The 55,140-nt window shown below is 63.8% G+C and carries 57 protein-coding genes and 2 pseudogenes (2 of these 59 cut by a window edge); 28 read left to right on the top strand and 31 right to left on the bottom strand.

The window, feature by feature from the left end:
* The 3 genes from glcF to SLT36_RS23930 form a co-directional block, all read left to right on the top strand.
* A protein-coding gene (gene glcF, locus SLT36_RS23940) for a glycolate oxidase subunit GlcF (protein WP_432284740.1) crosses the window boundary here: on the top strand, positions 1–636 show its 3' portion. 690 nt of this gene lie to the left of the window's left edge; 636 of the gene's 1,326 nt are visible here — the last part of the coding sequence; the start codon falls outside the window, past its left edge; the stop codon is at positions 634–636.
* 127 nt (positions 637–763) lie between these two features.
* A complete protein-coding gene (locus SLT36_RS23935; protein ID WP_432284739.1) occupies positions 764–1,075 on the top strand; it encodes a putative quinol monooxygenase in 312 nt (103 codons plus the stop codon).
* Between the two features lie 93 nt (positions 1,076–1,168).
* Positions 1,169–1,963, top strand: a complete 795-nt coding sequence (locus SLT36_RS23930; RefSeq protein ID WP_432284738.1) for a L,D-transpeptidase — start codon at positions 1,169–1,171, stop codon at positions 1,961–1,963.
* Positions 1,964–2,005: 42 nt separating this feature from the next.
* Here SLT36_RS23930 and SLT36_RS23925 read toward each other — a convergent pair whose 3' ends face one another.
* A complete protein-coding gene (locus SLT36_RS23925; RefSeq protein ID WP_067965145.1) occupies positions 2,006–2,929 on the bottom strand; it encodes a bifunctional 5,10-methylenetetrahydrofolate dehydrogenase/5,10-methenyltetrahydrofolate cyclohydrolase in 924 nt (307 codons plus the stop codon).
* Between the two features lie 238 nt (positions 2,930–3,167).
* Positions 3,168–3,947 carry a L,D-transpeptidase gene (locus SLT36_RS23920; RefSeq protein WP_432284737.1) on the bottom strand — a complete coding sequence of 260 codons (780 nt, stop codon included), beginning with the start codon at positions 3,945–3,947 and terminating at the stop codon, positions 3,168–3,170.
* A gap of 311 nt (positions 3,948–4,258) precedes the next feature.
* Here SLT36_RS23920 and SLT36_RS23915 point away from each other — a divergent pair, with 311 nt between their 5' ends.
* Positions 4,259–4,897 (top strand): DNA-3-methyladenine glycosylase I, encoded by a 639-nt coding sequence (locus SLT36_RS23915; protein ID WP_432284736.1) that lies wholly within the window; start codon positions 4,259–4,261, stop codon positions 4,895–4,897.
* Positions 4,898–4,932: 35 nt separating this feature from the next.
* Here the strand turns inward: SLT36_RS23915 and SLT36_RS23910 are convergent, their stop codons facing one another.
* Both SLT36_RS23910 and SLT36_RS23905 read right to left on the bottom strand, forming a co-directional pair.
* Complete coding sequence (locus SLT36_RS23910; protein ID WP_154385351.1) at positions 4,933–5,319, bottom strand: hypothetical protein; 387 nt, start codon at positions 5,317–5,319, stop codon at positions 4,933–4,935.
* A 29-nt stretch (positions 5,320–5,348) separates the two neighbouring features.
* Positions 5,349–5,531, bottom strand: a complete 183-nt coding sequence (locus tag SLT36_RS23905; RefSeq protein ID WP_432284735.1) for a hypothetical protein — start codon at positions 5,529–5,531, stop codon at positions 5,349–5,351.
* Between the two features lie 190 nt (positions 5,532–5,721).
* Between SLT36_RS23905 and hisS the strand changes: the two genes are divergently transcribed.
* Genes hisS through hisG form a run of 3 tightly spaced genes read left to right on the top strand, consistent with a single transcriptional unit; the run spans position 5,722 to position 9,063 of the window.
* The gene (hisS, locus tag SLT36_RS23900; RefSeq protein WP_432284734.1) at positions 5,722–7,239 is read left to right on the top strand and encodes a histidine--tRNA ligase; all 1,518 of its coding nucleotides are present in this window, start codon (positions 5,722–5,724) and stop codon (positions 7,237–7,239) included.
* Positions 7,240–7,243: 4 nt separating this feature from the next.
* On the top strand, positions 7,244–8,362 hold the full coding sequence (locus SLT36_RS23895; protein WP_432284733.1) for an ATP phosphoribosyltransferase regulatory subunit: 1,119 nt from the start codon (positions 7,244–7,246) through the stop codon (positions 8,360–8,362).
* Complete coding sequence (gene hisG / locus SLT36_RS23890; protein WP_432284732.1) at positions 8,362–9,063, top strand: ATP phosphoribosyltransferase; 702 nt, start codon at positions 8,362–8,364, stop codon at positions 9,061–9,063. The genes SLT36_RS23895 and hisG overlap by 1 nt, the downstream gene beginning before the upstream one ends.
* Here the strand turns inward: hisG and SLT36_RS23885 are convergent.
* Complete coding sequence (locus SLT36_RS23885; protein WP_432284731.1) at positions 9,032–9,937, bottom strand: hydrogen peroxide-inducible genes activator; 906 nt, start codon at positions 9,935–9,937, stop codon at positions 9,032–9,034. The genes hisG and SLT36_RS23885 overlap by 32 nt on opposite strands.
* A 313-nt stretch (positions 9,938–10,250) precedes the next feature.
* On the opposite strand from SLT36_RS23885, the gene katG reads away from it, so the two are divergent.
* The 5 genes from katG (at position 10,251) to SLT36_RS23860 (ending at position 15,623) form a co-directional block, all read left to right on the top strand.
* Complete coding sequence (gene katG / locus SLT36_RS23880) at positions 10,251–12,437, top strand: catalase/peroxidase HPI (RefSeq protein ID WP_432284730.1); 2,187 nt, start codon at positions 10,251–10,253, stop codon at positions 12,435–12,437.
* Between the two features lie 173 nt (positions 12,438–12,610).
* Positions 12,611–13,897 (top strand): RsmB/NOP family class I SAM-dependent RNA methyltransferase, encoded by a 1,287-nt coding sequence (locus SLT36_RS23875; protein WP_432284729.1) that lies wholly within the window; start codon positions 12,611–12,613, stop codon positions 13,895–13,897.
* A gap of 99 nt (positions 13,898–13,996) precedes the next feature.
* A complete protein-coding gene (locus SLT36_RS23870) occupies positions 13,997–14,449 on the top strand; it encodes a TspO/MBR family protein (RefSeq protein ID WP_432284728.1) in 453 nt (150 codons plus the stop codon).
* 78 nt (positions 14,450–14,527) lie between these two features.
* The gene (locus tag SLT36_RS23865; RefSeq protein ID WP_432284727.1) at positions 14,528–14,986 is read left to right on the top strand and encodes a PaaI family thioesterase; all 459 of its coding nucleotides are present in this window, start codon (positions 14,528–14,530) and stop codon (positions 14,984–14,986) included.
* 4 nt (positions 14,987–14,990) lie between these two features.
* Positions 14,991–15,623, top strand: coding sequence for a 5'-methylthioadenosine/S-adenosylhomocysteine nucleosidase (locus SLT36_RS23860; RefSeq protein ID WP_432284726.1), 633 nt, complete (start codon positions 14,991–14,993; stop codon positions 15,621–15,623).
* Here SLT36_RS23860 and SLT36_RS23855 read toward each other — a convergent pair.
* Entirely contained in the window at positions 15,620–15,943 is a 324-nt protein-coding gene (locus SLT36_RS23855; protein ID WP_432284725.1) for a hypothetical protein, read from the bottom strand. The two genes, SLT36_RS23860 and SLT36_RS23855, sit on opposite strands and share 4 nt — an antisense overlap.
* A 60-nt stretch (positions 15,944–16,003) precedes the next feature.
* On the opposite strand from SLT36_RS23855, the gene SLT36_RS23850 reads away from it, so the two are divergent.
* The 3 genes from SLT36_RS23850 (at position 16,004) to SLT36_RS23840 (ending at position 19,698) form a co-directional block, all read left to right on the top strand.
* On the top strand, positions 16,004–16,462 hold the full coding sequence (locus SLT36_RS23850; protein ID WP_432284724.1) for a MarR family winged helix-turn-helix transcriptional regulator: 459 nt from the start codon (positions 16,004–16,006) through the stop codon (positions 16,460–16,462).
* 97 nt (positions 16,463–16,559) lie between these two features.
* Entirely contained in the window at positions 16,560–18,122 is a 1,563-nt protein-coding gene (gene guaA, locus SLT36_RS23845) for a glutamine-hydrolyzing GMP synthase (protein WP_432284723.1), read from the top strand.
* Between the two features lie 319 nt (positions 18,123–18,441).
* Positions 18,442–19,698, top strand: coding sequence for a tyrosine-type recombinase/integrase (locus SLT36_RS23840; protein ID WP_432284722.1), 1,257 nt, complete (start codon positions 18,442–18,444; stop codon positions 19,696–19,698).
* On the opposite strand, the gene SLT36_RS23835 is transcribed toward SLT36_RS23840, so the two are convergent.
* From SLT36_RS23835 to SLT36_RS23780, 12 genes and pseudogenes are all read right to left on the bottom strand, one after another.
* On the bottom strand, positions 19,688–19,960 hold the full coding sequence (locus SLT36_RS23835; RefSeq protein WP_432284721.1) for a helix-turn-helix transcriptional regulator: 273 nt from the start codon (positions 19,958–19,960) through the stop codon (positions 19,688–19,690). The genes SLT36_RS23840 and SLT36_RS23835 overlap by 11 nt on opposite strands.
* Positions 19,961–20,231: 271 nt before the next feature.
* Complete coding sequence (locus tag SLT36_RS23830) at positions 20,232–20,447, bottom strand: DUF2274 domain-containing protein (protein ID WP_432284720.1); 216 nt, start codon at positions 20,445–20,447, stop codon at positions 20,232–20,234.
* A 3-nt stretch (positions 20,448–20,450) separates the two neighbouring features.
* A complete protein-coding gene (locus tag SLT36_RS23825) occupies positions 20,451–21,563 on the bottom strand; it encodes a TrbI/VirB10 family protein (protein WP_432288456.1) in 1,113 nt (370 codons plus the stop codon).
* A gap of 38 nt (positions 21,564–21,601) precedes the next feature.
* Positions 21,602–22,561 (bottom strand): P-type conjugative transfer protein TrbG, encoded by a 960-nt coding sequence (gene trbG / locus SLT36_RS23820; protein ID WP_432284719.1) that lies wholly within the window; start codon positions 22,559–22,561, stop codon positions 21,602–21,604.
* Complete coding sequence (gene trbF / locus SLT36_RS23815; RefSeq protein WP_432284718.1) at positions 22,558–23,247, bottom strand: conjugal transfer protein TrbF; 690 nt, start codon at positions 23,245–23,247, stop codon at positions 22,558–22,560. The genes trbG and trbF overlap by 4 nt, the downstream gene beginning before the upstream one ends.
* Complete coding sequence (gene trbL, locus SLT36_RS23810; RefSeq protein WP_432284717.1) at positions 23,247–24,584, bottom strand: P-type conjugative transfer protein TrbL; 1,338 nt, start codon at positions 24,582–24,584, stop codon at positions 23,247–23,249. The genes trbF and trbL overlap by 1 nt, the downstream gene beginning before the upstream one ends.
* 3 nt (positions 24,585–24,587) lie before the next feature.
* A complete protein-coding gene (trbK-alt, locus tag SLT36_RS23805) occupies positions 24,588–24,866 on the bottom strand; it encodes a putative entry exclusion protein TrbK-alt (protein WP_432284716.1) in 279 nt (92 codons plus the stop codon).
* A gap of 20 nt (positions 24,867–24,886) precedes the next feature.
* Positions 24,887–25,653, bottom strand: a pseudogene (trbJ, locus tag SLT36_RS23800) (P-type conjugative transfer protein TrbJ).
* Positions 25,654–25,656: 3 nt separating this feature from the next.
* The gene (gene trbE / locus SLT36_RS23795; RefSeq protein ID WP_432284715.1) at positions 25,657–28,101 is read right to left on the bottom strand and encodes a conjugal transfer protein TrbE; all 2,445 of its coding nucleotides are present in this window, start codon (positions 28,099–28,101) and stop codon (positions 25,657–25,659) included.
* Between the two features lie 10 nt (positions 28,102–28,111).
* Positions 28,112–28,390, bottom strand: coding sequence for a VirB3 family type IV secretion system protein (locus SLT36_RS23790; RefSeq protein WP_432284714.1), 279 nt, complete (start codon positions 28,388–28,390; stop codon positions 28,112–28,114).
* Complete coding sequence (locus tag SLT36_RS23785) at positions 28,390–28,722, bottom strand: TrbC/VirB2 family protein (protein ID WP_407948386.1); 333 nt, start codon at positions 28,720–28,722, stop codon at positions 28,390–28,392. Before SLT36_RS23785 ends, SLT36_RS23790 begins: the two co-directional genes overlap by 1 nt.
* Positions 28,719–29,222: pseudogene (locus tag SLT36_RS23780) on the bottom strand (ATPase, T2SS/T4P/T4SS family); the annotation flags it as partial. The gene SLT36_RS23785 and the pseudogene SLT36_RS23780, both read right to left, overlap by 4 nt.
* Before the next feature lie 182 nt (positions 29,223–29,404).
* Between SLT36_RS23780 and SLT36_RS23775 the strand changes: the two are divergent.
* Positions 29,405–29,941, top strand: a complete 537-nt coding sequence (locus SLT36_RS23775) for a DUF418 domain-containing protein (protein ID WP_432284713.1) — start codon at positions 29,405–29,407, stop codon at positions 29,939–29,941.
* A 215-nt stretch (positions 29,942–30,156) separates the two neighbouring features.
* Here SLT36_RS23775 and SLT36_RS23770 read toward each other — a convergent pair whose 3' ends face one another.
* From SLT36_RS23770 to SLT36_RS23735, 8 genes are all read right to left on the bottom strand, one after another.
* Complete coding sequence (locus SLT36_RS23770) at positions 30,157–31,278, bottom strand: DUF3363 domain-containing protein (protein ID WP_432288454.1); 1,122 nt, start codon at positions 31,276–31,278, stop codon at positions 30,157–30,159.
* Between the two features lie 1,261 nt (positions 31,279–32,539).
* Complete coding sequence (locus SLT36_RS23765) at positions 32,540–33,508, bottom strand: lytic transglycosylase domain-containing protein (RefSeq protein WP_432284712.1); 969 nt, start codon at positions 33,506–33,508, stop codon at positions 32,540–32,542.
* A 4-nt stretch (positions 33,509–33,512) separates the two neighbouring features.
* On the bottom strand, positions 33,513–33,848 hold the full coding sequence (locus SLT36_RS23760; protein ID WP_432284711.1) for a DUF736 domain-containing protein: 336 nt from the start codon (positions 33,846–33,848) through the stop codon (positions 33,513–33,515).
* A gap of 67 nt (positions 33,849–33,915) precedes the next feature.
* Positions 33,916–34,461, bottom strand: coding sequence for a S26 family signal peptidase (locus tag SLT36_RS23755; protein ID WP_432284710.1), 546 nt, complete (start codon positions 34,459–34,461; stop codon positions 33,916–33,918).
* Positions 34,458–34,976 (bottom strand): DUF2840 domain-containing protein, encoded by a 519-nt coding sequence (locus SLT36_RS23750; protein ID WP_432284709.1) that lies wholly within the window; start codon positions 34,974–34,976, stop codon positions 34,458–34,460. Before SLT36_RS23750 ends, SLT36_RS23755 begins: the two co-directional genes overlap by 4 nt.
* Positions 34,973–36,115 (bottom strand): replication initiator protein A, encoded by a 1,143-nt coding sequence (locus tag SLT36_RS23745; RefSeq protein ID WP_432284708.1) that lies wholly within the window; start codon positions 36,113–36,115, stop codon positions 34,973–34,975. The genes SLT36_RS23750 and SLT36_RS23745 overlap by 4 nt, the downstream gene beginning before the upstream one ends.
* Entirely contained in the window at positions 36,116–36,388 is a 273-nt protein-coding gene (locus SLT36_RS23740; protein ID WP_432284707.1) for a helix-turn-helix transcriptional regulator, read from the bottom strand. It lies immediately after the preceding gene.
* 180 nt (positions 36,389–36,568) lie between these two features.
* Entirely contained in the window at positions 36,569–36,790 is a 222-nt protein-coding gene (locus SLT36_RS23735; RefSeq protein WP_432284706.1) for a helix-turn-helix domain-containing protein, read from the bottom strand.
* A 135-nt stretch (positions 36,791–36,925) separates the two neighbouring features.
* Here SLT36_RS23735 and SLT36_RS23730 point away from each other — a divergent pair, with 135 nt between their 5' ends.
* Complete coding sequence (locus SLT36_RS23730; protein ID WP_432284705.1) at positions 36,926–37,240, top strand: DNA -binding domain-containing protein; 315 nt, start codon at positions 36,926–36,928, stop codon at positions 37,238–37,240.
* On the opposite strand, the gene SLT36_RS23725 is transcribed toward SLT36_RS23730, so the two are convergent.
* From SLT36_RS23725 to SLT36_RS23715, 3 genes are all read right to left on the bottom strand, one after another.
* Complete coding sequence (locus SLT36_RS23725) at positions 37,226–37,702, bottom strand: DUF2285 domain-containing protein (RefSeq protein ID WP_432284704.1); 477 nt, start codon at positions 37,700–37,702, stop codon at positions 37,226–37,228. The genes SLT36_RS23730 and SLT36_RS23725 overlap by 15 nt on opposite strands.
* 103 nt (positions 37,703–37,805) lie before the next feature.
* Entirely contained in the window at positions 37,806–38,009 is a 204-nt protein-coding gene (locus SLT36_RS23720; RefSeq protein WP_432284703.1) for a transcriptional regulator domain-containing protein, read from the bottom strand.
* A gap of 307 nt (positions 38,010–38,316) precedes the next feature.
* Positions 38,317–39,159 (bottom strand): DUF932 domain-containing protein, encoded by an 843-nt coding sequence (locus SLT36_RS23715; protein ID WP_432284702.1) that lies wholly within the window; start codon positions 39,157–39,159, stop codon positions 38,317–38,319.
* A 1,011-nt stretch (positions 39,160–40,170) separates the two neighbouring features.
* On the opposite strand from SLT36_RS23715, the gene SLT36_RS23710 reads away from it, so the two are divergent.
* The 9 genes from SLT36_RS23710 (at position 40,171) to SLT36_RS23670 (ending at position 49,399) form a co-directional block, all read left to right on the top strand.
* A complete protein-coding gene (locus tag SLT36_RS23710) occupies positions 40,171–40,635 on the top strand; it encodes a mobile mystery protein A (protein WP_432284701.1) in 465 nt (154 codons plus the stop codon).
* Positions 40,632–41,222, top strand: coding sequence for a mobile mystery protein B (locus SLT36_RS23705; protein ID WP_432284700.1), 591 nt, complete (start codon positions 40,632–40,634; stop codon positions 41,220–41,222). The genes SLT36_RS23710 and SLT36_RS23705 overlap by 4 nt, the downstream gene beginning before the upstream one ends.
* 251 nt (positions 41,223–41,473) lie before the next feature.
* Positions 41,474–41,662, top strand: coding sequence for a hypothetical protein (locus tag SLT36_RS23700; protein WP_432284699.1), 189 nt, complete (start codon positions 41,474–41,476; stop codon positions 41,660–41,662).
* Positions 41,659–42,756: a DNA cytosine methyltransferase gene (locus SLT36_RS23695; protein WP_432284698.1), complete on the top strand. Its 1,098-nt coding sequence runs from the start codon at positions 41,659–41,661 to the stop codon at positions 42,754–42,756. The genes SLT36_RS23700 and SLT36_RS23695 overlap by 4 nt, the downstream gene beginning before the upstream one ends.
* On the top strand, positions 42,753–44,750 hold the full coding sequence (locus SLT36_RS23690; RefSeq protein ID WP_432284697.1) for a BbrUII/HgiDII family restriction enzyme: 1,998 nt from the start codon (positions 42,753–42,755) through the stop codon (positions 44,748–44,750). The genes SLT36_RS23695 and SLT36_RS23690 overlap by 4 nt, the downstream gene beginning before the upstream one ends.
* A 90-nt stretch (positions 44,751–44,840) precedes the next feature.
* Positions 44,841–45,662: a hypothetical protein gene (locus tag SLT36_RS23685; RefSeq protein WP_432284696.1), complete on the top strand. Its 822-nt coding sequence runs from the start codon at positions 44,841–44,843 to the stop codon at positions 45,660–45,662.
* A 95-nt stretch (positions 45,663–45,757) separates the two neighbouring features.
* The gene (locus tag SLT36_RS23680) at positions 45,758–46,588 is read left to right on the top strand and encodes a hypothetical protein (protein WP_432284695.1); all 831 of its coding nucleotides are present in this window, start codon (positions 45,758–45,760) and stop codon (positions 46,586–46,588) included.
* 262 nt (positions 46,589–46,850) lie between these two features.
* A complete protein-coding gene (locus tag SLT36_RS23675) occupies positions 46,851–48,662 on the top strand; it encodes a hypothetical protein (protein WP_432284694.1) in 1,812 nt (603 codons plus the stop codon).
* A gap of 491 nt (positions 48,663–49,153) precedes the next feature.
* Positions 49,154–49,399 carry a hypothetical protein gene (locus tag SLT36_RS23670; protein WP_432288535.1) on the top strand — a complete coding sequence of 82 codons (246 nt, stop codon included), beginning with the start codon at positions 49,154–49,156 and terminating at the stop codon, positions 49,397–49,399.
* 1,182 nt (positions 49,400–50,581) lie between these two features.
* Here the strand turns inward: SLT36_RS23670 and SLT36_RS23665 are convergent.
* Together SLT36_RS23665 and SLT36_RS23660 are read right to left on the bottom strand one after the other, a co-directional pair.
* The gene (locus tag SLT36_RS23665; RefSeq protein WP_432284693.1) at positions 50,582–51,574 is read right to left on the bottom strand and encodes a hypothetical protein; all 993 of its coding nucleotides are present in this window, start codon (positions 51,572–51,574) and stop codon (positions 50,582–50,584) included.
* A gap of 85 nt (positions 51,575–51,659) precedes the next feature.
* Positions 51,660–53,258: a methyl-accepting chemotaxis protein gene (locus SLT36_RS23660; RefSeq protein WP_432284692.1), complete on the bottom strand. Its 1,599-nt coding sequence runs from the start codon at positions 53,256–53,258 to the stop codon at positions 51,660–51,662.
* A gap of 268 nt (positions 53,259–53,526) precedes the next feature.
* On the opposite strand from SLT36_RS23660, the gene SLT36_RS23655 reads away from it, so the two are divergent.
* Together SLT36_RS23655 and SLT36_RS23650 are read left to right on the top strand one after the other, a co-directional pair.
* The gene (locus SLT36_RS23655) at positions 53,527–54,663 is read left to right on the top strand and encodes an NAD(P)-binding domain-containing protein (RefSeq protein WP_432284691.1); all 1,137 of its coding nucleotides are present in this window, start codon (positions 53,527–53,529) and stop codon (positions 54,661–54,663) included.
* Between the two features lie 109 nt (positions 54,664–54,772).
* Positions 54,773–55,140, top strand: partial view of an MFS transporter gene (locus SLT36_RS23650; RefSeq protein ID WP_432284690.1) — the start only. Its footprint extends 1,168 nt past the window's final position; only the first 368 of its 1,536 coding nucleotides appear in the window; the start codon lies at positions 54,773–54,775; the stop codon falls past the right edge of the window.

The raw sequence follows: 55,140 nt of genomic DNA, 5'->3' as shown, positions 1-55,140 counted from the left end.
CTCGTCCATCACATGGGTCGCGAGCAGGCAGCACTTGATCAGGCCCGGCAGAATGTCGATGCCTGGACCCGCGAGATCGAGAATAGCGGGCTCGACGCCATCGTCATCACCGCCTCGGGCTGCGGCACCACCATCAAGGACTACGGTTTCATGCTCCGCCTCGACCCGGCCTATGCCGACAAGGCGGCGCGGGTGTCGGCACTGGCCAAGGACATCACCGAATATCTTGTTACCCTCGATCTTCCCGAACCGGCCCGCAAGCCCGGCCTGACGGTTGCCTATCACTCGGCCTGTTCGATGCAGCACGGCCAGAAGATCACGCGCCAGCCCAAGGACCTGCTCGCCCGCGCCGGCTTCGTCGTCAAAGAGCCGCGCGAAGGCCATCTCTGCTGCGGCTCGGCCGGCACCTACAACATCATACAGCCGGAGATTTCGGCAAAGCTGCGCGAGCGCAAGGTCAGGAACATCGAGGCCACGGGGGCGGCGCTGGTCGCCACCGGCAATATCGGCTGCATCACCCAGATCGCGTCGGCTGCGAACATGCCCGTCGTCCACACGGTGAAGCTGCTCGACTGGGCCTATGGCGGCGAAAGACCTGCCGGCTTGCCCGAGCCGAGCCTGGCAGCAGCCGAGTGAGCACCGACCGGCCCGCCACCCGGTAAATCGAAACTATTACCTCCGAGGTCATTGAAGCTGCGCGCGGCTCTGGCATTTTCCTCCTCATGCGAACGGCGCCCTGCCGGACAATTCAGAGGAACTGGAAATGAGCGTCACCTACATCATCGGCTTCAACGTCCGCCCCGAACAGCGCAGCCGCTACCTCAGGCTGATCAATGGCGTGCTCGACGCGATGCGCCATGAGCCGATGTTCGTCAGCGCGACGCTGCATGGCGATCCAGCCGACGAAAACCGGTTCCTGCTGCACGAAACCTGGGCCGATCATCAGGATGTGCTGGATGTGCAGCTCAAGCGGCCCTATCGCGAGGAATGGCACGCGGCACTGGACGAACTGCTGGCGGCGCCGCGCGACATCTCGATGTGGCAGCCAATGCGCAGCGACTACAACCAGAGTTGACCAGACCAGGCGTCGCCCGGGATTGAACTGGGCGGGTGGAACATGCGAATGCTCCGTGCGTTGCAGCAGATCGAAATCGCATTGGAAGCTTCTATGTCGACATTCACCCGCCGCCGATTGCTGGCCTTGGCCGCGACCGGCGCAGCTTCGGCCGTCCTGTCGGCCTGTTCGACGACGACCAGCCAGCGGCCGGCGCCGGCTTTCCCTGCCGCGCCGCCGCCGCCGACAATGCGCAACGATCCGTCATTCGCCGACCCTGAGATGATGTACGCGCCGGTCAACGACAACGGCTTTGACATTCCGGGCGTGCCGTTCAAGAAGATCGATCCGCGCTACTACCGCCAGGTCGTGATCGATCCGACCGGCGAAGCGCCGGGCACGGTGGTCATCGATACGGCAGGCCATTTCCTCTATGTAGTCGCCGACAATGGCGAGGCGATCCGCTACGGTGTCGGCCTGGGGCGCGCCGGCTTCGAATGGGCCGGCCGCGGTGTCATCGAATGGAAGCAGACCTGGCCGCGCTGGTTCCCGCCAAACGAGATGATCGACCGCCAGCCCGAGCTGGAAAAGTACCGCGCCCGCCAGATCCCGGGCAAGAACGAGTGGGAAGGCGGCATGCAGCCCGGCGTGCAGAACCCGCTCGGCGCACGCGCGCTCTACATCTTCCAGGATGGCAAGGACACGCTCTATCGCCTGCACGGCTCGCCCGAATGGGCGTCGATCGGCAAGTCGGTATCGTCGGGCTGCGTCCGCCTGATCAACCAGGACGTCATCGACCTCTATGGCCGCGTGCCCGACGGCACGCCGATCGTCGTCACCAACGGGCTGCAGATGGTCGCCAATCCGGTGGCGCAGCAGCCGATCCAGCAGGACAGCTGGCGGCTCTAGCGCCCGCAGGGTGGGGCGCGCCGGCCTGAGCAGGCACACACCCTATTCGGCGGCCAGTGTTGCCTCGGCGGTTCCGAACGTGGCGCGATAGACGGCGCGCTGGCGGTTGAGCGCCACCATGGTGTTGCGCAGCAGGATCGCCACCGTCACCGGCCCGACGCCGCCCGGCACCGGCGTGATCCACGACGCTACTTCCTTGACACTTTCGGTGTCGACGTCGCCGACGATGCGGCTCGAACCGTCCGGCAGCGTCTCGGCATTGATGCCGATGTCGATCACTGCGGCCCCGGGCTTCACCATGTCGGCCTTGATCAGCCTGGGCTTGCCGACGGCAACAAACAGCGCGTCGGCGCGGCGCGCGTGGGCGGCCAGCGAGCGTGTCATGTGATGGCACACGGTCACGGTTGCGCCTTCGCTCATCAACAGGAAGGCGATCGGCTTGCCGACGATCTCCGAGTGCCCGACGACCACCACCTCGAGGCCCTTGAGGTCGAGTCCGGTGGCCTTCAACAGTTCGACAGAGGCAGCGGCCGTGCAGGGCGCCAGGTCGAGCTGGTTGTAGACGATGTTGCCGATCGAAGCCGGGTGCATGCCCTCGACGTCCTTCAGCGGATGCACCGCCGCCTGGATCGCCTTGATCGGGATGTGCGCCGGAACCGGCCGCTGGATGATGATGCCGGTGATGCGCGGGTCGGCGTTCATGCCATGGATCGCCGCTTCCAGTTCGCCTGCCGTCAGCTCCGCAGGAAACCGCCTTTCCTCGAAGTCGATGCCGGCGAGCTCGGCCTTGGCGCGCTGGTTGCGGACATAGACATCGACAGCGGCGACGTCGCCGACGGTGATCGAAACGAGCTTGGGGCGGAACCCTTCATCCGTCGCCTGCTGCGCGGCGGCGCGGACTTCGGCGATGATGCGGGCGGCCACTGGGCCGCCTTTGAGATAGCGGTTGTCGTCGAGCGGCGGCATATGTCTTCCTTCGCAGGTCATCATCGGCTTGAAACGGGATACTTCGGCGCGCCCGTGAAGGAAAGGGCCGGTCCGATCAATTTTTATCCATGTTAAACAATTTTTCCTGAAAATTGCCGCAGCGTGAGATTCCAGGTCCATGCCGGGCAATGCGAAAAGGGCAGCTCGGTCTTCCGCCGCGCTGCCCTTTTGCATGGGAGCCAGGTCTTGCGACCGGCTCCGCCCCCGTAACTGGTGATTATCTAACGATGACGGTGGTGCCGACCGCGACGCGTTCGTAGAGGTCCATGACGTCTTCGTTGCGCATGCGGATGCAACCCGACGACACCGCCCCGCCGATCGTCCAGGGCTGGTTGGTGCCGTGGATGCGGTAGAGCGTCGAGCCGAGATAGAGCGCGCGCGCGCCGAGCGGGTTTTCCGGACCGCCGGTCATCATCGCCGGCAGCACGCGGCCCTTGGCGCGTTCGCGTGCGATCATCTCCGCCGGCGGCCTCCATTCCGGCCATTCGCGCTTCGACGTCACCTTGTGCGTGCCCGACCATTCGAAGCCCGGCTTGCCGGTGCCGACGCCGTAGCGCCGGGCCTGCCCATCGGTCCCGACGAGATAGAGGAAGTTCTCCGTCGTATCGATGATGATGGTGCCGGCCTTTTCGCCGCCGTCATAGGCGACCGTCTGCGGCAGGTAGATCGGGTTGATCTGCGGCTTGACGCTGCGCTTTTCAGGCGCGCGCAGGGCTGCCGTCTGCACACCGTCGGGACGGACCTTCTGGCGCTGGGCGGTGCGCGGTGCCTCGCGCGGTGCCGCCGGCCTGACCTGGACCTGGGCACGCTGCTGGCGCCGCTGCTGCCTGGGCATCACCTCGCCGGGATTGCGCCCGAGTTGCAGCACCCAGGGTGCCGACAGGTCGGGGCTCACCACCACGGGCGGCCGCTCGGCGTAGCGGTCATAGGCCACAGCCGGCGAAACAAGTTCGGCCAGCATGGCGGCCGATGCCAGAAGGATCAGAGGTTTTCTCATGACGTGCTCTCAACTCGATCGTCAGCGGGGCAGGGCACGGCCCATTCCCTTTTCGGGGCCATGTTGTCCGGGCCTTCCCACCGAAACATGAATCGGGTTGCTTAAAATGCGAGATTGTCAGGAAAGCTTTCAGTGTGGTTACCGGCCGGTTCAGGAGTCTGGTAAAGCACGAGTAAACAACTACGGCGCCGCGCGTCCTCTTGGACGCGCAAAGGACGCCGTAACACTTAAGTTTTGTGCATGATCCTTTCCGAAAAATCGGTTGCGATTTTGAGGGGTCATGCTTCTTGCTGTTAACGAACGGAATGGACATGGACGAGAAAAAGACGGGCCTGATGGTCGGTGCGGATGGGGCGACACGTTGCTTCTGGCCGGGCACGCTGCCCGACTATCTGCACTACCACGACAATGAATGGGGCCGGCCGGTCGTCAACGACGTCAGGCTGTTCGAAAAGATCTGCCTCGAAGGGTTCCAGTCCGGCCTGTCCTGGCTGACCATCCTGCGCAAGCGCGAGAGCTTTCGCGAGGCATTTTCCGGCTTCGACTTCGACACGGTCGCCGAATATGGCGAAACCGATATCGAGCGGTTACTGGGCAATCCCGGTATCGTCCGCCATCGCGGCAAGATCGTCTCGACCATCAACAATGCCAAACGGGCTCGCGAGCTGGCCGATGAGGCCGGATCGCTCGCGGCGTGGTTCTGGAAGTTCGAGCCCGGCGCCGACGAGCGGCCTGAGGTGGTCGACTATCCGACGCTGATCGCCAACCCGACGACGCCCACCTCGACGCGCATTTCCAAGGAATTGAAGAAGCGCGGCTGGAGCTTCGTCGGCCCGACCACCGTCTATGCCTTCATGCAGGCGATGGGCATGGTCAACGATCATATCGAAGGCTGCATGTGCCGCGGCAAGATCGAAGCCGAGCGCAAGGCGTTCAAGCGGCCGCGGTAAGGGGGCGCGGTTCCTTTTTCAAAGGGGGAAGGAACCTAACGCTCGTAACGGCCCTTGTAGCCGCTGCCGGCGATGTTCCAGACCAGCGACCGGCCGGAAACCGTCAGCACCAGACCGCCGAAGCCGCGGTCGTCGGGCGTGTGGCGGCGCGAGGCCGCACTCCGGCCGGCAGGGATGACCTCGACGGTCGCGCCGCGCTTGACCCAGCAGCCCTTGCCGTATTGGTCGTTGGCTCCATAAGCGAGCATGAACTCGAAGCTTCCGTTCGGCCGGAGCAGCAGTTCGGAGCCGACTTCCATGACGCCGTTGAGATAGTAATGTCCGGCGAGCCTGGGGTCGCCGGGTGAACAGGCTGCAGCCGTTGCAAGCCCTGCGGCAAGCGACAGCGCGCAAAGCGCTGCGGTTGAGACGATCCGTGGCATGGCAGTGCCTTTCGGGACCGATAAGGGTCCTATGCGGAAAACATCATGCCGGCTGCGATGGCACCGACGGCGGCAAGCGCCGGATAGAGCACGAGCCCCACTGCAAGCAGCGTATCCCCGAACGACGACGCCCGCTTCGGGGCGGCTTCTTCGCGCCGCGCCGGCAGCGGCTGCGTTGCGGTCTTGTCGAGTTCTGCTGCGATCGTGGGCATCGTGTTCGTCCTGGCATTCAATGCTGCGCCTTGTCGCTTCAAGCTGTATCGGCACGATGTCGGTCAAATTGTGGAAATGTTTCGGCTTGTCGGCGGCAAGCCAAACGCTTGCCGCTCCATCCCATTTCGGTTACGACACGCCGCGCCGTGATCGCGGCCAAAATTTCTGGAAAACAGCGGAATTCTCGCCATGGCCGACAAATCGGAAAAGATGAAAGCGCGACTGCCGCGCGGCTTCGTCGACCGCAGCGCGGACGACATCCGGATCGTCGAGAAGATGATGGCCAGGATTCGCGAGGTCTACGAACTCTATGGCTTCGAGCCGGTCGACCAGCCGCTGATCGAATACACCGACGCTCTGGGCAAATTCCTGCCCGACCAGGACCGGCCCAATGAAGGCGTCTTCTCCTTCCAGGACGATGACGAGCAGTGGCTGTCGCTGCGCTACGACCTGACCGCGCCGATGGCGCGCTTCGTTGCCGAAAACTACGAGAAGCTGCCCAAGCCCTACCGCAGCTACCGCTCCGGCTGGGTGTTCCGCAATGAGAAGCCCGGCCCCGGCCGCTTCCGCCAGTTCATGCAGTTCGACGCCGACACCGTCGGCACGCCTGGCGTCGCCGCCGATGCCGAGATGACCATGATGATGGCCGACGTGATGGAAGCGCTCGGCATCAAGCGCGGCGACTACGTCATCCGCGTCAACAACCGCAAGGTGCTCGACGGCGTGCTCGAGGCCATCGGCCTCGGCGGCGACGACAACGTCAATCGCCGGCTCACCGTGCTGCGCGCCATCGACAAGCTCGACAAGTTCGGCCCCGAAGGCGTGCGCCTGCTGCTCGGCAAGGGGCGCTGGGATGGTGGTGCGGAAGGCGAGGGCGACTTCACCAAGGGCGCCGGGCTCGACGAGGCGGCGATCGCCACCGTCATCGCCTTCACCGAGGCGGGTGCCGCCGATGCGGCGACCACCGCCGAGAATTTGCGCGCCATCGTCGCCGGCAATGCCAGGGGCACCGAAGGCGTCGAGGAACTCGCCCAGATCGGTGCGCTTGCCGCCGCAGCCGGTTATGACGACGGTCGCGTCAAGGTCGATCCTTCGGTCGTGCGCGGCCTTGAATATTACACCGGTCCGGTCTTCGAAGCCGAGTTGCTGGCCGAGATTCCCAATGACGACGGCCAGGTCGTGCGCTTCGGTTCCGTCGGCGGCGGCGGCCGCTACGATGGCCTCGTCTCGCGCTTCCGCGGCGAGCCGGTGCCGGCGACCGGCTTCTCCATCGGCGTGTCACGCCTGATGACCGCGCTGAAGAACCTCGGCAAGCTCGACACCTCCGACGTGGTTGCGCCCGTGGTCGTTCTGGTCATGGACAAGGACACCGAAAGCCTCGGCCGTTACCAGAAGATGGTCGCCGAGCTGCGCCGCGCCGGCGTGCGCGCCGAAATGTACCTCGGCGGCGCCGGCATGAAGGCGCAGATCAAATATGCCGACCGCAGGGGCTCGGGCGTCGTGATCATCCAGGGCGGCGACGAGCGCGCTCGTGGGGAAATCCAGATCAAGGATCTGATCGAGGGCGCGCGTTTGTCGGCCGAGATCACCGACAACGCCGAATGGCGCGCCGCGCGTCCGGCCCAGATCACCGTGCCCGAGGCCGAGCTGGTCGCCGAAGTGAAGAAGGTCCTGGCCGCCCAGGCGGAAGAGCGGGCAAAGCAGTAAGGCCATGAACGCGCGTTATCCGGCGATTGCATCCGACATCCTGAAGCTCTTCGCCGCGCGCGGGGCCGATGCCGTCGATGTGCCGGTGCTGCAGCCGGCCGATCCGTTTCTCGACATGGCCGGCGAAGACCTGCGCCGCCGCATCTTCCTGACCGAAAGCGAGACCGGCGCGTCGCTCTGCCTGCGGCCGGAATTCACCATTCCGGTCTGCCTCGACCACATCCACACCCAGTCCGGCACGCCGCGCCGCTATTCCTATCTCGGCGAAGTGTTCCGCCAGCGCCGTGAGGGCGGCAACGAATTCTTCCAGGCTGGCGTCGAAGACCTCGGCGACAAGGACATCGCTGCGGCCGATGCCCGCTCGGTGGCCGATGCGCATGCGCTGCTGTCGCTGTGCCTGCCGGGACGCGAGCTCACCGTCACGCTCGGCGACCAGGCGATCTTCGAGGCGGTGCTGGCAGCACTCGGCCTGCCCAGGGGCTGGCGCATGCGTCTTGCCCGCGCCTTCGGCTCGGCCGAGCTTCTGGCTGCCGCCCTCGGCGATCTCGCAGCGCCCACCCGCACCTCGGCCCTTGCTGAGCCCGCAGCATCGCTCGTCGCCGATGGCGATCACGATGCGCTTGCCGCCCACATCGCCGCCGGCATGGAGCAGGCCGGTCTTTCGCCGTCTGCAGGCCGTACGCCCAACGACATCGCCCGCCGTCTGATCGAAAAGGCCGAGCTGCGCAGCGTGCGGCTGTCGGGCGACGCCTTCGAGGCGCTCGAACGCTTCCTCGCCATCGATGTGGCGCTTGATGAGGCGCCGGCAGCACTCAAGGAGTTCGCCGCAGGTGCCGGCCTGACTTTGGGGGCTGCGCTCGACAATTTCGTCGCACGCGCCAAGGCGATAGCAGATCACGGTCTCACCACCGGCTCCGTCCGTTACGACGCCGCCTTCGGCCGTCCGCTCGATTATTACACCGGCCTTGTGTTCGAGATTTCCGGTCCCGACGCCGACCGGCCGCTGGCCGGCGGCGGCCGTTACGACCGCCTGCTGACCTTGCTCGGCGCCGGCAAGCCCATTCCCGGCGTCGGCTTCTCCGTCTGGCTCGACCGCATCGAAGCCTTGAGGGAGACGCGCTGATGGCCATTTCGATCGCACTTCCCTCCAAGGGCCGGCTCAAGGAGCAGGCGCTCGACGTTCTGGCCAGGGCAGGCTTCACCGTTAACCTGCCCGACGACGACCGTCGTTATCGCGCCACCATCGAAGGCCGCGCCGACATCGAAATCGCCTTCCTGTCGGCGTCGGAGATCGCGGGCGAGATCGGCCAGGGCAATGTCGACCTCGGCATAACGGGCGAGGATCTGATCCGCGAAAATCTCGCCGACTGGGAGCGCAAGGCGGCGATATCGGCCCGTCTCGGCTTCGGCCATGCCGATGTCGTCGTTGCCGTGCCCGACATCTGGCTCGACGTCGACACCATGGCCGACCTCGACGACGTCGCTGCCGATTTCCGCCAGCGCCATGGCCGCCGCCTGCGTATCGCCACCAAATACTGGCGGCTGACGCAGCAGTTCTTTTCCCAGATGCATGGCATCCAGGTCTATCGCATCGTCGAAAGCCTCGGCGCCACCGAAGGCGCGCCGGCCGCGGGCTCCGCCGACGTCATCGTCGACATCACCTCGACCGGCTCGACGTTGCGCGCCAATCATCTGAAGATCCTGTCGGACGGCGTCATCCTGCGTTCGCAGGCCTGCCTGGTGCAGTCGCTCAAAGCCCGCAGCGCCGCCGACGAGGCAACGCTTGCCGCGTTCAATGCCGCAGTAGCGGCTGCAGTCCGCTGACGATCCGCGCCAGCTCCAGGCACTCATTGTGCCGCGGGCTGTTGCGGCGCCAGGCAAGACAGATGCGCCGCTCCGGCACCGGTTCGGCGAAGGGCACGATCTTCAGGTCGCGCTGGTCGCCCGCCGGACCAGCCGCCATCTCCGGTATCAGTGTGACGCCGAGGCCATGCGCCACCATCTGCAGCAGCGTCGTCAGGCTGGTTGCGCCATAGTTGGCCATCGCCACCGGCTTGACGCTGCCGCACACGGCCAGAGCCTGTTCGCGCAGGCAGTGTCCTTCCTCGAGCAGCATCAGCCGTTCCAACGCCGGGCTTTCCGGCGGCACCGGCGGTGAACCGAAATCGGGGTCGTTGGCCGGCACGGCGAGATAGAAGCGGTCGGAAAACAGCTCCTGCGTCGTCAGCCCGGCATGGTCGAGCGGCAGGGCGGCCACGAAGGCGTCGATGCGCCCGTTCAGCGCGTCCTCGACCAGCGCCCCGGTGATCGCCTCGCGCAGTTCGAGCCGGAGCTTTGGGTATTCGTCCTTCAGCGCCGGCAGTATGTGCGGCAGAAGATAGGGCGCGACCGTGGGAATGATGCCGAGCCGCATCCGCCCTTCCATCGCCAGCCGACCGCGCCGCGCCATGGCCTCGACCTCGCGGATTTCGCCAAGAATCCTGTCGATGCGCGGCAGCAGGTCCAGCGCATCCTCGGTCAGGCGCACGGCCTTGCCGCCGCGCTCGAACAGCGTGCAGCCGAGCCGTTCCTCCATCTCGGCGATCTGCGTCGACAGCGCCGGCTGGCTCACGCCGGCATATTCGGCGGCGCGGCTGAAATGCAGCGTCTGCGCCAGCGCGGAGAAATATTCCATCTGTCGGATCGTGAGGCGGATCATAATCAAAAGCTATCAAACTTCTTAGAAAAGGCAATTTGGCTTTATCGGAATCGCATCCTAGACTAGAACTATTCCAATCAAGGCGGTATACAGTATTCAGTTTGGCGCCTAAAACGGTCTAGCAAGTTTTGTCCAGAGGGAGGGCGCAAGCCATGACGTTGTTGACGATCTTCAGGAGCGCGGGGGTACCCGTGCCCGACCCTGCCGTGGCCGCATCGGCCTGACCGCCTTCGGCCCGGGATTGCCTCGACCGCAGGCTGTCCGGCAGGCCGCAGACACAATCACGCAAAGACGTTCTGAGAGAGATTTCATCATGGATACCAAGACTGAGACGAGCGCGGGCAAGTGCCCTGTCGCCCACAAGCCCACCGGCACCGGCAATCGCGACTGGTGGCCGAACATGCTGGACCTCAGCGTCCTGCACCAGCACTCCGCCCTGTCCGATCCGATGGGCGAAGCCTTCGACTATGCCAAGGAATTCGAGACCCTCGACCTCGATGCGATGATCAAGGACCTGACCGCGCTGATGACGGATTCGCAGGACTGGTGGCCGGCCGACTTCGGCCATTACGGCCCGCTCTTCATCCGCATGGCCTGGCACAGCGCCGGCACCTACCGCATCGGCGACGGCCGCGGCGGCGCCGGTGCGGGCCAGCAGCGTTTTGCTCCGCTCAACAGCTGGCCTGACAACGTAAATCTCGACAAGGCGCGCCGCCTTTTGTGGCCGATCAAGCAGAAATATGGCCGCAAGATCTCCTGGGCCGACCTGATGATCCTGACCGGCAACGTCGCGCTTGAGACAATGGGCTTCAAGACCTTCGGCTTCGCCGGCGGCCGCGCCGACGTCTGGGAGCCGGAGCAGGACATCTATTGGGGCAAGGAAGGCAAGTGGCTGGCCGACGAACGCTACAGCGGCGACCGCGAGCTCGAAGGACCGCTGGCCGCCGTGCAGATGGGTCTGATCTACGTCAATCCGGAAGGCCCGAACGGCAATCCCGATCCGCTGGCAGCGGCCCGCGACATTCGCGACACCTTTGCCCGCATGGCGATGAACGACGAGGAAACCGTCGCCCTGATCGCCGGTGGTCACACCTTCGGCAAGACCCATGGCGCCGGCGACGCCGCCAATGTCGGCGTCGAGCCTGAAGCTGCTGATCTCGAGCTGCAGGGGCTTGGCTGGCACAACAGCTTCGGCACCGGCAAGGGCGGCGACGCCATCGGTTCGGGGCTCGAAGTGACCTGGACGACGACGCCGACCAAGTGGACGAACAACTTCTTCTGGAACCTGTTCGGCTATGAGTGGGAACTGACCAAGAGCCCGGCCGGCGCGCACCAGTGGACGCCCAAGCACAATATGGGTGCCGGCACCGTGCCGGACGCGCATGACAAGTCCAAGCGTCACGCGCCGGCGATGCTGACCACCGACCTCGCGCTGCGCTTCGATCCCGCATACGAGAAGATCTCGCGCCGCTTCCTGGAAAACCCGGACCAGTTCGCCGATGCCTTCGCCCGCGCCTGGTTCAAGCTGACCCACCGCGACATGGGCCCGCGCGCCCGCTATCGCGGCCCGCTGGTGCCGAAGGAAGAGCTGATCTGGCAGGATCCGATCCCCGCGGCCGACCACGTCCTGGTCAGTGATGCCGACATTGCGGCACTCAAGGCCAAGATCCTCGGTTCCGGCCTGACCGTGTCGCAGCTGGTCTCGACCGCCTGGGCCTCGGCCTCGACCTTCCGCGGTTCGGACATGCGCGGCGGCGCCAATGGCGCGCGCATCCGCCTGGCCCCGCAGAAGGACTGGGCCGTCAACCAGCCGGCGCAGCTGGCCTCGGTGCTGGAGAAGCTCGAAGCGATCCAGAGCGAGTTCAATGCGGCGCAGGCCGGCAACAAGAAGGTGTCGCTGGCCGACCTGATCGTGCTCGGCGGTGCCGCTGCCGTCGAGAAGGCGGCCAAGGATGCCGGCAACGACGTCTCGGTGGCCTTCACGCCCGGCCGCATGGACGCCTCACAGGAGCAGACCGACGTCGAGTCCTTCGCCCCGCTCGAACCCACCGCCGACGGCTTCCGCAACTACACCAGCGGCCGTCAGCGCCTGAGCGCCGAGGAGAACCTTGTCGACCGTGCGCAGTTGCTGAAGCTGACCGCACCCGAACTCACCGTGCTGGTCGGCGGCCTGCGCGTGCTTGGCGCCAATACAGGCGAGACGACCCACGGCGTCTTCACCGCCCGTCCCGGTACGCTGTCCAACGACTTCTTCGTCAACCTGCTCGACATGGGCACGGAGTGGAAGGCGACGTCGGACGCAAAGGATGTGTTCGAGGGTCGCGACCGCAACAGCGGTGAAGCCAGGTGGACGGCGACCCGCGTCGATCTGCTGTTTGGCTCGCACTCGCAGCTGCGCGCCCTGGCCGAGGTCTATGGTTCGACTGATGCCGGTGCGAAGTTCGCCCGGGACTTCGTCGCCGCATGGAACAAGGTGATGAACGCCGACCGCTTCGCATAAGAAGCCGGTCCGCTCGAACAAGGCAGGCGCGGAGCGATCCGCGCCTGTTTCATTTTGCGGCGTCCGTCTTTGCCGGAAGTTTTTACCCCGACAAGGCTGGCTGGTGCTTGTGCATTCCGCCGCTGCTGTTTAGCTAGGCCTGATACGGGTCAACCGAAAGCGGAAAACCGAACATGCGACTTGGCGGAAGACTGGCTGCGGCCATTGAAGTGCTGGACGATATCGAGAGGCGGCACAGGCCCGCCGCGGATGCACTGAAGGATTGGGGCCTGTCCCATCGCTTCGCCGGCGCCGGCGACCGTGCCGCGATCGGCAACATCGTCTACGACGCCTTGCGCCGCAAGCGTTCCGCCGGCTGGCTGGTCGGCGACGAGACCTCACGTGCGCTCGGCTTCGGCGCCCTGTTGCTCGAATGGGACCAGTCCGCCGAAGCGCTCAACCAGACGCTCGACGGCGACAAGTTCGCGCCCGAGCCGCTGAGTGCCAGCGAACTCGCGACGATTGCCGGCCACAAGCTCAACGAGGCGCCCGACGCCGTCCGCGCCGATTGCCCCGACTGGTGCGCGCCGCTGCTCGAACGCGCCTTTGGCGCGGAGTGGGTGGCCGAGGGCGCTGCCCTTGCCGCGCGTCCGCCGCTCGACATCCGTGCCAACACGCTGAAGGCCGATCGCGACCGCGTCATCGCCGAACTCGAAGGCACCCAGGCAGCACCAACCGCTCTTGCCCCGCATGGCGTCCGCATTCCGCCCATCGACGGCAGCGGCCGCCATCCCAATGTCCAGGCCGAACCGGCATTCCAGAAAGGCTGGTTCGAGATCCAGGACGAGGGCTCGCAGCTCGCCGCCGAACTGGCCGGCGCCTTGCCCGGCATGCAGGTTCTCGACTATTGCGCCGGCGCCGGCGGCAAGACGCTCGCGCTCTCGGCGGCGATGGACAATCGCGGCCAGATCTTCGCCCATGATTCCGAGAAGTCGCGGCTCGCGCCGATGTTCGACCGCCTGCGCCGCTCCGACAACCGCAACGTCCAGGTCGTGTCGAAGCCGTCCGAGCTCGCGGGCCTGACCGGCCACATGGACCTCGTGCTGATCGACGCGCCCTGCACCGGCAGCGGCACCTGGCGCCGCCGGCCCGACGCCAAATGGCGGCTGACCCAGCGCCAGCTCGACGTGCGCAAGGCCGAACAGTCGGCCATCCTCGACGCCGCCAGCGCCTATGTGAAGCCGGGCGGGCTGGTCGTCTACATCACCTGCTCGGTCTTCGACGAGGAGAATGCCGACCAGGTCGCAGCTTTCGTCGAACGCAACGCACGCTTCACGACCGTCGACCACAAGGCGCTCTGGTCGCAGCATTTTCCCGCAAACAACCAGGCCGTCCGTTTTGGCGCGCAGGGCCTGTCGCTGACCCCGGCCCGCAGCGGCACCGACGGCTTTTATTTCGCCGCCATGCGCAAGGCTGCCTGATCCGCGCGGCACGCCGCTCTGCCATGCGGCAGGGCGAAATGTGCAACCAGATCCGGCCTTTGGCGTTCTGCGCCTCGGGTGCGCAGTGCAGGAGGTCGCATGAACAGATACGTCGCCTTGCTCGGTTTCATCGTCGTCGTCTTCGGCGGCGGCTTGCTCATAGGCTATCTGACGCTGCCGGGCGAATGGTATGCCGGGCTCGCCAAGCCATTCTTCAACCCGCCAAACTGGATTTTCGGTCCGGTCTGGTCGGTGCTGTACGTGCTGATCGCCATCGCCGGCTGGCGCATCTGGTCGAAAGATCCGCACGGCACCGCCATGCGCCTGTGGGTCGCCCAGCTGGTGCTCAACTTCCTGTGGTCGCCGACCTTCTTCGGGCTGCAGCAGATGGGCCTTGCACTGCTCGTTATCCTGGCCCTGCTTGTCGCCATCCTCGGCTTCATGGCGACCGCCGCCAAACCGGACCGAGTCGCTGCCTGGCTGTTTGCGCCTTATGCCGTCTGGGTCGCCTTCGCCAGCCTGCTCAACGCCTCGCTGTGGTGGCTCAACTGATTGCCTTTTGCACTGCAGCATTTCCGATTGCCAGCCTTTGCCGGCTTTGCGATAAGCGAAGCCAAGAGGATATCAGATATGGCAGCCAAGATCGTACCCGCGGCCGACTATGACGAGCGCGTCAGGTCATCCTTCGCGCGCCAGAGCGCGATGCGCACCATCGGCGCCGAGCTGACGCTGGTCACCCCGGGTATTGTCGAGATCGAGATGCCTTATTCCGGCGAGCTGACCCAGCAGCATGGTTTCCTCCATGCCGGCGTCATTTCGACGGCGCTCGATTCCGCCTGCGGCTACGCCGCCTTTTCGCTGATGCCTGAAAACGCCAGCGTGCTGACCATCGAGTTCAAGGTGAACCTGCTGGCGCCCGGCAAGGGCGAGCGCTTCCTGTTCCGCGGCTCCGTCACCAAGCCGGGCCGCACGATCGTCGTCGCCGACGGCCAGGCCTATGCCATTGCGGCCGACGGCGAGGCCAAGCTGATCGCCACCATGACCGGAACGATGATGGCCGTTGCCGGCCGCGACGGCATCGAGGGCTGAGACCATGCCGATAACCCAGTTCGCCGGCCGCAACGTGCTGTTCGTCATGGCCGTCGATGCCGAATACGGGCCGCATCTGCGCACGCTGTTCGAACCGCTGATGACCGGCGTCGGCCCGGTTGAATCAGGCATCGTTGTCGGCGCCGAATTGTCCCGGCTCGCTGCCCGCAACGGCTTGCCCGATCTCGTCGTCTGCCTTGGTTCTGCCGGCAGCCGCAGGCTGGAGCAGACCGAGGTCTACCAGGCCGTGTCTGTTGCCTATCGCGACATGGATGCCTCGGCGCTCGGCTTCGAAAAGGGCGCCACGCCCTTCCTCGATCTGCCGGCCACCCTGGCCTTGCCGCTGCGCATTCCCGGTGTCCGGGAGGCGACCCTCTCCACCGGCGGCACCATCATTTCGGGCAGCGCCTATGATGTGATCCCGGAGGACATGGTCGACATGGAGACCTTTGCCGTGCTGCGCGCCTGCCAGATGTTCGGCGTGCCGCTCATCGGCCTGCGCGGCATCTCCGACGGTGCCGCCGACATCAGCCATGTCGGCGACTGGACCGAATATCTCCACGTCGTTGACGAGAAGCTGGCGCATGCCGTCAATCTGCTCGGCCGCGCCATCTCGAGCGGCGAGCTGAGACCTTAGGCAGCCCGCGGCAGGTCCTTGGCGTTGCCGAACAGGATGCCCGCAAGCCGCACTCTGATGTCGCGGTCCCTGTTCACATAGGTGATTTCGCCGGCCTCGTGGTCGAGCGCCCAGCGGCCGGTCACCCCATTGTCCCAGTCGACGACATAGCCGCCCTCGGCGAGCGCCCATGTTCCCGTCCGTGTCTCGCCGTCGTCGAGCAGCATGTGCGCCCGGTCGCCGGTGTCGAAATAGACATAGGCCTCCTTGCCGTTGCGGTCGAGCACATGGGTCGTGCCTGCAATCAGCACCTTCAGGGCGGCCTGATCGAGAATTGCCATCGTCGTTTCCTCTTGCTATCCAGTTGGTCAAGTATCTTGACGATATGCGTGATTGGAAAAATGGTCAAGCAGCTTGACGAAAACGCGGAAAAACCACTGCCAGACCATGTCGGCTTGCGCCTGTGGCAGGCGAGCCGCGCCTGGCAGGCCGAGTTCACTGAAGCGATGCGCGCGGCCGGCCATGGCTGGTTCAGCGAAAGCCGCGCCGGCCTGCTCGGCCACATCGCGCGCCGCGGCACCAAACAGGCGGCACTGATCGAACGTGCCGGCATCTCCAAGCAGGCGGTGCAGCAACTGCTCGACGGGCTGGAGGCGGAGGGCGTCATCGAGCGCGCGCCCGATCTTGAGGACAAGCGCGGCAAGCTGGTTCTCTACACCGCAAAAGGCCTTGCCGCGCTCGACGACGGCGACGCTATCAAGCTCGACATCGAAAAGCGTTACCGGCAGCATCTGGGCGAGGGCGGCTTCGATGCCTTGATGGCAGCGTTGCGCGCTCTCGCTGAACCGCAAGCCCGATGATAGGCTCGGCGAGCTGGGCCGGGCATTGCACAGCGCACTTGTCACCCATGCAATCGAGCCCATTGCACAGACGTGATTCTTTCTTTAAACGCCCGCCATGAAGAACTCCGAGCACCCCGAAACCGTCCTCATCATCGACTTCGGCAGCCAGGTGACGCAGCTCATTGCGCGTCGCGTGCGAGAGGCCGGGGTCTATTCCGAGATCGTGCCCTTCCAGTCGGCCGCAGAAGCCTTCAAGCGGATCAACCCCAAGGCGGTGATCCTTTCGGGCAGCCCGCATTCCACCGTCGACATCGGCAGCCCGCGCGCCCCTGAAGCCGTGTTTTCGGCCGGCATCCCGGTGCTCGGCATCTGCTATGGCGAGCAGACCATGTGCGCCCAGCTCGGCGGCAAGGTCGAGGCAGGCCATCACCGCGAATTCGGCCGCGCATTTCTTGAGATACAGGACGACAGCCCGCTGTTCGAGGGCGTCTGGGCCAAGGGCACCCGCCATCAGGTGTGGATGAGCCACGGCGACCGCGTCACCGAGATTCCCGAGGGCTTCCGTGTCATCGGCACCTCGAATGGCGCGCCATTCGCCGCCATCGCCGATGAGAGTCGCAATTTCTACGCCGTCCAGTTCCACCCCGAGGTCGTGCACACGCCCGATGGCGCCAAGCTGTTGCGCAATTTCGTCCACAACATCGCCGGCATCGAGGGCGACTGGACCATGCACGCCTATCGCGCGCATGCCGTCGATGCGATCCGCCAGCAGGTCGGCGACAAGAAGGTCATCTGCGCGCTTTCGGGCGGCGTCGACTCCTCGGTCGCGGCACTCTTGATCCACGAGGCCGTCGGCGACCAGCTCACCTGCATCCTCGTCGACCACGGCCTGATGCGCAAGAACGAGGCGGCCGATGTCGTCGCCATGTTCCGCGAGCACTACAACCTGCCGCTGATCCTCGTCGATGCCTCGGATCGCTTCATCTCGGCGCTCGAGGGCGAGTCCGACCCGGAAAAGAAGCGCAAGACCATCGGTCGCCTGTTCATCGAGGTGTTCGAGGAAGAGGCCAAGAAGCTCGGCGGCGCCGATTTCCTCGCCCAGGGCACGCTCTATCCCGATGTCATCGAGAGCGTCTCCTTCACCGGCGGCCCCTCCGTTACCATCAAGTCGCACCACAATGTCGGCGGTCTGCCCGACCGCATGAACATGAAGCTGGTCGAGCCGCTGCGCGAGCTGTTCAAGGACGAGGTCCGTGTGCTCGGCAAGGAACTCGGCCTGCCGGACAGCTTTATCGGCCGCCATCCGTTCCCCGGACCAGGCCTCGCCATCCGTTGCCCGGGCGGCATCACCCGCGAGAAGCTCGAGATCCTGCGCGAGGCCGATGCGATCTATCTCGACGAGATCCGCAAGGCCGGCCTCTACGACGCCATCTGGCAGGCTTTCGCCGTGCTGTTGCCGGTCCAGACCGTCGGCGTCATGGGCGACGGCCGTACCTACGAGTTCGTCTGCGCGCTCCGCGCGGTGACCTCCGTCGACGGCATGACCGCCGACTTCTACCATTACGACATGAACTTCCTCGGCCAGGCCGCCACCCGCATCATCAACGAGGTCCGCGGCATCAACCGCGTCGTTTATGACGTCACCTCGAAGCCGCCCGGCACGATCGAGTGGGAATAATTCGGGCCTACCCAAACGCCGCCGATTGCCGCCGATAACCCTCCATAACACGCTGAAAATAAATAACTTTCCTTCCGCCACCTTTCGCCGTCAATCGCCGGGCAAGCCTCGCGATCGACGGCGGAGCTGACGGTAGGGGGCGTCTTGTGACATCGCAGAATTGCATATACCGTCATGGCTTAGAGAGCTTGTGACGGTATTTTTTTAGACCTTATTCCATTGAGAATAAAAGGAAATTTGCCGTCAGGAATGGTCCATTTTAGCCTGACGGTATTTTTAGGGGCTCTCTGACGTTTCTTGAACGAATTCGGAGGGTCCAATGCTTACTGATGCCGCGATCAAGTCGCTGAAACCAAAAGACAAATTATACAAGGTCTCTGACCGTGACGGTATGTATGTCGTCGTGAACCCGTCGGGCGCCGTGGTATTCCGCTATGACTACCGTATGCACGGTCGACGCGAGACGTTGACCCTTGGCCGCTACGGGGCGGCGGGCCTCTCTCTGGCCCGCGCGCGGGAGAAGTTGATCGACGCGCAGCGCTCGATTCAGGAGGGGCGGTCGCCCGCCCAGGAGAAGCAGCGCGAGAAGCGCCGCATCAAAGAAGCAAAGAGCTTCGGCGAGTTTGGCGAACGCTGGCTGCAAGAGCACCGGATGGCGGAGAGCACCCGCGCGATGCGGCGCTCGATCTACGAGCGGGACATCCTCCCGACGTTCCGCAACCGGCTGCTGACGGAGATCACGCCCGAGGATCTCCGGGCGATGTGCGACAAAGTGAAGAAGCGGGGGGCACCGGCCACGGCCGTCCATGTCCGTGACATCGTGAAGCTGGTTTTCGCCTTCGCGAAGCTGCACGGCGAGAAGGTGCCGAACCCCGCCGAAGAGGTCGGGCCGGCCTCGATCGCGACGTTCGTTCCGAAGGACCGTTCGCTTTCGCCCGCCGAAATCCGGGTCATGCTCGGCCAGCTTGAGCATGTGGCGACGCTGCCGACCATCCGGCTCGGCCTGAAGCTGATCCTGCTCACGATGGTCCGCAAGAGCGAGCTGCAGGACGCGGTGTGGGATGAGGTCGACTTCGAGAATGCGGTGTGGTCGATCCCGAAGGAGCGGATGAAGCGTTCCAAGCCGCACAACGTCTATCTGTGCGAACAGTCGCTCGACATCCTCGTCGCGCTCAAGACCTGTGCCGGCAATTCGCGCTACCTGCTGCCGTCGCGCTACGACGCGGATGCGCCGATGTCGCGCGCGACCTTCAACCGCGTCACCACGGCGGTCGTCGTGCAGGCCAAGCTGGCGGGACTGCCGCTGGAGCCGTTCACCGTGCATGACCTTCGCCGCACGGGCTCGACGCTGCTCAACGAGCTGGGCTTCAACAGCGACTGGATCGAGAAGTGCTTGGCCCACGAGGACGGGCGCTCTTCGCGCGGCGTCTATAACAAGGCCGAATATGAGCACCAGCGCCGCCACATGATGCAGGAATGGGGCAATCTGATCGATGCATGGGTCGGCGGCCAGAAATACGCCCCGACGCTCTATCCGGCTTCCATGGGCCTTCTGGCCCCGGAGCCTAGCCTTTGACCGGACGGGTTCTCCTGAGCGTGACGTCGGGTGCCGGCGCACGCTTGGCCGTCTTCGCTCTAGAGGCTCGGCGTCGTTCTTCGAGCCAAGCCTCCACTTCGGCGAGATCCCACACGACCGTCCGAGAGGTCAGGTAGAAGCGCTGTGGAAACTCGCCGCGCTGCTCCATGTCGTAGATGGTGGTGTCGGCCAGGGGGACTATCTCGCGAAGCTGGTCCCTGCGGATGGTGCGCTTGCTGAGAGGGGGCGGCGACTGGCTCATGATTTAGCCCCGCCGCGTGCGATCCCGCCATTTACTCTGTTCATGCCAAACCTCGTTCGTTGAACTCGGCCGGGCCAGCGACTTGGCTTCATTCCCGGCGTCTGGTGATCCATGGCGAAAGATCGCTGGCCGGTAGCGTGCCGGATTCACGCTCACGCTCGGGCGGCACCCCGCCCAATCCGTCGTTCCCCACGATGCAGTAGATAGGGGCGTTAATCGCCCCAAAAGATGCAGCGATTAACGCCCCTGAAGACATCATCGATAAAAGCGGTCAGCCCGTCGTGCGCCGGGCCTTGGCGAAGCCGCGGTCGGTCGAGATGAAGCGTTCGAGCATCGGCACGATGAGCTTGGCGGGCTCGATCGGCGCACCGCCATCGGCCAGCAGGCGGCCATAGTCGATGAGGTCGAGGTGGAGCGCTGCGGGCAGTTCCAGCGCTACCTTCACGGGTTTGTCGTCGGCGATGGGGCCGAGTTTCAGCTTGGTCATGGATCAGTTCCTGTAGGGCTCGAATACGATGTCGCGGGTGACGATCACCCTGACGGGATAGCCGGGCCGGATGGTCAGCGTCGGGGCGACCTGCAATTGGCGCTGGATCATCTGCTGACCGGCCTGATTCACCGTATCCTGCGCGCCGCCCCGGATGGCGCGAAGCAGCCGGTCGTTGTCGTCGGTGGCGAGTTCGGCGCCGACGCCGAGGAGCGTCGAGAGCGCGGCGGCCTTGGCGAGATCCCACCAGTGGTAATCGACGCCATCCTCAAGACCGGCATAGCCCTGCGTGTCCGCGCCCGGCTGACGCTCAAGAACGATGGAGCGGCCGTTGGGGAGGATCAGACGATTCCAGACGAGCAAGACCCTGCGCTGGCCGAACTGCACATTGTTATCGTACTGGCCGATGATGCGCGTTCCCTGCGGTACGAGCAGCATGCGCCCCGTCGGGCTGTCATAGATGTTCTCCGTGACTTGCGCGGTGATCTGGCCGGGGAGATTGGAGCGGATGCCGGTGATGAGCGCGGCCGAGATGACCGCCCCGGCCTGAAGCACGAAGGGCGACGCCGGCGGCGTCACGCGGTCGGGCGTGACCGTGCGCCTGTCCGCCGCCGCATTGAGGAAGGCGACCTGCTTATCCTGGCCGGTGGCGGCCTGTCCGCCAGCGCCGGCAAGGTCGAGTCCCGCAAGGCCGGGCGTCGCGCCCGTGCCGGCGGCTGTCGAGCCCTGCCGCGACTGGAAGAAGACCGTGCTGAGCCGGGCGGCTTCCTCTTCGGCACGGCGGCGTTGCTCGGCCTCGCTGACGCCGGGCGTAGCGACCACGGGCGCGGCGACGGGCTGGCCGTTGTTCTGCGCGTCGAGGATCGGGCGGCCGAGATCGCCGGGCAGCGCCGGGCCGAGGACCGGGCCGGTATAGTCCTTTGGCAAGCCGGCAAGGCCATCGGCGGTCTGGCGGTTGTTGGTGGAATAGAGTTCGGTCCCGCCATCGTCCGGCCCGCGCGTCTGGAGCGCGTAGATGAGCGATCCGCCGATGCCGACCAGGGCGACAGCGGCGACGCTGGCGAGCATCTTGCGAGACAGGCGCGTGACGCGGGGAGCCTCGGCGCGCAGGCGCATCGGGGCGGCGTTGGTTTCTGCTGCGGTTTCGGTCTCACTCACGATTGCGGCCTCCCGTCGGTGCGGACGATCCTGACGGTTTGCTGCTTGTCGCCCGCGCCAAGGCGCAGCTCGGCCGCGCCGAACAGGCGATCGACGATCAGGATGTGTTGATAGATGCGGCTGTTGACGATCTGCGTCTCGCCACTCGCGCCGAGAACGAAGATCGGCGGCATTTCGCCCTGAACGATGCCGCGCGGAAACTCGACATAGACGCCGCGGCCGTCGTCATAGACAGCGACGGGCTTCCATGGCGGATTACTGCTGCCGGTCAGGCCATAGCGGTAGTTGCGCGCGGCCACGGCCGGAATGACCGGCGTTGCCGGAAGAGCCTGCTGGCCGCCGCTCGGCGGCGGCGGATAGGCCCAGGAGACGGCGGGCATATAGGGCTTCTCGCCGGAGCGCAGCTCGATCATGTAGGTGCGCCGGTCGGTCGTGATGACGAGGTTCGTGGTGATGTCGGCCCGCGACGGCTTCACGAGGACCAGCACGCGGCGACCGACGCCGGAGCCGGATTCGGTATCGCCGATGATCCAGCGGGCCGTGTCGCCCGCCGCGATCGGCCCGGCGCCCGTCAGGGCCTCGCCGGGTTCGAGCGCGATGCTGGTGATCTGACCGGGCGCGGCATAGACCTGATAGAGCGCCCCTTCCGACCACGGATAGACCTGGATGGCGTTGTAGTAGCCCTCGCGGCGCGGCTGCACGCGGGCGGCGGCGTTGGCGTTCTCGACGCGGCCCGTGGGCGTGCCTGCGGTCTCGCCGCCGCGCGCCACGGTCCAGGCGGGCGGCACGTTGAGGGGCTTCGGCCGATCGTCCGTGACGGCGGCCGGGACAGCCGGCAGCGGCGGCACGGTGGCGTCGTAGCTGATTTCGGGGGGCTTGAAGGTGGCGCAGCCCCCTAAGGCGCTCGCGGACAGCAACATCAGGACGGCGGTGGATTTACGGATTGCCGGGATCATTGGCCCATCTCCCGCGACCAGTTGATAGCGTTGACGTAGATGCCAAGCGGATTGGTTTTCAGACGCTCGGCGTCGCGCGGCGGCTGAAGCGTGACGGTCAGGATCGCGGTCCAGCGCTGGGTCGAGGCGAGCGCGCCGTTCTCGAATTGCCGCTCCGTCCAAGCGACGCGGAACGAGTCCGGCGAGGCGCGGATGACGCTGGAGACGTCGACGGCGATCTGCTGTTTGCCGACCTTGGCGAACGGGTCGTTGGTGCGAGCATAGTCGTTGAGCGCGCCCGCGCCGCGATCGGTCGTCCATTCATAGGCGCGAAGCCAATTCTGGCGGACGATGATCGGATCGGCGGGGATGGACCTGACCTGCTCGATGAAGCGGCCGAGGTGCCAGGCGATTTGCGGATCGGTCGGGCGGAAGTCGGCGACGGCCGGCGCGAGCGTCTGCGCCTGGCCGAGCTTGTCGACCTGAACGACCCACGGCACGACGGTCCCGCGCGCCGACTGGATGACGAGCGCGCCGGCGAAGCCCGCCGAGAGAAGGAGCGAGCCGAAGGCCATATAGCGCCAGTTCTTGGCCTGCACGCGGGCCGAGCCGATCCGGTCGTCCCAGACCTGCGCGGCGCGCTGATAGGGCGTCTCGGGTTGAGGGGTCTTGCCGTAGTGCGCGGCGGGTCTTTTGAAGAGGTTCATCAGCGGTCACTTTCAGAGAGGTTGACGGAAGAACCGGAGCCGTGGCTGTCGCCGGAGCGGATGGCGTGGGCGGCGGCGGTGACGCCGTGGCTGACGGTCTGGTTGCGCTTCATGCGCTTGGCCCAATCGGGAGCGCCGCCGGTGGCGGTCGGGGTCGAAGCGGCCTCGGCGGCTTCACCGCCGATCGTTCCCATGGTCGAGGAGCCGCCAGTCGCGCCGAAGCCGGCCTTCGCGCCGTCGGAGAAGCTGGACTTCATGGAGTCGGCGGCACGCGATGCGGCGCGGCGGAGCGGCGACGTTACCGCCGATCCGGCAGCACGCGTGACCCCGCCCACGCCCGAGGCAACGCCCGATGCGCCGGACTTTCCGAGCGAGCCGAGCGAATAGGCCGACGAGGCTGCGCCTGCCGCGGTCGCACCGCCGCGCGCGGCGGCGGCCCCGCCGGAGAGCATGGCGGAGCCGCCCTTGGCGGCCATCATCGCACCGCCGCCGACGGCCATGGCCGCGCCGCCGACCGCCGCGCCAGCGCCGAGCTGCGGGCCGCCGGAGACGAGGCCGTTGGCGATGCCGGGGCCGGAGATGCCGAGTGCGACTAGCGAAAGCGCGGCGAGCACGACGGCCATGGCGTCGTCGATGCTCGGGGTCTGTCCGCCGAAGCCCTTGGTGAATTCACTGAACAGCGTCGAGCCGATGCCGATGATGACGGCCAGCACGAGAACCTTGATGCCGGACGAGATGATGTTGCCGAGCACTTTTTCCGCCATGAAGGCGGTCTTGCCAAACAGGCCAAACGGGATCAGGACGAAGCCGGCGAGCGTCGCCAGCTTGAATTCGATCAGGGTGACGAAGAGCTGAATCGCCAGGATAAAGAAGGCGAGGATGACCAGCGCCCAGGCGAAGAGCAGGCACGCGATCTGTATGAAGTTCTCGAAAAAGGCGACCCAACCCATCAGGTCGGAGATGGATTCGAGCAGCGGCCGGGCGGCGTCGAGGCCGGTTTGTGCGACCTTGCCGGGGCGCATCAGGTCGGCGGTCGAGAAGCCGGTGCCCGATGCCTTGAGACCGAGGCCGGCGAAGCTCTCGAAGACGATCTTGGCGAGGTTGTTCCAATTGGAAATGAGATAGGCGAAGACGCCGACGAACAGCGTCTTCTTGACGAGGCGCGCAATGATGTCGTCATCGGCCGCCCAGGACCAGAAGAGCGCGGCGAGCGTCACGTCGATGACGATCAGGGTGGTTGCGATGAAGCCGACCTCGCCTCCGAGAAGGCCGCATCCGCTGTCGATGTATTTGGTGAATACGCCGAGGAAGTTGTCGATGACGCCTGCACCGCCCATGGTTCACCGCCCTTCGGGGGCGGCCGGCGCGGGCGCGCGGCCAAGGAAGCGGTCACGGGTCTCGGCCCATACCGCCATGCACTGGCTGTCGCGGGCGGCCTGTTGGCCGAGTCGCTGGCATCGGCGTTGGCCTTCGCGCAGCGGATCGCGGTCGGGGAAATGAAGTGCGGCCGGCGAAGATGCCGGCGCGTCCTCCTTGCGGTTCAGTTCGATGACCGTCGCGGTGATGGCGATGGCGACGAACACGATAGCGCCGAGGCGGGCCAGCATCTTGCCGTCCATGAGAATGCTCCTACTGGCGGTTACTTGCTGCTGTTGAACATCTGGGCGTTGCCGGGCGTGTAGCCCGAGCCCGGCGTCAGGAAGCGGCGACGCTGTTCCCGGCCCTGTTCGGCGGCGGCGGTGCGTTCGGCCTCGGTGAGCGCGCTGGCGCGGCCATTGGAGGCGAGAAGCGCCACGAGATCCGAAAGCTGCTGCGATTGCAGTGCGAGGATCTGATTGCCGGCCTGCGCCGCCTGAAGCGCGCCGGTCGCACCCTGGCTCTGGCTGACCAGCGCCGACATCTGCGTGCGGTTGGTGTCTATATTGCCTACGACGCCGGCCTGCACACGCATCGCGTCCTGAAGCCCGCCCACGGTGGTCTTCCAACGATCGCGCGCATTGGCGACGAGCTGCTGGTTGCTCGCCGACATCGAGACGTTGCCGTACTTCTGGCTGAACATCTGGTCGATCTGCTGGACGTTGAACGCGATGCCCTGCGCCTGCTGAAGAAGCTGCTGGGTGCGTTGCACGTTCTGCTGGAGCTGCTGGAGCGCGTTGTAAGGCAGGCTCGCGAGATTGCGGGCCTGATTGATGAGCATCTGCGCTTCGTTCTGAAGGCTGGTGATCTGGTGAGTGATCTGCTCCAGCGTGCGCGCGGCGGTGAGCACGTTTTGCGCAAGTTGGAGGGATCGAAGACGATGATGGCGTGGGCGGGCGTGGCCACCATCGGCGAGAGTGCGAGCGGCGCGGCCGCCAGCATGGTTGCGGCGAGCGCGATGGCGCGCGAGCGGAAAAGGCGAATGGTCATGGTTCAGGACTCCGTTGCAGCTTGGGGGATCGGGAAAGTCGGGATGAGGTCGGCCGCCCATCCGGCGTCGCGGGCACGCAGCCACGCGGCGAGGAAGCCGTCGCGGCCATGTTCGGCGACGAGGTTCGCGATCAGGGTCTGGTCGGATTTTGAGGATGCGGCGCAGAGCGCGAGGCCAACTTCGGACAGGCCCAGCTCGAACAGGCGGTTGCCGCGCCGCGACTGGCAGTAATAGTCGCGCTTAGGGACGGCCCGCGCGAGGATTTCGATCTGCCGGTCATTGAGGCCGAAGCGGCGATAGATGGCCGTGATCTGAGGCTCGATCGCGCGCTCGTTCGGCAGGAGCAATCGGGTCGGGCAGCTCTCGATGATCGCCGGCGCGATGCTCGAATTGTCGATGTCGCTGAGCGACTGCGTGGCGAAGATGACCGACGCATTTTTCTTTCTGAGCGTTTTCAGCCATTCGCGGAGCTGGCCGGCGAAGCCTTCATCGTCCAGCGCAAGCCAGCCCTCGTCGATGATGAGCAAGGTCGGCCGCCCGTCGAGCCGGTCGCCGATGCGATGGAAGAGATAGGAAAGCACCGCGGGTGCGGCTCCCGTGCCGACCAGGCCCTCGATCTCGAACGCCTGCACGGCGGCGGAGCCGAGATGTTCGGCCTCGGCGTCGAGCAGCCGGCCATAGGCCCCGCCGACGCAATAAGGCCGGAGCGCCTGCTTGATGTCGTTGGACTGGAGTAGGACCGCGAAGCCTGTGATGGTGCGTTCCTCGACCGGCGCGGACGCCAGCGAGGTCAGCGCCGTCCAGATATGCTCCTTCACCTCCGGCGTGATCGGGATGCCTTCGCGGGTCAGGATCGCGACGATCCAGTCGGCCGCCCAGGCGCGCTCGTAGTTGTCGTGGATGCGGGCGAGCGGCTGAAGCGAGACCGAGGCGTCGGAACCTTCGGTGAGCCCGCCGCCGAGATCGTGCCAGTCGCCGCCCATGGCGAGCGACGCGGCGCGGATGCTGCCGCCAAAATCGAAGGCGAAGACCTGGGACCGCTCGTAGCGCCGGAACTGCAAGGCCATGAGCGCGAGCAGGACGGACTTGCCCGCGCCGGTCGGGCCGACGACGAGCGTGTGGCCGACATCGCCGACATGAAGGGATAACCGGAACGGGGTCGAGCCTTCGGTCTTGCCGTAAAGCAAGGGGGGCGCACCGAAATGCTCGTCCCGTTCCGGCCCCGCCCACAGCGCCGAAAGCGGGATCATGTGGGCGAGATTCAAAGTGCTGATGGGGGGCTGGCGGACGTTGGCGTAGGCGTGGCCGGGTAAACTGCCGAGCCAGGCATCCACGGCATTGACGGTCTCGACCATAGCTGTGAAGTCGCGGCCCTGGATCACCTTCTCGACAAGGCGCAGCTTCTCGTCGGCGAGTCGCGGATCGGCGTCCCACACCACGATCGTCGCGGTGACATAGGCCATGCCGGCAACGTCGGCCCCCAGCTCCTGCAGGGCCATGTCGGCGTCGGCCGCCTTGTTCGCAGCGTCCGTGTCCACGAGTGCGGACGCCTCGTTGGTCATTACTTCCTTAAGGATAGCAGCGATCGACTTGCGCTTGGCGAACCATTGGCGGCGGATTTTGGTGAGGAGCTTGGTCGCGTCGGTCTTGTCGAGCAGGATCGCGCGGGTGCTCCACCGATACGGGAAGGCGAGGCGGTTGAGATCGTCGAGCAGACCCGGCGTCGTCGCGGTCGGGAAGCCGATGACGGTGAGGACGCGCAGATGCTGATTGCCAAGGCGCGGCTCCAGCCCGCCGGTCAGCGGCTGGTCGGCAAGCAGCGCATCGAGATAGACCGGGGTTTCGGGAACGCGGACGCGGTGGCATTTCGTGGAAACGCAGGAATGCAGATAGGTCAGCGTCTCGGCGTCATCGAGCCAGGCGCAGTCCGGCATGAAGCCGTCGAGCAGCGCCAGCACGCGGTCGGTGCGATCGGTGAAGGTGCGCAGAATTTCTTGCGGATCGATGCCGGTGCGCTCGCGGCCCTCGTAGAGCCAGGTTTCCGCGCGCGCGGCTTCCTCGGCCGGCGGCAGATAGAGGAAGGTCAGGAAATAGGCCGACACGAAATGCGCGCCTGCTTCCTCGAAATCGGCCTTGCGCTCGGCATCGACCAGGCCGGAGGCCGGATCGGGAAACTGGCTCGCGGGATAGGTCGCGGCCTCATAGCGCTGCGCCTCGACAAAGATGCTCCAGCCCGAGCCGAGACGACGGAAGGCGTTGTTGATGCGGCCAGCGACCGCAACCAGCTCGGCCGCGACGGCGCTATCAAGATCGGGACCGCGAAAGCGTGCCGTGCGCTGGAAGCTGCCGTCCTTGTTGAGCACGACGCCCTCAGTGGCGAGCGCGACCCAAGGCAGATAATCGGCAAGACGGCTGGCGGTGCGGCGATATTCGGCAAGGTTCATCATGGCCGCGCCCTCACGCCGAAAGATGGCCGGGGATGCGCAGATGCCTGCGCCCGACTTCCACGAAGAGCGGATCGCGTTTGGCCGCCCACACCGCCGCGAAGTGCCCGACGGCCCAGATGAGGAGGCCGACCAGCCAAAGGCGCAGCCCGAGGCCCACGGCCCCGGCCAGCGTCCCGTTGAGGATCGCGATAGACCGCGGCGCACCGCCGAGCAGGATGTGCTCGGTCAGTGCGAGGTGGACCGGGACGGTGAATCCCGGCACGTCGAGTTGCTCGAAGGCGACCGCCATCAGACGAGCGCCCCGCCGCCGAACGAGAAAAACGACAGGAAGAAGCTCGATGCCGCAAACGCGATCGACAGGCCGAACACGATCTGGATCAGCTTGCGGAAGCCGCCCGACGTGTCGCCGAAGGCGAGCGCCAGGCCCGTCGCGATGATGATGATGACCGCGACGATCTTGGCGACGGGGCCTTCGATCGACTGGAGGATTTTCTGGAGCGGCGCTTCCCACGGCATCGAGGAGCCGGAGGCATGGGCGGCGGGCGCCAGGACGAGATTGACGTAGGCGACGGCGGCGACGGTCGCGACGGTGCGACGGACGCGCATGGGAATGCGGATCATGAAGGTTCTCCTGTGCTGGTGGGGGTGGCCAAGGCGTCGGGATGTTTGACGCGGTAATCCCCGTTCGGGCCGAGGCCGTCGACGCGGGCGAGTTCGACGAGCCGGCGCGCGGAACCGCGGCCGGAGAGGACAGCCACGAGGTCGATCGTCTCGGCGATCAGCGCGCGCGGGACGGTGACGACGGCCTCTTGAATGAGCTGTTCGAGCCGGCGCAGCGCGCCGATGCCGGTGCCAGCGTGGATCGTGCCGACGCCGCCCGGATGGCCGGTGCCCCAGGCTTTGAGGAGGTCGAGCGCCTCGGAACCGCGCACCTCGCCGATCGGGATGCGGTCGGGGCGCAGGCGCAGCGAGGACCGCACAAGATCGGAGAGCGTGACGACGCCCTCCTTGGTTCGCATGGAAACGAGGTTGGGCGCGGCGCATTGCAGCTCGCGCGTGTCCTCAATCATGACGACGCGATCCTCCGTCTTCGCCACCTCGGCGAGCAGCGCATTGGGGAGGAGTTGCCCTGCTGCAACTGCTCGATCCGGCGCCAGTGAATCGAGCAGCACTACTCACCGAAGCGGCAGCGACGCGTGTAGCCTATGCCAGGGCGCCTGCCGGCATAATCGGCCAGCACCTTCGCGAACTGAGCAACGTATGGGTGGTAACCGGTCTTATGCAGGCGCCATGTGCGCTAGCCATGTTCCTGGTGGGGTTGGTGGCGGGTAGGCGCAAAATCTTCGTACAGGCAGAGACATACAGCCCATTGCTACGGCGGATCGTTTTGTGCGGCCTGAGCATCGGGTTGCCCGCTGCTGTGCTTTACGGCTGGGGCAGTGTCTACTTGGTGGGCAGCCCGATAGACCTCTTCGGACTGGCGCTGAGCCTCGCGACTGCGCCTTTGCTGGCTGGTGCCTACGCAGCGGCCATCCTATTGCTGTTTCAGACTCGCATAGGTCGAGTACTGAGCGATCTACTGGCGCCAACGGGGCGGATGGCATTAACCAACTACCTAGTGCAATCGGCGATTTGTGCGTTTGTTTTCCTAGGATACGGTCTGGGACTGATGGGCCAGGTATCGCCGCTGGTTGCGGCGGGCATGGCTTTTCTTATCTTCGCTTTGCAGCTGGGTGCGAGTTGGCTTTGGATGCGGCGCTTCGCTTATGGTCCTGCCGAGTGGCTGCTGCGCGCGGTAACGATTGCCGCCCTGCCAGCGTGGCGGCGACATCAACATTAGCCAAGTCACAAAGGCGAAGAGGGCGGCTAGCGGCCGCTCTCATTGGTATGGTTGCGTGGAACGACCAGACGAATGGTGGATCGTTTCCGACTGCCCACTCGCGCTGCAATAGGGTCGCCGCTACGCACCGGTTAAAAGAGGCTACCCGTAACGCGTAACTCTGGCTCTATTCGATCGACGATCGCAGCCATCCCCTAGATGCAATCGGCCCACGATCATAGCACAATCCCAACTTTTCGGCCCAAATGCCACGACACCGATCCGCTCTGCACAATGCCGCTGACCTGGCGGCCAAGCTGCCGGTCGATGACCGGCCGCCAAGGGACAAGGGTGAACTCATGGCTCTGTTCGACCACGGCGAACTTGGTGCTCGATAGCTGGACGGTCCCGGTGAACTTTCCGCTGAAGGTTTCGCCGTCGGCCGCGGCGCGGAATGGCAGGTTCTTGGTCGCTGCCATCTCGCCGCCGATGCGCTCGATCTCTCGAGCTTGCAGCGTGGCGAGAAGATTGCGCCGGTAGAGCGTCCCGCCGTTTGGGCCCGGCGTGGCGTCGCCCCGGTCGATATGATGCTCGCGGCGGCGGTCGATCGCCTCGCGAACCTGCTGGCCGAAGCCGGTCGGAGCAAGGTCGGAAGTTTCCGCCGACATGAGTCGTCGGTCGAGCCAGGTCGCGCCGTCCGCGCCGATCTGCTGTTCGAGCCGGGCGGCCGAGAGGATGCGGATATTGGCCTGCTTGTTGCGGCCCGCGTCATAGGCGGCGGCGCGGCTCTCGAAATCGTCGGGGATGCGCCATTGATCCGCGTCGATCCGTTCGGCGACCCCGGCACGGCGCAGCGCCTCCAGCCGGCGCACATGCGCATCGACAAAGCCGTCATAGTCACCGCGGGGCACACGGCCCTCGAACCTCGCCTGTTCGAGATGGCGGCTCGGCCGATAGACGCCGCCCTCGGCGATGGTCGCAATGGTTCGATCCGATGGCCGGCTCGCGGTTTCGGCCGGACTGATCTCGACGACGCTGCCGATCCGGGCGTCCTCGATGCGGGCCGGGTCGATGCCAGGCAGATGATGGGTGCGTCCGTCGATGCCGTCGACCACGACGGTCAGGTTCTCGCCCAACTCGTCCGTCAGATATTTGTCGACCACGCGGCCGACGATCGGGACTTCGGGCGCGGCGTCGTGAAGCTGGAATGTCGTCGGATCTCGGTCGAACCCATCGGCCTTCAGCGCCTTGTGCATATTGCGGATGATATCGCCGCGTTCGCCCAGCTCGCGCAGCGCCGGTTCCATCCGCTCGCTCAATTCCCAGACGCCGGGCGCGTGCTCGGTGGCGAGGCCCATCTTTTCCAGCTTGGAGAGACGGCGCAGGCGCAAGGTCCGGTCGCGCTGGCGCTGAGGATCGGCGGGCTCGTTACGCAGGTCGAGGAAGCGGTCCTCGACTTCCCCGGCCATGGCGCGGTCGATGCGGGTGAAGCGGTCCTGGCCGATTTCAGCGGTGAGCTTGCGGCTCTGCTCGATCTCGGTGACGGGACCAAGCTCCAGCGTCGCCAAATCGCCCGCCCGTTCGCGGATGCCCTTGGCGAGATAGTCGCCGTTGATGACAAGGTTCTCGCCCAGCTCGTCCATGCCGCGCACGATGACATGGACATGGGGGTGGCCGGTGTTGTGGTGGTTGACCGCGACCCAATCGAGCCGGGTGCCGAGATCGGTTTCGACCTGGGCCATGAGGTCGCGCGTATAGGCCGTAAGGTCGGAGAGATCAGCGCTGTCCTCGGGCGAAACGATGAAGCGGAACTGGTGGCGATCATCGGCGCCTCGCTCAACGAAGGCATCGCCATCGGCGCGGTCCTCGCCGGCCGAATAGAGCTGGCCGCGCTCGCCCTCGCGCGAAGTGCCGTCGCGCTGGATGTAGCGCAGATGGGCGGCGGACTTGCCGTTCTTGCCCGCACCCTGGAGGTAGCGGGTTTTGACGACGACGCGGCGGGCTCCGGGCGCGCTGTGCCGCCAGCCGCCCGACAGGGTGCGGGCGCGCACGAAGGCCGCGCCGCGTCCCCGTTTCAGGCCCGGCCCGCGGCTCGCCCGCGATTCCTTCGCGCCCTTGCCGGAGCCATGCGAGCGAGACCGCTGCGACGATGATGACGATGACGAGCCCCGCAACGGGCTGTTGCTATGCTGGCGGGCTATCTTCTTTGCCTGGGTCAAGAAGCTCTTGGCCTTGCCGAGCTTGGGCGCATCAGCGCGCACGCGGCCCGGCCTCGGGCGGAAGCGGAATTCCTCGTCGTCGCTCAAGCCAGCGCCTCCGGAGCAAAACCAAGGAAAACCGCCGATTCCGGGCTAAGGTGCCGCTCGAAACCCAGCAAAGCCAAGGCTTTGCGCCATGTCGCGGCACGCGGCGTCCAAAACCAAGGTGCTGCCAGCGCCGCCCCAAAACAGTGTGCAGACAAGGGCTTGCCCCGAAACCGCGCCAACGGAGTGCCGGTTTCCTTTATCTTGCCCTCCGCCCTTTCTTCCCTTCGATCCAGATATGCAGCCAGGCGACCCCCGACCTGACTGCACACCGGATCAAGCACGCAAGAACGCGGGGACGCGATGCTCATCGCATTCACCCGCCGTTCGCGCGGGCGACGAACATCGTGCCGCGCTGCGGCTCCGCATCGACGGGATCGCGCACCGGACCGGCAGCGCGACCGTCGCTCTTTTGCTCGCCCGATCGTTCGCCGGACTGCGCACCGGATTGCGCAGATTGTCCGCTCGGCCGCGCCCCGGTTGAGGTTTCGGCGGCGGTTCGGACGCCGCTCGCGCGCAGGATGAACAGCGGAGCCTCGCGCCAATCGGGAGGAGACTCGGCGCGTTTCTCCGGCGCTTCGACGGGCGCGGCCCCGCCGATCAGCGGCAGGAGCGAAGCGACATAGGCGCGGGTCTCGGCGGGCAGCGGGCGGCCCGTCGCGCGATGATCGCCATACCGGCCGGGACCGGCGTTGTAGGCGGCGAGCATCGCGGCGACATTGCCGTAGCGGTCCCACATCTCGCGCAGATAGGCGGTGCCTGCGAGGATGTTGTCGCGAGGGTCATAGGGATCGCGGCCGAGCCGGTAGCGCACGCGCAAGCCGGCCCAGGTGTCGGGCATGACCTGCATCAGACCGAGCGCGCCGGCCGTCGAGATCGCGCGCACGTCGCCCGCGCTCTCGGCGCGCAGCACCGCGCGGATCCAGTGCTCGGGGATGCCGAAGCGCTGCGACGCCTCGGCGATATGCGCGCCATGGGGATCGCTGACGGGCCGCGTGACGACGGCCGATTGCGCGATCGTCACGCCCGGTTCGGACGTGATCGCCAGCAGCGCCAGAGACAGGAGCACGGCATAGCGCCGGGCGGACCTGTCTCCGCCACGACGCCAGCGTGCCAGCGTGCTCGCTGCGGTCAGGGGTGCGCGCGAAGCGCCGGCCGATGGCCGCCCCTGACCTTCGCTGCGCCCGCCGGCCGTCCTTCGGTCGAGTGGGACGGAGGAATGAGACGGCCTTTTCGCGAACAAAGGAATAAGGGCTTCGAGCGCGCGGGTGATGGGATCGCGCATGGCTTCAATCTCGCTCTTCACGCGGCTTCGGGCGCGTCCAGTGCAGCGACCATGACGATCCCGCGTCGTCGTCGCGGAACAGGTTCGCGCGGATCGGCTGTGGCAAGGCGGGGTCGTCGAGCAGCACGGACAGATACTCGCCGGCCTTGTCGCCGGTACGTTTCCACGCCGCGCCGATCTCCGGGCCGTCGTCGGCCCCGTGATGGACGCGGTAGTCCGGCGCGTTCTCCGCGTCGGAATGCTCGGCCGGAGCGATGGTGAGTTCGCGGTAGAGGGTCAGGGTGTGAACGCGCCCAGTGAAGCCGGAAGCCTCGCGCGCGAATTGACCGATCTGGGGCATGTCTAGTCTCTGTGCGGTGGCGTTGGGAAATCCGTCGGCGGGCACCGCTCCCGCCATCGGGAAGCGGTCAGCGGGTCGGCGCCAGCCAGACGAAGCGGCCGCGGCCGTCCTCGTCGGTCCAGAGCGCCAGCGCGCGGCCGACGACGGCGCTCGCTGGAAGCGGGCCGAAATAGCGGCCGTCCAGGCTGTCGCGGACGCCGCTGTTCATGAGGAAGAGTTCGCCGTGCGCGATGACGCGGCAGCCCTGCCAGACGGGCAGCTCGCGGCCTATCCGGTCGCGGTCGAGCGCAGCGCCCATCGCCACACGGTCAACGGTGATGGCGCGGCCGATCCGGCAAACCAGCTGGCCGGGAAGACCGGCGACACGCTTCAGGAGCGGCACGCCGTCGCCGATATAGCCGCGCTGGACCATGAAGGCGGCGAGCGGTTTGGGCGGCATGACCGCGACCAGCTCGGGTGTGGTCAGGCGGTCGGCCGGCTCGATCGCATAGAAGCCGATCGGCGCGCTCGCCGTGGCGTTCCAGAGCAGTTTCATCGGCATGTCGACGGCGATGGGCACGGCGATGGCGACGACGGCGAGCAGTGCGACGCCGAGGATGCGGCGGCGGCTCATGGCTCGATCCTCCGGCGGCCGATCCACGCGGCATGGCGCTCGGGCGTGTAGGCGTTCGGCTCCAGCCCGGCGCTGAGCCGGTTATGGACGTGTCGCCAATGATCGGGCGATGCGTCGGCCGGATCGACGCTGAGCGCTTCCACGGCGTCGATCGCGACAAGCGCGCGCTGGACCTTGGGCCAGCCGTCGAGCCTGAGCAGGATGTCACCGCCAGGGCGGACGAAGGGCAGCGTCTGGAACGGCTCGCCGTGCCGGATGGCCCGCACGATGTCGATGCGCGAGATGACGGTGCCATGGTCGCCGGCCGCCCAGCGGACGAAGGCAAAGAGACTACCGGGCGCAAAGCCGACGACGCTGCGGCGTCGGTCGAGGATCTGTTCGTAGCTCTTGTGGCCGAATTTGATCCAATGCTCGATCCGGCGTTTCTCGAAGGTCAGCTCGACCAGCGTTGTGAAGGGCGCAGTCCCGTCCGGCTGCGGACGGCCGTGCGCGTGGCGCGATGCCTTGCCGCTCATGAGCGCCGCCCTCCGTTGCTGTCGGATGGGTCAGGCGTGAACAGGTCGCGCAGCACGTCGGCGACGGACCTTGCGGCACTGGCACCACGCCTCGCGTGCGCGTGCGCCTCAGAAGAAAAGTTAGATTCTCTGTTAGACTCTAAGTTAGCGGTCGGATTCCGCTTGGTAGGCCAAAGGCTTAACTGCGGTTCGTGCGCCCGAAGTCCCGATACTGCTGCGCCCGAAGTCCCGATACCCTTTGCGCCCGAAGTCACGAGCATTTCCACACCCTTTTCAACAGGCACTGTGGACGTTCCGAGAGGCCGGATTTGCAGCAGCTCGCGACGGCCCTCGCGGTAGATTTCGAGGCGGTATCCGAGCAGCGATTGCTTCGCGGCGATGCGGCGCAGGTCGAGCGCGAAATCCGAAATCCGCGCCATGGAGCCGGATTTCTGATGAAGGTGCGTGACTTCGAACAGCCAGCCGTGCGGCTGGTGGCCGGCGTGTTTGCGGGCGACGCGATAGAGCCAGCGTTCGATGCCGCCGGTCAGCCGGAAGTAAGCGGGGTCGATCGCGAGCACGAGCGAGCGGTCGGTGACGCCGCGATAGAACCAGTCCGGCAGGACGAATTCCATGCCCTCGACACGGCCGTCGTGGGTGGTCAGTTCCTCCCATTCGTTGATCCAGGAGAATTGATGCCGCCGCCAATGCTCGCCCTGCCGGATCGTCGTGCGGATGGATGTCGATTGCAGGCGGATGAGAGCATTCTTCAGCAGCCGGTATTCGCGGGCGCCGGTGCCGCGGCCGACCGACATGAGGAGCTGGTAGGGCGTGAAGCGGAAGAAGCGCGACGTGGTGAGGCCGTTGTTCTCGGCCGCGACGATCTGCGAGGCGGCCCAAATCAGCACGTCGGCGTCCCAGATGGTCGCTATGCCGTAGTCCGCCATGCCGAACACCTCGACGCGAACGCCGGCGGATTCGTAGAGGATCGGCGCTGTCCGCTTCGCCTTGGCGAGCGAGAAGAACGGCCGTTCCATCAGGTCGCGTTGATCGCGGGGCGGCGCATCGCCAGTCGCGACCACGAAGGGGGCGAGGCGGGCGCGTTCGCTGGCCTCGTGGCCTTGCGCAGCGGCGGGGCTATGATCGTCGTCGCGCAGCATTCAGCACTCACCCCGCTCTTGCGGCGTCAGAGGGCGGGCCGGAAAGACCGTGCCGGCGTTAGGGTCGCGAGTGGATTTGCGGGTGCCGATTTCGGTCCAGGCTTCGAGATCGCGCACGGTGTAGAGGACGCGGCCGCCGACCTTGCGATAGGTCGGCCCGGTGCCGTGGGTGCGATGCTTCTCAAGAGTGCGGATGGAAATGCCGAGGAAGCGCGCGGCCTCCTGTGTGCGCAGCAGACGCGGCGGCATCTCCGCGTTCGGGCGGATGGCCATAGATCACCTCTGGTTCGTCGGTTGATGCGCGCTGCCGTCGTGGCGGCGGGCTATGTCGAACCATGGCGAGGGATCGGCGGCGGGTAGCGTGCCGCATTTGCGCCTATGCGCAGGCGGCACCCCTATATGATCTTGCGTGGAAGTGCGCGGCGTCAGGGCCAGCGCTGCGCAGTCTGGCGATTACCCCGGCTTGCTGGATTCTTTCAGCAGATCGCTAGGATCGATCTCAAGGGCATCGGCGATCTGGCCAAGAACGGTTACACTGGCGGAAACGTCGCCGCGTTCTATGGCGCCGATATAACGCATACTCAGGCCCGCACGGTCGGCGAGTTCTTCCTGCGTCAGTTTCTTATCATGACGTGCCCGACGCAGGTTCCTCGCCATGACCTCTTTGAGATCCATGACCTGAGGGGAACCAGCATAGGAACGATCATTCTAGGAACGATCATTCCTATTCGTGTCGAGCCATGCTATTCGTTCTAATTGCTGGAAGCGCTCTGTCGCGCCCACGTCGATACGCCGACAAGGGAAGATTTCATGAAACATCGGCTCCAGCTCGATCCAGATGTCGATGATGAAGCTCCTACGGGTCCCGATGTAACGGCCTATGACGAACAGCATTACGTCACCTATCTGCGCCTGCTGGATGCGAGCCGCGACGGTGCGGATTGGCGAGAAGTGGCGCGGATCGTCCTGCACCGTGATCCTGTCGCCGAGGAAACGCGCAGCAGGCATTGCTGGGAAACTCATCTAGCCCGTGCGCAATGGCTGTCGAAAGCAGGCTACCGGCGCATTCTGGAACAGGCCGTTGCCAGCGCCATGCATGGCCGCGGAATGTCATTCCTTCGGTGATTTGATCGGATAGCGAAGCAGCAGCCGATAGCCTCCGCGCATCATTTTGATGCCGTGGGCGACAAGGCGACGGGCCTTGTTCTTTTGCGGTCCGATCTCCCAATCCTCTTTCGTGCCCTCAAATCCGAGTAGCACTTCGGCAATGGCGCGATAACTCTCGCCGCGCTGCCGCGCGTCTAGCGCGCGCAATGACAGGATATGCCCCTGTCGAAGTTGGGCCGGCATCGCGCGGAAATCGCGGCCCGGTGGGCGGCCATTGATTGCGCGCCAAAAACGGCGAGCAGCATGGGCGCGCAGTTCCATGAAGGAATCCATCGGCAGGGACGCGGCGTAGAAGGCGGCAGCGTCGGGAACGGCTTGCGGGAGCCAGAACTGGTGGGCAACGCCATCGACCTGCCAAATGCCGTGCCAGCCATCGGATGCTTGACGCAAATCGAGGCCATCGAGATGCGCCAGCGTCACGATCGGCTCCGTATCGTCATGCCGATGCTGGACTGGAGAGAGCAGCACGGCTTGCGGCTGAAGGCTCGGAATCCAGAATAGAGATTGCTGATCGGATGGAGTTTCAGGGTCGGTCGGAAAATCGCAACCCCCAGCGCTGCCCGAAAGCTTCCAGACGCTCCGGGTCTAGCTCACTTGATCCAGCTATGATCTGAAACTCGCGACGATAATCGTCGTGGCGACGAAGATATTCCCAAGCGAAACCGGCAGCGGGTATGCCCTTGGCATATTGATAAGCCGCCGGTGAACGCCAGTCGATGTTCAGCATGGCGTTACCCTCTCTATGCCGAACACGCAGAACAATGCCCGGATAAAGAGCGTCCGATATAATTCGAAATAGTTGTAGCCGCGCTATCCAGATAAATGGAGCGGGTAACGCGATCAATCTCTAGGTTATTTTCTTCTTAACAATGCTTACGTGTTTCTGCGAGCCGGGCATAGCCCGGCGAGCGCGGCCATGTTCGGCGCGTGGCCGCACCGCCGATCCGCAATGCCGGATCGGCGCGAAATTTTTCGGCTCTGCTCGGCCGAGGAAAGGCAGGACCGCCGGAGTCGCGGCCCTGTCGCGTTCGGGGTCAATGGCCCTTCAAGCGCTGCATTCCTTCCGCCAGCGTCCAGAGCGCGCGATTGAGCGTCACATTCTGGTCGATGCCGTTGATGGCGCGGGTCTGGCTGCGGCGAATGCGGCCTTCGGCATTCTCCTTGCGGCCTTGCAACCCGCCCTTGGTCAAATGCTCCTGAATGACGTTGAACGTGCTCCAGAGGCTCCCGCCCATATCCTCGCGGCGGCGCGGCTCGATGATCTGTTCCGGGCGCAGAGGGCTTTCCTCCTCGCCATAGCGGGCAACAAGGCTCGACTTGGCCAGCACACGGCGCTCGTCTGCTGAAATGCGGATTTCCTTCATGGTCTCGCTCGCGTCGATGAGGCGCGGGAAGTCTTCCGCAACGGTGAAGACACCTTCAATGATCTGGTCCTGAATGCCGCCCTTGTGGGGCACGCGGATTTCCTCAAACCGCTCGCCCGCGATCATGCTGTTGGTGCAGACGAAACGGAGCATCCCGGCGAACATCTGATAGGCGCTGGTCCCGTCATGGCTGTTGACGATGATGACTTCCGCCGCCTCCGGCTTGCCGATACCGCCATCCCGGCGCAAACGCAGCATGTGCTTGGCGTGGCCGTGGCGCGAACTATCGCGCGGAACCGACTGCACGGCGAAGAACGGGAACCATCCTTCCCGGCGCAGACCCTCCACGATGTCGATGGTGGGGACATAGACGTAACGCTCGGAACGGCTCTCATGGGCTTCGCTGGCGAAGATCGACGGGACATGCCGATAAAGCGCCTCGTTATCCAGCGGCTCGCGCCCGCTGATCTGGTGGGCGTTGCGGCCGAACCGGGTGGCAAGCTGATGATACATGGTCTTTCTCCTCATGGGCTTGGGTTGGAGCGCAGCGCTGCGCTGCAACCCTGCCCGTCGGCGAGACCGGGGGGTGCAAGGTGCAAGGGCGACCGGGACGGAGGGGGATCACCCGGCCTGCACAAGCGGATCGAAGCTCTTGGCGAGAGTGAGAAACATGCATCCGCGCGGAAGGCTGGGGAGACCATCCCGGTCGAGCGCCAGCGATCCCTTGCGCCGCGCCAGGGGGCAGAGTCCCCAAGCAACCGGCGCGGCCGAAGCGGAGCGGAGCGGCGGCCGGGCACAAGGACGGGATCAGGATGTGAAGGCCGATGGGCCTGGCCCTTGTGAATCCTGATCGCCTTTTTGTGGTGCCGGAACGCGAATATGCGAAAGCGCCCCGCCTGCAGCTCGCAGGCGGGGCGCGATAACGACGGTTCAATCGGTGATGATCCGCCCAACGTCGCGTGCGTGCTTCGCTTAGACCGGCTCGACGTGGCCAAGTCGAAACGGGCGCGCGGTCAGGCGATACGCTCCGACCGCCAGTACCCTCCTTGCCTTTGGCGAGCCGCCACGTCCGCGCCGTTACAAGCGTGCCGCGTGCGGTGCGATAGTAGGGGACGGCGAGACGGATGGCATCGCCGTCGGGGTGCCACGCCGCGATGACGGTCACGCCATCGCCAAATTCGACCGGGCTCCGCATTCCCATCGTCCTCGACGGTGACGCGGCCTCTGCGAAAGGCGTGGCTATGAGGGAACAGGAACCGCATATGTCCGCCACCTCGCTAGTCATCTCGGAGTTCGAAGATCGCGCCGGATGACGATTTGACAAGGGGGCGTTGCGGGGTCTCCCCGCTGAAGGGGGCGGACGAGACCTTGGCTCGGCCGCTAGGGGAAGCCTTTCCCCTCCCTCCGCATCTTGCTCATGCGTCTATGAGCGAAACCTGGAAACTTGCTCATACATAGATGAGCGATGTTAATTGCTTTGCTCATATATATATGTTAGATAATGCCAGAAATGGACACATATATATGAGCGAAAAGCAAGCTAAACTCGCCAGAAAGAACCTCGACAAGCGGCTTACTCCCCTGCGGGCCGAGCGCATTTTGACGCCTTCTCGCGGTTGGACGAAAGCGATTCGGGAGGCCCTGAGCATGACGACGCGCCAGCTCGCGGAGCGTATGAGCGTGGCTCCATCCCGCGTGTCCGCGATCGAGAAGGCAGAGGCCACGGGCGCGATCACCCTCAAGACCTTACGCGAAACGGCCCAAGCGCTGGATTGTCAACTCGTCTATGCCTTTGTCCCGACCAAGCCCCTTGACGACATTCTCTTCGATCAGGCCGAGCGCAAGGTGAGGAGCGAACTTGTGCATCTCAATCATACGATGCGCCTCGAAAATCAGGCGGTGAACGCCGAAGATCTTGAGGGGCAAAAGCGCCGCATCGTCGCTGACTATCTAGCGCATTTCTCGCGCAAGCTGTGGGACAAGGAATGAGCGATCCGCTTTTCGAGGACGACGACGACGCCAACACGCCGCTTGAAGCCGAAGAGCGCGAGCAGCTCATTCCATCCTATATCACCACGCGCGACGAGTTGAACGAAGCGGAGCTTGCCAACATCGCCGACGGCCTTCGCTGGGTCGGCCGGCGAAAGCGCAACGTGCTGGACCAGGACTTTTTGAACGAGTTGCACAAGCGGATGTATGGGGATGTCTGGAAGTGGGCCGGCACCTATCGCACGACGGCGCGCAACATCGGCATTGAAGCCTATCGCATCGGGGTCGAGTATTATCAGGCGATCGACGATGCGAAATATTGGGTCGAGCACTCCACGTTTCCGCCGGATGAAATCGCCATCCGTTTCAGCCATCGGGTTGTTGCGATCCACCCATACCCCAACGGGAACGGCCGCTTCTCGCGCATGATCGGCGATCTGCTCGCGGCCGAACTCGGTCAGCCGCGCTTCACGTGGGGGCAGATCAATCTCGTCGATCCGTCCGAAACCCGGAAGGCGTATATCGCGGCGCTCAAGGCCGCCGATGCGGCCGACTACGGCCCCTTGCTCGCGTTCGCTCGCACATGAAAGTCTTGCAGGGAGCTAGGTTTGCGGCCGGCCGCTTAACCTTTACCCTGAAACGGCACGACCCCGGATGAGATCATTAAGCAGACGCAACCCTGTCGGCCCCGCCGAGGATGTTACGGTGCCCGAATCTCGAGAAAAGTAATTGTCTGGTTCAGGCGAAAAGCAACCCGTCACTGAGCCATCCATCAACCCCTCCCGTTGCTAAATCATGAAAGCTTGCTATCATGATTTCATGAAACGCGGAGGGGCCGATGCGGGCGACGACACCGGACGGAGAAGAAAGCCTTCAAATCACGGTCCCAAGCGTGACGAAGAAAAGCCTCAAAATTCGCGCTGCTGAGAGCGGAGATCCCATGAGGGTCATCGTTCTTCGGGCTTTGGCGAAGGCCGGTATTCAAGTGCCGGATGAGGAGTTGCAGGACCGGAGGAAGAATAAGTGATTCAGGGCGCGGTAGCCGGTGAACGTACCCAGGCCGGGCCGATGACGGAACCGACAGGCCCCGACGCGTCGGTGGTCGATCTGTTCTGCGGGGCGGGCGGCCTGTCTCATGGCTTTTATCAGGAAGGCTTCAGGATCGTTGGCGGCGTCGATTTCGATGAAAACTGCCGATACGCCTTCGAGGCGAACAACGACGCGCCGTTTATTCGACGGGATGTTGCAAAGCTTAAAGCACGCGAAATCGAGGGTTTGTTCCTACCTGGTCAGCGACGCGTCCTTATCGGCTGCGCGCCCTGTCAGCCCTTCTCGACCTACAACCAGAAAAACGATGATCCAAAGTGGGAGTTGCTCTCCCAATTCGCCAAGCTGATCGACCAGGTGCGTCCTGACGTCGTATCCATGGAGAACGTTCCCCGCTTGTTGGAATTCAAGGGCGGGAAGCTCTTCACGGACTTCGTCGCAACGCTGCGCAACGCCGAGTATGATGTCGTCTGGAAGGTCTTATATGGCCCAGATTTTGGGATGGCCCAGACTAGGTCCCGGCTAGTTCTCCTAGCCTCAAGGCTCGGAAAAATTGAGTTGCCCGTCCCGACCCATACCGACGGCTACCGGACTGTCAGAGATGAAATCGGGGATTTGCCGGCGCTCTCACACGGCATGATCGACCCCACCGACCATCTGCATTGCGCAAGCCGGCTGTCCGAAATCAACGTCCAGCGCCTGGAAGCGTCAAAGCCCGGCGGCACTTGGCGCGATTGGCCCACGGAGCTTGTCGCCCGCTGCCATACAATGACGACGGGCAAAGGGTACTCGTCGGTGTATGGGCGGATGGCATGGGATTCGCCGTCACCAACGATCACCACGCAGTTCTTCGGCTTCGGAAACGGCCGGTTCGGACATCCCGAACAGAAGCGTGCCCTCTCATTGCGCGAAGGTGCGATGTTACAAGGCTTCCCTCGTGACTACGAGTTTGTCCCCCCAGGCGATCGCATTCACTTCAAGGCCGTCGGGCGCCTTATAGGCAACGCGGTCCCTGTAAAGCTTGCGAATGCAATCGCGAAAGCTGTCAAATCACATCTGGGGCAGTACAAATGACCACTCCTCGCAAGCTTGTCATGCGTATTAGCCTCAATGCTCTCGAACACTTAGGGATCAATCTATACAGCAACATCCCTGCTGTTCTGTCAGAAGTCGTTGCTAATGCTTGGGACGCTGACGCGGAAGTGGTCACCGTCATAATCGACAAGCTCGCGGAAACGATCACGATTGAGGACGACGGAACCGGGATGGACCGGGATGGCGTAATCGATCGCTTTCTGACCGTTGGCTTCAAGCGCCGGGATGAACTCGGAGAGGAAACGGCATACGGGCGTCGGCCGATGGGACGCAAGGGGATCGGAAAACTTTCAATCTTTTCGATTGCCCAAGTCGCTGAAGTATACACCACCGTCAACGGCCAGAACACCGCCTTCAGCATGGACCGGGAGGTAATCAGGAAGGCAATTTCCGGCAAAGGTCAGCAGGAATATGAACCGACTGAATTGACGACATGGCCTGCTGGCCTGACGAAGGGCACCAGGATCGTTTTGTCAAAAATCTCGAAGTCATTGTCGGGAATGACCGTGGAGGGCCTGAAACGCAGGGTGGCCCGCCGCTTCTCGGTAATCGGGCCAAAGTACAATTTTAAAGTCATTGTGAACGACAGTGAGATCGGCCCAGAAGATCGCGCTTACCACAACTCCCTTCAGTATATATGGACCTACGGCGACCAGACTGAATTCGTTAGCCAGTGCAAGAAGCTTGAGCGGCCGGCAGAGGCGCGCTTAGCAAACATATCGGATGAATTGAAGAAGGCCGGCCTGACTCTCACGGGATGGCTTGGTAGCGTGGCGAAGCCGGACCAACTGAAGGACGAAGAAGGCGACAATCTAAACCGCTTGGCGATCTTCATGCGCGGTAAGATGGCGCAAGAGGATATTCTGGACGAATTTGGACAGAAGGAAATCTATGCTGACTATCTCATCGGCGAGCTTCATTGCGAAGAGTTGGATTTGGACGATCATGGCGATATCGCCACCAGTAGCCGCCAATCTCTGAAAGAAGACGATCCAAGATTTGAAGCTCTGCGGAAAATCGTACTTTCAGAACTGCGATATATAGCAAGCAAATGGAGTGATTGGAGGCGATCAGATGGGGCGAAGGCTGCGGCTGGCGTTCCTGCCGTGGCTACGTGGCTCAACGGTCTGCAGGGCGACACGAAGAAGAAGGCTGAGCGCTGGATCGGGCGCCTGAACACGATTAGAGCGAACGATGAAGGCGATAGGCGCGAGCTGCTGAAAGCATCAATCCTCGCTTTTGAAAGCTATCGTCGACGCGAGGACCTGGATCGGCTGGATACGATCAGCGACTCGAATCTCGCTGAAATACTGCCGATTTTCGAAAGCATCGACGACCTGGAAGTCAGTTATTATGGCCAGATCGTTCGAGGGCGCGTGAAAGTTATCGAGACCCTTCAGAAGAAGGTCAGCGACAACGAGAAGGAAAAGCTCCTCCAAGCATACGTATTTGAACACCTGTGGCTATTGGATCCTTCTTGGGAGCGAGCAAAAGGAAGCGAACATGTGGAGACGCTTGTTCAGACATATCTTGCTTCCAATACCGCGTCTCTGACGGCAAAAGAAAAGAAGGGCCGGATCGATATCGGCTATCGCACCGCTACAGGCAAGCACATCATTGTTGAAATGAAACGTGCTGATGTCGCAACTCCGCTTGATATTCTTGTAGCTCAAGTCCGGAAATATCGCGATGGTGCGAGAAAGGTTCTGGCGACTACTCAAAACAAAGGGTGGCCAATCGAGATTGTCTGCCTCGTCGGCAAAGCGCCGCCAGAATATTACGATGTAGACGGCACTGGCCCACAAGGCGTTGAATTAGCATTAGCCGGCGTAAATGCGCGGATTGTATTCTACAATCAGTTGCTTGAAAATGCCCAACGCTCCTATGCGGACTATCTAGAAGCGCATGAGAAGCTGGATAATCTTTGGGGTGTTTTTAACGCCATAGATGACTTCTCTGTAACTAAAGCTTGAGATTTGGGCGGCAACGTCGTTTATTTTTGCCCGCCTTGTTCGCGAAACATGTGCGTCCGCTGATCCGAACCCGTTTGTAGGAGGTTGAAGATGACGCACATCTTCACGACACTGCGTCATCCTCTGGAGAAGCTTCTTGAGGCCGAGCACTTCTTAGCGCGCATGACGCGGGCTGACGGGATTGTTTTTCAGTTCGAACTTAACGCCTTCCTATCAGCCTGCCGCAGCGTGACCTTCCTCCTGCAGTCCTCTTTTTCGGACGTTCCCGGCTTCTCCGAATGGTATAAGCAGCGCCGGGCGGAAATGTCCGCCGATAAGGCGATGGGATTCTTCCTAAAACTGCGAAACCTTTCCCAGAAGGCCGGTCCCGTCTCCTATGTGGGCGCGGCCCTTCTCGGTGGCGGTTGGACCTACAGATTTACTCATGGCGCAGAGCGCGTGCCAGAAGTGCTGCGAGGTAAGGACATCGGTAGCTGCTGTGCCGAGCAACTTCGTAAAGTTGCAGGCGTGGTTGCCGATTGCGCAGGTACTTTCCCGTTCGAGTCTTGTCCCGTCGAGGCTTTCACCGTCGAAGGAATGGCCCACCTCGGATACACTATAGAGGATGCGGAGAGGGCGATCGGTTTGCCTGCGGGATATAGCGACGTGTCTGGCTTCGGCCCGGACGTGAAGTTGCACTACCTAAAGCGCGAGCTTGAGCCCCTCGACCGGACGACCCTCATGCGCATGACTGCCGGCGAATTCAGGTGTGGGGCTGAACAGTTGGTGTTCCCGGAACCACAAGGAAGCGATCTGGTCGACGATATGGCCGCGCTCGTCGATCCAAAGGGTCCCGACGGCAACGATACGCGAACAATTTTTATTAGGGCCGTCGCGGCGCGTATTGAGCGCCAAAACTTGGACGGCGCCTGATCCTCGGATTTCGTGCGACCGACGCCTATCACTTTGAGCGGGGTGACCGCAGCGCCGTCGCGCGAAAAGCATAAGAGCCGATTTGGAGGGTAAGATTGCCGCAGCGTGTGATTGTAGACAGTAACATGCTTCAAGAGCGGGCTTTACGCGCATATTTTCTGGAAGCGCCTGACAACTTTGTTGTACTGCCGGATTTTCTTTGGGCCGAAATCTACAAGCAGCAATCGATCGCGGGCCTGGCGGCCGCCTTCTCGGTGATCCGTGACTTTCCGGATCGCCTCGTTGGCTTGCGATCGGCGGGCGAGTTGGCGATCCTTGATCCCAGAGGCGCTGATTTGGTCGAGCGAATGCTCTACCAGAATGTCCCCGAAAAGATGCGATCGACCTTCGAGGCCGTGGCCCTCGCTGAACAGGGCACGCCTTGGGTCTTGGAACAGTTGGTGGAGCGTTGGTCCGCCGCCTCCGCGCACATGGATGGAATGCTTGAGGGCGCGGTCGATATTGTCCAATCGCTTCCCGAAGTTGCAGACATCTTTACCGCTGAAGAGAAGCGACTCTGTAGAACGAGCTACAAATATACCCCGGCCATGATGGAGAAAATCTTCGGCGCCGCCGAGCAGCTCTACGAAGAATTCATAAAGGGCTACGAGGTGTCGGCGGGGCATGTGTCGCCGCGCCACTACTACGACGCTTATCTCTATCGGCACGGGCTAGCAATCATCATCTATTCGTTGTGGTGGATCCGGAACGGTAGCCAGCTTCCCAAGCGCCTCGATAAGGCGCGAAACGATTTCATTGATCTCAGCTTTGCGATTTACGCGACCTACTTCGACGGCTTTCTAACGCAGGATACGAAGGCCCACTGGATGTATTCAAATTTACACGGTGCGTTGAAGGCCCTCGGCGCGCGACATTTGGGTGAATAAGGCACTCCTGCAGTATCTTCGCAGCTGGCCGGTTGTTTCAGCTGAACCACCCGATGATGAGTAAGCGCCCGGCCGTAGGGGCCTCCTCGGACGGCAGGTGCGCCGCTGTTATTAAGCAAAAGAGGCGGAATTTTGTTTGAAACACCCAAGCAAATCTTAACACAAAGCAAATTCGCAGCCGCTCTGGACACTCAACTGCAGCGCGATTACAGGATTTTCAGTAGGGCTATACAAGAGGGCGTCGCTCAGACGGACTACGGCAATGGCAAAAGCAACGTTAGACACCAAAAAACTGACACCCTTTCTTGCGCCGGCCTTGTTGGACAGCGCCGACAAATCCGCTGACGCGGTCCTGCTTGATAAGCTCGGTAAGGCGGCGAAGGCGAAGATTAAAGGGGCCGATGGCGTCACCCGTCGGGTGATCAGCGACAGCGATGATCAGGTGCGCGACTTCTATCTGCGGACCATCATCTACGAAGAGGTGCGTTCGCCGGCATGGGCTCCGGCGAACGCTCTAATCGACAAGACTCACCAGCTCATCATCATTGCCGTTCAAGGCGCGCGGGCGGCCCTGAACGCCTCGGACGGCGCGATGCGTGACCGCATTTTGAAGGGGTTGAAACCGGCCCGGCCCGTGCCGCGTGCCGTCATCGAACCCTTTGTCGGCGATGAAGCGTCGGTCCTGCATCTTAGCGGCGTCCACACCCCGACTGCGGTCAAGCCGAACAGCAAGTCGTTGACTGGGTCGGCTCTGGAACATGCCTTAGATCCACTCGGCGACCAGACCTTCATCCTTTCAGCTGTCCGAAGCCGGCCGGGTGTCAAGGGGCTTACGGACGCAAAGAATCGTCCGGCCTCGATTGGCGCCGCTCCCGGCGGCGGGCGGATTTGGGTCGGACGCCAGAAGTCTCTGGACGAGTTTGTGGAGACGATGGAGCGCGTCTTCCTCCACGCGCAAACAGCGTCCGCCTCGCCGCGCTTTGCAATGCTGGCTCAGCAGATCACCGATATCTCGGCCGTGCAGGACGCCTACGAGATCAGCCTGACGCCCAAGGATCTTCTGTCTGAAGACGTAATCGATCCGACCGACTACGCCTTCGCCCGTAAATGGGCCTATGACGCCGCCTTCGAAGTAGTCCTCCCAGCCAAAGGAGCTGTGCCAGGGCTCTCGTTCGCGGTCGAATGCACCCTTCTGGGTGTAGCTCTTGGTCAGGCAGACATCGAGGTGACCTTTACCGACGGTGTGGTAGGTCTCGCCTTGACTTGGAAGAACCCTGCGACGGCCACCACGACGGACCACGAAGAGTGCCGACGCGCGCTGACCGATGTGGACATGATCAAGATCCACTACGAGAGCGGCCATGCGATTGCGCAGGGCCGTTGCTACTCCAGCCAGTACACGGATCAGCCGTTTGATTGGACGTTCCAATCTTTCCACGGCTTCGATGTGGAGAAGGAGAAGCCAGCTCTCGCTAAAGGACAGTCGCTGGCGAGCGCGATCGGCGTGGGCGGGGACAACTCGTTGTTCGCATTCGTCTTGGAAAAGCTGTTCGTCGACCCCGCTGGAAAGCCGGTAGGTTGGCTCGCGTGCGACGATGGATCAATGGAACTGGCCGACTTCATCCACCTGGATCCCACGAAGAAGGTCGTCACTCTGGTCCATGTGAAGGCCTCCGGCAGTGCGAAGGCCAACCGCCAGGCCTCGGTCTCTGATTTCGAGATTGTCGTCTCTCAAGCCGTTAAAAACCTGCGCCACCTTGAGCGGCGCCCCCTCGGGACGGAGTTGACCAAGGGAAAGGGCAAGAAGATCGGGTCGGCTGTGTGGAAGGATGGCGTCCGTCAGAAGAACCGCGACGATTTTCTCAAAGCCATCGAACAGCTTCCTGATCGTTACAAGAAAGTCGCCGTGGTAGTCCAGCCTCGGCTGACGCAGTCCGAAGTCACAGCCTGTGACACCCTTGCCAAGGGCAATAACAGGTTGCTCCGGATGAAGCAGCTGAGCACGTTGCTCTTGGCATCTCGTCTCTCAGCCATGGCCTGTGGCGCCCAGCTGCACGCCGTGGTGGACGCTTAGTTGGCGAAGTGCCATTACTAACGTCCGCCAAAGGCGGTGATATATCGAATGGTGGAGAGGGCTGCGGTTCTCAGCGCAGAAGCGACATCAAATGCTCGCTGGTCTCGATAGATGGCGAAGGTTGTGTTGTTCGGAAACGCTGAAATTTATCAACGAAATCAACAGCGGGCTTTTCGGGACGGTACAGTTGACGGTAGTCTTCGGGGGTGAATTTTTTTATATAATAAATTTCAATATGTTAGAGGTACTACAAACCATCGAGTGGGAGTAGAGGGGAAACGGCGGCAATTGCGTGGTTTCGGCGACGATGTACGTTGCCGTTTTGCGGCCATTTCCTTGTGTCCCTGACCCGCATTGAGCCGCACTGGCCTTCTTTCGAAATTTGTTCTGTCCGATCTGCGTCCGATCCTTGGGCGAGTGAAGCACTGTCGGCGAGCGAGAGGGCCGTGGCGTAGAACTTCGCGCACATAGGCAGGTCGGCGCTCGCGAAGATGGCACTGCGGGCGTTGATGCAGATCAAAAAGAACCCGGCGCTCGCTGCTAGAAGTTCCAGCCGACTGACAACGGGGGCGGCTGTCGATGAATTCTTGGATCGGAGGGAGGCGAGCGATACGATGCTTCCACTGGCGCTCCTCATCGGGCATCCGACCGCGATTGAGACCTCGCTTGAGATCAATCGCGCTTGCGCCGGCGACGACGTTCCGGACGCCGTCGGCAATCCAGTCTCGTATCGCTGATGCGCTCAAAGTGATCGATGCATCGGACGCGCGTTTGATCCGGCTCAAGTCCCATGCAAGGCTGCGTGGCACTTGTTGCCGTCGACGCGAAGAAGATCGAAGTGCGGTCAGGAGCCGGCCGGTCTTTGTTGCGCCGAAGGGATGACGGTCCGACCCGGCCCAAGCCGCCGGGCGTACTGGACGCACGCGAAATCTCATGGAGACAATTATGGGGAAGATTAACGTCGCCTGGCACGAAAGCCACAAGATGCCAGACAATCCCACAGAACAGCAGCGGGCCGAATGGCACCATGGGCATGCCCTCAACTGCAGTTGCCGCAAGGTGACGCCGTCAATCCTCACACTCATCAAATCGCACGGCTACAAGTTGCCGCCGGACGCGCCAGGCTTGGCCGGAACCAAGGCCCTTTCGCCCTAGTCAAAATCCTGTTGACCAGAGACCGACACTCCCACGGCATTCTTCGCGACGCGCCCGATCCCTCACAGGATTATGCTGAACGTCGGCCATTGGTTGCAAATGGAGCGGCCCGAAGCAGTGGCCAAGGAGATCGACCGCTTCTTTGCCGACAAGCAATAAGGCGGCATTGAAGAAGATGTAGACAACTGAGGAGGGAAAGCTCGCAACCGACACCGTTATGATGCTTCTCCCGCCGACGGAATGTTCATGAAGGCTGCCGAAACACGATCGCCAGCCCGGCGGGACCAACTGAAGCCGAGATTGGCGCGCCGACGGCTGACGGCAAGGATCCTAGCTCATGATGCGCGTTGGGTGACGGTACTTTTCGAGGCGCGTCGCGTTAGGCGCACGGCGACGTGGGAAGCATAAATCGTCCGACCGTCCCCGATAGTTGATGAAACGTCAGGAATATTTTTACGGTGATCTTCCCCTTAATATCAATACCGTAGCTTTTTGGCGACCTAAGCGTCGGCTCTTTGCGCTGACAACAAGAAAAAGCCCTGCTAGATCAATCGTCTAGCAGGGTCAAAAGACAATAGAGTGGGAATGATTTCAGGGCGCTAGGCGCCCCACTGTGGCAAGTGCCTGGTCAGGCACTCGCCATTTTACTTTCTGCGCTGGCTAGACGTTAGCCCGCCAGTTCATTTCGAAATGCGCCACACTGCTCGCCAGCGCTGTGGCGGAGCTTTGGTGCCTGGTCGATCAGTGTGTGCGTTGGAGAGGCCTCAACCCGGCTGAAACTCCAACACGTCAATCCCATCGGTATTGGCGATCGCGCACCGCTGGCCGGCGTGGTCGAGCGCGATCGGCGGCGTCGGGTGATCCTGCGCCACGATGCTGCTTTTCTGGACGCCGGAATCGATGCCCAGCCAGCGCCGAGTGATGTCTCCGGTTCTCAGGTCAATCAGTTTCGGATGTTCATACAAGCTGAGCATGTGATGGTCGCCGATGGCCATCATGGTCCCGAGCCGCTCCGGACGGCGGATCATCTTTGGCGTCGCCGGCAGGCTGGGATCGAACAGGCGTAGCTCCGCCGTCCAAGGGTCGGGCTCCTCTTCGTCGCGTTCCAGTCCAACCAGATCCACGGCGAGTTCGCCCATCGCCAGGAAAGCGGCGCTGATGCCGTCGTCCGCCCAGGCGTCGATGTCAAGCCCCTTCACCATCGAGATGACGGGGGTCGGCGATCGCATCGGCAAGATTGTAGAGCCGCACGACATCCATCGGGTGCCACAACCACCTGCGCTCGCAAGGTACTTCCCATCCGGAGAGCCCGAGAGTCGCGAATGAAAACAATCCGCAGGGGTTCGTCCATTTGGGCCAGCCAAGCTCTGGCCCGTTGCAAGATCTTCAATTTCCAGTTGGTTGTAGGCACTTGGACAGTGAACGATCATCTCTCGCCCATCCTCGAGCCGGATCAGCGCGACAGGAAATTCGTAGAGGTCGGCGTGGTGATAGCTGCGATTGATTTCGCGCAGGACCTCGCCCCGGCGCAGGATCAGGCCTTTGGTTCCGAGCCGGGTGTAAATCGCAGAAAACTCGCCGCTCGGCGACGTGACCGAGGCATCGAAAAGGTAGCCGCAGTCAATACGGCTATCCTGGATCTTGCCGTCGAGAGTGAACTGGCGGCCCCCAGCCACCCAATCGACAAGCACGTCACCGTGCCAGACGAGCGAGCGCACGCCCGATACTGATATTCTTGTTTCCCTGACCTCAACCATCCCGATAGCCTCATCGAAACGTTTGACCGGAGCAAGCGAAGGTCAGCAATTTCCAATTGCAGGACTGGTGCTGTTCTTTTTTGGCTCAGAACTCCGCCCATCCTTTCTGCGCAGTGGGAACCGGCTTGGCCGGTTTGACGACCCGGAGCGACGGTTGCGGCCGGCGCACGTGTTTTTCGGCGTGAACCCTGAGCGGTGTCCGCGCGCCAATCTCGAAATGCGCGACGCTGGTCGCAAGTGCCGACGCTTCCTCGGCCAGCGCGTGCGAGGCGGCTGTCGATTCCTCGACCATCGCGGCGTTCTGCTGGGTTACCTGGTCGAGCTGATTGACGGCGTTGTTGATGCCCGAAAGTCCGACCGACTGCTCCTTGGCCGAGTTGGCGATATCGGCGACCAGCACGCTGATCTCGGTCACCTTGCCGGTCAGTACCTCCAGCACCTCGCCGGTCTGGCCGACCAGCCGCACGCCGGCGGCGACGCGTTCGCCCGACGAGGCGATCAGCGTCTTGATCTCGCGTGCCGCATCGGCCGAGCGCAGCGCCAGGCTGCGCACTTCGGCGGCGACCACGGCAAATCCCTTGCCGGCGTCCCCTGCGCGCGCCGCCTCCACCCCAGCATTCAGCGCCAGGAGATTGGTCTGGAAGGCGATCTCGTCGATGACCGAGACGATCTGGCCGATCTGCCTGGCCGAGCTGTCGATCTGGCCCATGGCGACGATCATGTCGCGCATCGCCTGGCTGCTCGACTGGGCGCTGGCCCTGGCATCCTGCGCCACGCTGTCGGCGCGCGTCGCCCCGCTGGTCGTCTGTGCCGTCGCCTCCGAAATCTCGACGAGTGCTGCGGCCGTCTCTTCCAGGCTCGCCGCCTGGTGCTCGGTGCGGCGGGCCAGGTCGTCGGCCGCCTGCACCAGCTGGGCCGAGCCGTCGCGGATCGCACCGGCATTGCCATGGATGCGCCCGACGGCTTCCTCCAGCAGCTCCATGGCGCGGTTGAAGTCGTCCCGGATTTGCGCGTAGTTCGGCGCGTCGAGCTCGTCGATACGGTGGTTCAGGCGGCCCTTGGCCAGCTGGTCGATGGCCTCAGCCAGCGAGGCCAGTGCGGTGCGCTGCTCCCTTTCGGCAGCATCGCGCGCGGCTTCGGCCGAAAGCCGGCGCTGCTCGGCGGTTTCGAGGTAGGTCGAGATCACCAGCTCCATGTCGAACAAGGAGGCCTTGAGCAGGGCGCTCATGGCCTGCCTGGCCCTGGCCAGACCCGGCGCCTGAATGCCGAGCGCCTTCGGCCAGGACTGCTCGAGGATGACCGATACCAGCTCGTCGATGATCAGCGTGTAGCCGCCGACATACCAGCGCGGCTCGAGCCCGATGTCGGCATGGATGCGGCCGATGCGCTGCGCCGATTGGGCATAGTCGTCGCCGAAATCGGCGGTGGCGATGGCCGACCAGTGCTTCATCTGGCGCCCGCCGGCGGCCTGCATCCGCTGTTTGCTGCCGTCACCTAGTCCGAAAAAACGCCGCGCCTCCTCGTAACAGGCGATATGGCCGTAGAAGCTGTCCATCACCTTGGGCAGCGCTGCCTCGATCGCCGGCCGCACTGCGTTCAGCGCGGCGCGCGCCTCGCCATCGAAGCGGACGAAGGCGAGGCGGCGGGCAATTGCGGCGTCCGTGGCGACGGCGTGATCGGACATTTTTCTTTCCTTCGGATGGCGGGCAGTTTTCGGTTGAGCGCTTGCGCGAACCCGCTGCCGGCGAATGCTGTACCGCTCGCTAGGCTCCAAATGGTTCACAATTGGTTTCCGCCAACACATTGAAATCACATGCGAAATAATGACGCGCCAGCGATGGTTGTCGCATCGGTCGGGTACTCGCCATATGCTGGAAGCATCGCGTTGTCGTCCAAGCGTCGATGCCCGACCCGTTGCGCCGTTGGCTTCGGCTGCTTATTTCTGCCAGGCCATGCCCGATCAAGAAGCCGATAGCCCCGGATCCGAACCGCCGCCCGCCAGGGGCGATCTTCGTGCTGCCTACAAGACCGACATCGTCGTCATCGGCGCCGGCCAGGCCGGGCTGTCCACCGCCTACAATCTGAGGAAGCTCGGCCTTCAACCCGGGCGCAATTTCATCGTCCTCGACAAGTCGCCCGAGGCAGGCGGCGCCTGGCAGTATCGCTGGCCGTCGCTGACGCTCTCGACCGTCAACCGCATCCACGACCTGCCCGGCATGCAGTTCGCCGACGTCGTCGAGGAGGGCGCCACCGAGGTCAGGGCGTCGGTCGCGGTGCCGAAGTACTTTGCCGCCTATGAGCGCGAGTTCGACCTGCCGGTCTATCGCCCGGTGACGGTCAAGGTCGTCTGCGACCGTGGCGACAGGCTGCGTGTCGAGACCGATCGCGAGACCTTCTCGGCCCGGGGCATAGTCAACGCCACCGGCACCTGGGAAACGCCCGTCATCCCAGCCTATCCAGGTGCTGAGCGCTTCAAGGGGCGGCAGCTCCACACCCGCGACTACCGCAGCGCCGAGGAGTTTGCCGGCCAACGTGTCGTCATCGTCGGCGGCGGCATTTCAGCGCTGCAGCTGCTCGACGAGATCGCGCGCGTCGCCTCCACGATCTGGGTGACACGGCGCGAGCCGCAGTTCCGCGACCGAGCGTTCACGCCGGACGACGGTCGCGCCGCCGTTGCGATCGTCGAGGACAGGGTGCGGCGAGGTCTCGTCCCAGGCTCGGTCGTCTCGGTCACCGGTATCCCTTGGACGCCGGCCCTCAAGGCCGCCCGCGATCGCGGTGTGCTCAACCGCCTGCCGATGTTCAGCGAGATCACCGAGGACGGCGTGCGCTGGCCCGACGGCAGCGAGCAGCGCATCGACGTCATCTTGTGGAACACCGGCTTCCGCAGCTCGCTCGACCATCTGGCGCCGCTGCAGATTCGCGAGGAGGGTGGCGGCATAGTCATGGCCGGCAAGCTGGCGACACAGGTTTCAAGGGATCCGCGCATCCACCTCGTCGGCTATGGCCCGTCAGCTTCGACAATCGGCGCCAACAGGGCCGGCGGGGCAGCCGCGCGCGAGCTTGCTGCCCATCTCGGGCTCGCCTGACGGGCTCTTGCCTGCCAACATGCCGCATCGATTTGTTTTTTCTTCTGTTGACCTCAATTGCACTTGAGGTTTTATGGGTCGTGTCGGCTCGAAAAATGGAAAGGCCGACATGGACTTCGATCTTGAACAGCCGGCGCCCCTGGCCGGCACGACGACCGCAGCGGTTGCGACCAAGCCCGTCGGCTGGGGCGATCTCTTCAGCGGCAGGCACGGCATCTACACCTTTGCGCTCGCCGGCGGCGTCACCCTGCACGCCGTCAACATATACATCGCAACGACGGCCATGCCGTCGGTCATCGCCGACATCGGCGGGCTCGATTTCTATGCCTGGGCAACGACCCTCTTCGTGGTCGCATCGATCCTCGGCTCGGCGCTGACGGCCAAGCTGCTCAACGGCAGCGGTCCGCGCGGCGCCTATGTGCTGGCCACGTCGATCTTCGCTCTGGGCACGCTCACCTGCACGCTCGCCCCCAGCAT

The organism is Aminobacter sp. BA135 (assembly GCF_050859125.1).
GTDB classification, from domain to species: Bacteria; Pseudomonadota; Alphaproteobacteria; order Rhizobiales; family Rhizobiaceae; genus Aminobacter; species Aminobacter ciceronei.
Note: the sequence above shows the minus strand (reverse complement) of the source record. Positions and strands in the feature narration are given on the sequence as shown.

Bases quoted from the DNA above. Each gene is read 5' to 3' on its own strand.
- SLT36_RS23670 (WP_432288535.1), top strand. From the start codon at position 49,154: ATGGCACTGCGGGCGTTGATGCAGATCAAAAAGAACCCGGCGCTCGCT.
- SLT36_RS23825 (WP_432288456.1), bottom strand. From the start codon at position 21,563: ATGCGCCTGCGCGCCGAGGCTCCCCGCGTCACGCGCCTGTCTCGCAAG.
- hisG (WP_432284732.1), top strand. From the start codon at position 8,362: ATGGCCATTTCGATCGCACTTCCCTCCAAGGGCCGGCTCAAGGAGCAG.
- trbE (WP_432284715.1), bottom strand. From the start codon at position 28,101: ATGATGAACCTTGCCGAATATCGCCGCACCGCCAGCCGTCTTGCCGAT.
- SLT36_RS23735 (WP_432284706.1), bottom strand. From the start codon at position 36,790: ATGGATCTCAAAGAGGTCATGGCGAGGAACCTGCGTCGGGCACGTCAT.
- SLT36_RS23860 (WP_432284726.1), top strand. From the start codon at position 14,991: ATGCCGATAACCCAGTTCGCCGGCCGCAACGTGCTGTTCGTCATGGCC.
- SLT36_RS23710 (WP_432284701.1), top strand. From the start codon at position 40,171: ATGAGCGAAAAGCAAGCTAAACTCGCCAGAAAGAACCTCGACAAGCGG.
- SLT36_RS23915 (WP_432284736.1), top strand. From the start codon at position 4,259: ATGGACGAGAAAAAGACGGGCCTGATGGTCGGTGCGGATGGGGCGACA.
- SLT36_RS23920 (WP_432284737.1), bottom strand. From the start codon at position 3,947: ATGAGAAAACCTCTGATCCTTCTGGCATCGGCCGCCATGCTGGCCGAA.
- hisS (WP_432284734.1), top strand. From the start codon at position 5,722: ATGGCCGACAAATCGGAAAAGATGAAAGCGCGACTGCCGCGCGGCTTC.
- SLT36_RS23875 (WP_432284729.1), top strand. From the start codon at position 12,611: ATGCGACTTGGCGGAAGACTGGCTGCGGCCATTGAAGTGCTGGACGAT.
- SLT36_RS23855 (WP_432284725.1), bottom strand. From the start codon at position 15,943: ATGGCAATTCTCGATCAGGCCGCCCTGAAGGTGCTGATTGCAGGCACG.
- guaA (WP_432284723.1), top strand. From the start codon at position 16,560: ATGAAGAACTCCGAGCACCCCGAAACCGTCCTCATCATCGACTTCGGC.
- trbL (WP_432284717.1), bottom strand. From the start codon at position 24,584: ATGGGCGGTGCAGGCGTCATCGACAACTTCCTCGGCGTATTCACCAAA.
- SLT36_RS23775 (WP_432284713.1), top strand. From the start codon at position 29,405: ATGTTCCTGGTGGGGTTGGTGGCGGGTAGGCGCAAAATCTTCGTACAG.
- SLT36_RS23705 (WP_432284700.1), top strand. From the start codon at position 40,632: ATGAGCGATCCGCTTTTCGAGGACGACGACGACGCCAACACGCCGCTT.
- trbG (WP_432284719.1), bottom strand. From the start codon at position 22,561: ATGATCCCGGCAATCCGTAAATCCACCGCCGTCCTGATGTTGCTGTCC.
- SLT36_RS23910 (WP_154385351.1), bottom strand. From the start codon at position 5,319: ATGCCACGGATCGTCTCAACCGCAGCGCTTTGCGCGCTGTCGCTTGCC.
- katG (WP_432284730.1), top strand. From the start codon at position 10,251: ATGGATACCAAGACTGAGACGAGCGCGGGCAAGTGCCCTGTCGCCCAC.
- SLT36_RS23690 (WP_432284697.1), top strand. From the start codon at position 42,753: ATGACCACTCCTCGCAAGCTTGTCATGCGTATTAGCCTCAATGCTCTC.
- SLT36_RS23840 (WP_432284722.1), top strand. From the start codon at position 18,442: ATGCTTACTGATGCCGCGATCAAGTCGCTGAAACCAAAAGACAAATTA.
- SLT36_RS23675 (WP_432284694.1), top strand. From the start codon at position 46,851: ATGGCAAAAGCAACGTTAGACACCAAAAAACTGACACCCTTTCTTGCG.
- SLT36_RS23830 (WP_432284720.1), bottom strand. From the start codon at position 20,447: ATGACCAAGCTGAAACTCGGCCCCATCGCCGACGACAAACCCGTGAAG.
- SLT36_RS23895 (WP_432284733.1), top strand. From the start codon at position 7,244: ATGAACGCGCGTTATCCGGCGATTGCATCCGACATCCTGAAGCTCTTC.
- SLT36_RS23865 (WP_432284727.1), top strand. From the start codon at position 14,528: ATGGCAGCCAAGATCGTACCCGCGGCCGACTATGACGAGCGCGTCAGG.
- SLT36_RS23720 (WP_432284703.1), bottom strand. From the start codon at position 38,009: ATGCTGAACATCGACTGGCGTTCACCGGCGGCTTATCAATATGCCAAG.
- SLT36_RS23770 (WP_432288454.1), bottom strand. From the start codon at position 31,278: ATGGGCCTCGCCACCGAGCACGCGCCCGGCGTCTGGGAATTGAGCGAG.
- SLT36_RS23930 (WP_432284738.1), top strand. From the start codon at position 1,169: ATGTCGACATTCACCCGCCGCCGATTGCTGGCCTTGGCCGCGACCGGC.
- SLT36_RS23730 (WP_432284705.1), top strand. From the start codon at position 36,926: ATGAAACATCGGCTCCAGCTCGATCCAGATGTCGATGATGAAGCTCCT.
- SLT36_RS23715 (WP_432284702.1), bottom strand. From the start codon at position 39,159: ATGTATCATCAGCTTGCCACCCGGTTCGGCCGCAACGCCCACCAGATC.
- SLT36_RS23750 (WP_432284709.1), bottom strand. From the start codon at position 34,976: ATGAGCGGCAAGGCATCGCGCCACGCGCACGGCCGTCCGCAGCCGGAC.
- SLT36_RS23790 (WP_432284714.1), bottom strand. From the start codon at position 28,390: ATGGCGGTCGCCTTCGAGCAACTCGACGTGCCGGGATTCACCGTCCCG.
- SLT36_RS23925 (WP_067965145.1), bottom strand. From the start codon at position 2,929: ATGCCGCCGCTCGACGACAACCGCTATCTCAAAGGCGGCCCAGTGGCC.
- SLT36_RS23745 (WP_432284708.1), bottom strand. From the start codon at position 36,115: ATGCTGCGCGACGACGATCATAGCCCCGCCGCTGCGCAAGGCCACGAG.
- SLT36_RS23755 (WP_432284710.1), bottom strand. From the start codon at position 34,461: ATGAGCCGCCGCCGCATCCTCGGCGTCGCACTGCTCGCCGTCGTCGCC.
- SLT36_RS23905 (WP_432284735.1), bottom strand. From the start codon at position 5,531: ATGCCCACGATCGCAGCAGAACTCGACAAGACCGCAACGCAGCCGCTG.
- SLT36_RS23660 (WP_432284692.1), bottom strand. From the start codon at position 53,258: ATGTCCGATCACGCCGTCGCCACGGACGCCGCAATTGCCCGCCGCCTC.
- trbF (WP_432284718.1), bottom strand. From the start codon at position 23,247: ATGAACCTCTTCAAAAGACCCGCCGCGCACTACGGCAAGACCCCTCAA.
- SLT36_RS23665 (WP_432284693.1), bottom strand. From the start codon at position 51,574: ATGGTTGAGGTCAGGGAAACAAGAATATCAGTATCGGGCGTGCGCTCG.
- SLT36_RS23785 (WP_407948386.1), bottom strand. From the start codon at position 28,722: ATGATCCGCATTCCCATGCGCGTCCGTCGCACCGTCGCGACCGTCGCC.
- SLT36_RS23835 (WP_432284721.1), bottom strand. From the start codon at position 19,960: ATGAGCCAGTCGCCGCCCCCTCTCAGCAAGCGCACCATCCGCAGGGAC.
- SLT36_RS23870 (WP_432284728.1), top strand. From the start codon at position 13,997: ATGAACAGATACGTCGCCTTGCTCGGTTTCATCGTCGTCGTCTTCGGC.
- SLT36_RS23850 (WP_432284724.1), top strand. From the start codon at position 16,004: ATGGTCAAGCAGCTTGACGAAAACGCGGAAAAACCACTGCCAGACCAT.
- SLT36_RS23885 (WP_432284731.1), bottom strand. From the start codon at position 9,937: ATGATCCGCCTCACGATCCGACAGATGGAATATTTCTCCGCGCTGGCG.
- trbK-alt (WP_432284716.1), bottom strand. From the start codon at position 24,866: ATGGACGGCAAGATGCTGGCCCGCCTCGGCGCTATCGTGTTCGTCGCC.
- SLT36_RS23760 (WP_432284711.1), bottom strand. From the start codon at position 33,848: ATGCCCCAGATCGGTCAATTCGCGCGCGAGGCTTCCGGCTTCACTGGG.
- SLT36_RS23935 (WP_432284739.1), top strand. From the start codon at position 764: ATGAGCGTCACCTACATCATCGGCTTCAACGTCCGCCCCGAACAGCGC.
- SLT36_RS23685 (WP_432284696.1), top strand. From the start codon at position 44,841: ATGACGCACATCTTCACGACACTGCGTCATCCTCTGGAGAAGCTTCTT.
- SLT36_RS23700 (WP_432284699.1), top strand. From the start codon at position 41,474: ATGCGGGCGACGACACCGGACGGAGAAGAAAGCCTTCAAATCACGGTC.
- SLT36_RS23655 (WP_432284691.1), top strand. From the start codon at position 53,527: ATGCCCGATCAAGAAGCCGATAGCCCCGGATCCGAACCGCCGCCCGCC.
- SLT36_RS23765 (WP_432284712.1), bottom strand. From the start codon at position 33,508: ATGCGCGATCCCATCACCCGCGCGCTCGAAGCCCTTATTCCTTTGTTC.
- SLT36_RS23740 (WP_432284707.1), bottom strand. From the start codon at position 36,388: ATGGCCATCCGCCCGAACGCGGAGATGCCGCCGCGTCTGCTGCGCACA.